General features: G+C 54.0%; 52 protein-coding genes and 1 rRNA gene (1 of these 53 running past the window's edge). 27 read left to right on the top strand and 26 right to left on the bottom strand.

The features are described 5' to 3' along the window. From Q4551_RS05710 to Q4551_RS05700, 3 genes are all read left to right on the top strand, one after another. On the top strand, positions 1 to 1,518 hold the 3' portion of the coding sequence (locus tag Q4551_RS05710; RefSeq protein ID WP_303432384.1) for a copper resistance system multicopper oxidase. It extends 189 nt beyond the left edge of the window; only the last 1,518 of its 1,707 coding nucleotides appear in the window; the start codon falls outside the window, past its left edge; its stop codon occupies positions 1,516 to 1,518. A 65-nt stretch (positions 1,519 to 1,583) separates the two neighbouring features. Then, entirely contained in the window at positions 1,584 to 2,432 is an 849-nt protein-coding gene (locus tag Q4551_RS05705; protein WP_303432383.1) for a copper resistance protein B, read from the top strand. Between the two features lie 226 nt (positions 2,433 to 2,658). Continuing rightward, positions 2,659 to 3,480, top strand: coding sequence for a protein-glutamate O-methyltransferase CheR (locus Q4551_RS05700; protein WP_303432381.1), 822 nt, complete (start codon positions 2,659 to 2,661; stop codon positions 3,478 to 3,480). Positions 3,481 to 3,488: 8 nt separating this feature from the next. Here Q4551_RS05700 and Q4551_RS05695 read toward each other — a convergent pair whose 3' ends face one another. The 5 genes from Q4551_RS05695 to Q4551_RS05675 form a co-directional block, all read right to left on the bottom strand. Then, positions 3,489 to 3,998: a GNAT family N-acetyltransferase gene (locus tag Q4551_RS05695; RefSeq protein ID WP_303432379.1), complete on the bottom strand. Its 510-nt coding sequence runs from the start codon at positions 3,996 to 3,998 to the stop codon at positions 3,489 to 3,491. A gap of 29 nt (positions 3,999 to 4,027) precedes the next feature. Then, positions 4,028 to 4,390, bottom strand: coding sequence for a YacL family protein (locus Q4551_RS05690; RefSeq protein WP_303432377.1), 363 nt, complete (start codon positions 4,388 to 4,390; stop codon positions 4,028 to 4,030). Positions 4,391 to 4,513: 123 nt separating this feature from the next. Continuing rightward, positions 4,514 to 5,194 carry a ribonuclease T gene (rnt, locus tag Q4551_RS05685; protein ID WP_303432375.1) on the bottom strand — a complete coding sequence of 227 codons (681 nt, stop codon included), beginning with the start codon at positions 5,192 to 5,194 and terminating at the stop codon, positions 4,514 to 4,516. Positions 5,195 to 5,208: 14 nt separating this feature from the next. Then, positions 5,209 to 6,246 carry a dihydroorotase gene (gene pyrC, locus Q4551_RS05680; protein WP_303432372.1) on the bottom strand — a complete coding sequence of 346 codons (1,038 nt, stop codon included), beginning with the start codon at positions 6,244 to 6,246 and terminating at the stop codon, positions 5,209 to 5,211. 187 nt (positions 6,247 to 6,433) lie between these two features. After that, positions 6,434 to 7,630, bottom strand: a complete 1,197-nt coding sequence (locus Q4551_RS05675) for an MFS transporter (protein ID WP_303432370.1) — start codon at positions 7,628 to 7,630, stop codon at positions 6,434 to 6,436. Positions 7,631 to 7,817: 187 nt separating this feature from the next. On the opposite strand from Q4551_RS05675, the gene rpe reads away from it, so the two are divergent. From rpe to cmoB, 6 genes are all read left to right on the top strand, one after another. Next, the gene (rpe, locus tag Q4551_RS05670) at positions 7,818 to 8,522 is read left to right on the top strand and encodes a ribulose-phosphate 3-epimerase (protein WP_303432556.1); all 705 of its coding nucleotides are present in this window, start codon (positions 7,818 to 7,820) and stop codon (positions 8,520 to 8,522) included. A 24-nt stretch (positions 8,523 to 8,546) separates the two neighbouring features. Beyond that, positions 8,547 to 9,266, top strand: coding sequence for a phosphoglycolate phosphatase (locus Q4551_RS05665; protein ID WP_303432368.1), 720 nt, complete (start codon positions 8,547 to 8,549; stop codon positions 9,264 to 9,266). A 47-nt stretch (positions 9,267 to 9,313) separates the two neighbouring features. Then, positions 9,314 to 9,952 (top strand): hypothetical protein, encoded by a 639-nt coding sequence (locus Q4551_RS05660; protein WP_303432366.1) that lies wholly within the window; start codon positions 9,314 to 9,316, stop codon positions 9,950 to 9,952. Beyond that, complete coding sequence (gene rmuC / locus Q4551_RS05655; RefSeq protein WP_303432364.1) at positions 9,952 to 11,451, top strand: DNA recombination protein RmuC; 1,500 nt, start codon at positions 9,952 to 9,954, stop codon at positions 11,449 to 11,451. Before Q4551_RS05660 ends, rmuC begins: the two co-directional genes overlap by 1 nt. Before the next feature lie 211 nt (positions 11,452 to 11,662). After that, positions 11,663 to 12,403, top strand: a complete 741-nt coding sequence (gene cmoA / locus Q4551_RS05650; RefSeq protein WP_303432362.1) for a carboxy-S-adenosyl-L-methionine synthase CmoA — start codon at positions 11,663 to 11,665, stop codon at positions 12,401 to 12,403. Positions 12,404 to 12,453: 50 nt separating this feature from the next. Continuing rightward, positions 12,454 to 13,503, top strand: coding sequence for a tRNA 5-methoxyuridine(34)/uridine 5-oxyacetic acid(34) synthase CmoB (gene cmoB, locus Q4551_RS05645; protein ID WP_303432361.1), 1,050 nt, complete (start codon positions 12,454 to 12,456; stop codon positions 13,501 to 13,503). A gap of 151 nt (positions 13,504 to 13,654) precedes the next feature. On the opposite strand, the gene Q4551_RS05640 is transcribed toward cmoB, so the two are convergent. Further along, positions 13,655 to 14,374 (bottom strand): hypothetical protein, encoded by a 720-nt coding sequence (locus tag Q4551_RS05640; RefSeq protein WP_303432359.1) that lies wholly within the window; start codon positions 14,372 to 14,374, stop codon positions 13,655 to 13,657. Between the two features lie 68 nt (positions 14,375 to 14,442). Continuing rightward, a complete protein-coding gene (gene nadC / locus Q4551_RS05635; protein WP_303432358.1) occupies positions 14,443 to 15,306 on the bottom strand; it encodes a carboxylating nicotinate-nucleotide diphosphorylase in 864 nt (287 codons plus the stop codon). A 314-nt stretch (positions 15,307 to 15,620) separates the two neighbouring features. On the opposite strand from nadC, the gene ampD reads away from it, so the two are divergent. Together ampD and ampE are read left to right on the top strand one after the other, a co-directional pair. Beyond that, entirely contained in the window at positions 15,621 to 16,178 is a 558-nt protein-coding gene (gene ampD, locus Q4551_RS05630; protein ID WP_303432555.1) for a 1,6-anhydro-N-acetylmuramyl-L-alanine amidase AmpD, read from the top strand. Then, positions 16,175 to 17,134 carry a regulatory signaling modulator protein AmpE gene (gene ampE, locus Q4551_RS05625; protein ID WP_303432356.1) on the top strand — a complete coding sequence of 320 codons (960 nt, stop codon included), beginning with the start codon at positions 16,175 to 16,177 and terminating at the stop codon, positions 17,132 to 17,134. Before ampD ends, ampE begins: the two co-directional genes overlap by 4 nt. Before the next feature lie 347 nt (positions 17,135 to 17,481). Here the strand turns inward: ampE and Q4551_RS05620 are convergent, their stop codons facing one another. Beyond that, the gene (locus Q4551_RS05620; RefSeq protein WP_303432355.1) at positions 17,482 to 17,841 is read right to left on the bottom strand and encodes a PilZ domain-containing protein; all 360 of its coding nucleotides are present in this window, start codon (positions 17,839 to 17,841) and stop codon (positions 17,482 to 17,484) included. A gap of 334 nt (positions 17,842 to 18,175) precedes the next feature. Between Q4551_RS05620 and Q4551_RS05615 the strand changes: the two genes are divergently transcribed. From Q4551_RS05615 to Q4551_RS05605, 3 genes are read left to right on the top strand one after another with little or no spacing between them, the layout of a single operon-like run. After that, the gene (locus Q4551_RS05615) at positions 18,176 to 20,161 is read left to right on the top strand and encodes a TonB-dependent siderophore receptor (RefSeq protein ID WP_303432352.1); all 1,986 of its coding nucleotides are present in this window, start codon (positions 18,176 to 18,178) and stop codon (positions 20,159 to 20,161) included. A 14-nt stretch (positions 20,162 to 20,175) separates the two neighbouring features. Continuing rightward, entirely contained in the window at positions 20,176 to 21,480 is a 1,305-nt protein-coding gene (locus tag Q4551_RS05610; protein ID WP_303432351.1) for an ABC transporter substrate-binding protein, read from the top strand. Then, entirely contained in the window at positions 21,477 to 22,835 is a 1,359-nt protein-coding gene (locus Q4551_RS05605; protein ID WP_303432349.1) for a di-heme oxidoredictase family protein, read from the top strand. Before Q4551_RS05610 ends, Q4551_RS05605 begins: the two co-directional genes overlap by 4 nt. Before the next feature lie 55 nt (positions 22,836 to 22,890). Here the strand turns inward: Q4551_RS05605 and Q4551_RS05600 are convergent, their stop codons facing one another. Both Q4551_RS05600 and Q4551_RS05595 read right to left on the bottom strand, forming a co-directional pair. Then, the gene (locus Q4551_RS05600) at positions 22,891 to 24,639 is read right to left on the bottom strand and encodes a bifunctional protein-serine/threonine kinase/phosphatase (RefSeq protein WP_303432347.1); all 1,749 of its coding nucleotides are present in this window, start codon (positions 24,637 to 24,639) and stop codon (positions 22,891 to 22,893) included. 40 nt (positions 24,640 to 24,679) lie between these two features. Further along, positions 24,680 to 26,146: a NarK family nitrate/nitrite MFS transporter gene (locus Q4551_RS05595; protein WP_303432344.1), complete on the bottom strand. Its 1,467-nt coding sequence runs from the start codon at positions 26,144 to 26,146 to the stop codon at positions 24,680 to 24,682. Positions 26,147 to 26,989: 843 nt separating this feature from the next. Between Q4551_RS05595 and Q4551_RS05590 the strand changes: the two genes are divergently transcribed. Next, on the top strand, positions 26,990 to 28,285 hold the full coding sequence (locus Q4551_RS05590; protein WP_303432342.1) for an NAD(P)/FAD-dependent oxidoreductase: 1,296 nt from the start codon (positions 26,990 to 26,992) through the stop codon (positions 28,283 to 28,285). Between the two features lie 200 nt (positions 28,286 to 28,485). On the opposite strand, the gene Q4551_RS05585 is transcribed toward Q4551_RS05590, so the two are convergent. From Q4551_RS05585 to yaaA, 4 genes are all read right to left on the bottom strand, one after another. Continuing rightward, positions 28,486 to 28,704: a Nif11-like leader peptide family natural product precursor gene (locus Q4551_RS05585; protein ID WP_303432340.1), complete on the bottom strand. Its 219-nt coding sequence runs from the start codon at positions 28,702 to 28,704 to the stop codon at positions 28,486 to 28,488. A 228-nt stretch (positions 28,705 to 28,932) separates the two neighbouring features. Then, complete coding sequence (locus Q4551_RS05580) at positions 28,933 to 30,036, bottom strand: porin (protein WP_303432338.1); 1,104 nt, start codon at positions 30,034 to 30,036, stop codon at positions 28,933 to 28,935. A 412-nt stretch (positions 30,037 to 30,448) separates the two neighbouring features. Continuing rightward, the gene (locus tag Q4551_RS05575) at positions 30,449 to 31,036 is read right to left on the bottom strand and encodes a YajG family lipoprotein (protein ID WP_303432336.1); all 588 of its coding nucleotides are present in this window, start codon (positions 31,034 to 31,036) and stop codon (positions 30,449 to 30,451) included. A gap of 1 nt (position 31,037) precedes the next feature. Beyond that, entirely contained in the window at positions 31,038 to 31,826 is a 789-nt protein-coding gene (gene yaaA, locus Q4551_RS05570; protein WP_303432334.1) for a peroxide stress protein YaaA, read from the bottom strand. Between the two features lie 349 nt (positions 31,827 to 32,175). Here yaaA and purE point away from each other — a divergent pair, with 349 nt between their 5' ends. The 4 genes from purE (at position 32,176) to Q4551_RS05550 (ending at position 34,857) form a co-directional block, all read left to right on the top strand. Beyond that, complete coding sequence (gene purE / locus Q4551_RS05565; RefSeq protein ID WP_303432333.1) at positions 32,176 to 32,670, top strand: 5-(carboxyamino)imidazole ribonucleotide mutase; 495 nt, start codon at positions 32,176 to 32,178, stop codon at positions 32,668 to 32,670. 116 nt (positions 32,671 to 32,786) lie between these two features. Then, a complete protein-coding gene (locus Q4551_RS05560) occupies positions 32,787 to 33,857 on the top strand; it encodes a 5-(carboxyamino)imidazole ribonucleotide synthase (RefSeq protein WP_303432331.1) in 1,071 nt (356 codons plus the stop codon). Between the two features lie 13 nt (positions 33,858 to 33,870). Next, complete coding sequence (locus tag Q4551_RS05555; protein WP_303432329.1) at positions 33,871 to 34,425, top strand: DUF2058 domain-containing protein; 555 nt, start codon at positions 33,871 to 33,873, stop codon at positions 34,423 to 34,425. A 111-nt stretch (positions 34,426 to 34,536) separates the two neighbouring features. Then, a complete protein-coding gene (locus tag Q4551_RS05550) occupies positions 34,537 to 34,857 on the top strand; it encodes a heavy metal-binding domain-containing protein (RefSeq protein ID WP_303432327.1) in 321 nt (106 codons plus the stop codon). A 22-nt stretch (positions 34,858 to 34,879) separates the two neighbouring features. Here the strand turns inward: Q4551_RS05550 and Q4551_RS05545 are convergent, their stop codons facing one another. After that, positions 34,880 to 35,644 (bottom strand): sulfite exporter TauE/SafE family protein, encoded by a 765-nt coding sequence (locus Q4551_RS05545; RefSeq protein WP_303432326.1) that lies wholly within the window; start codon positions 35,642 to 35,644, stop codon positions 34,880 to 34,882. A 70-nt stretch (positions 35,645 to 35,714) separates the two neighbouring features. Here Q4551_RS05545 and Q4551_RS05540 point away from each other — a divergent pair, with 70 nt between their 5' ends. Further along, a complete protein-coding gene (locus tag Q4551_RS05540; protein ID WP_303432325.1) occupies positions 35,715 to 35,957 on the top strand; it encodes a glutaredoxin domain-containing protein in 243 nt (80 codons plus the stop codon). Here Q4551_RS05540 and Q4551_RS05535 read toward each other — a convergent pair. Further along, positions 35,932 to 36,576, bottom strand: a complete 645-nt coding sequence (locus tag Q4551_RS05535) for a riboflavin synthase subunit alpha (protein ID WP_303432323.1) — start codon at positions 36,574 to 36,576, stop codon at positions 35,932 to 35,934. The genes Q4551_RS05540 and Q4551_RS05535 overlap by 26 nt on opposite strands. 325 nt (positions 36,577 to 36,901) lie before the next feature. Here Q4551_RS05535 and Q4551_RS05530 point away from each other — a divergent pair, with 325 nt between their 5' ends. The 4 genes from Q4551_RS05530 to Q4551_RS05515 all read left to right on the top strand — a co-directional run bounded on the left by Q4551_RS05530 (position 36,902) and on the right by Q4551_RS05515 (position 43,194). Next, a complete protein-coding gene (locus Q4551_RS05530) occupies positions 36,902 to 38,062 on the top strand; it encodes a patatin-like phospholipase family protein (protein WP_303432321.1) in 1,161 nt (386 codons plus the stop codon). Then, positions 38,043 to 38,792, top strand: a complete 750-nt coding sequence (gene cobB, locus Q4551_RS05525; protein WP_303432318.1) for a Sir2 family NAD+-dependent deacetylase — start codon at positions 38,043 to 38,045, stop codon at positions 38,790 to 38,792. The genes Q4551_RS05530 and cobB overlap by 20 nt, the downstream gene beginning before the upstream one ends. A gap of 225 nt (positions 38,793 to 39,017) precedes the next feature. Next, positions 39,018 to 40,091 carry an efflux RND transporter periplasmic adaptor subunit gene (locus Q4551_RS05520; RefSeq protein WP_303432316.1) on the top strand — a complete coding sequence of 358 codons (1,074 nt, stop codon included), beginning with the start codon at positions 39,018 to 39,020 and terminating at the stop codon, positions 40,089 to 40,091. 1 nt (position 40,092) lies between these two features. Next, on the top strand, positions 40,093 to 43,194 hold the full coding sequence (locus Q4551_RS05515) for an efflux RND transporter permease subunit (RefSeq protein ID WP_303432315.1): 3,102 nt from the start codon (positions 40,093 to 40,095) through the stop codon (positions 43,192 to 43,194). A 174-nt stretch (positions 43,195 to 43,368) separates the two neighbouring features. Here Q4551_RS05515 and Q4551_RS05510 read toward each other — a convergent pair whose 3' ends face one another. The 3 genes from Q4551_RS05510 to Q4551_RS05500 form a co-directional block, all read right to left on the bottom strand. Then, positions 43,369 to 43,815, bottom strand: coding sequence for a hypothetical protein (locus Q4551_RS05510; RefSeq protein ID WP_303432313.1), 447 nt, complete (start codon positions 43,813 to 43,815; stop codon positions 43,369 to 43,371). Positions 43,816 to 44,494: 679 nt separating this feature from the next. Then, positions 44,495 to 45,916, bottom strand: coding sequence for a 2Fe-2S iron-sulfur cluster-binding protein (locus Q4551_RS05505; protein ID WP_303432311.1), 1,422 nt, complete (start codon positions 45,914 to 45,916; stop codon positions 44,495 to 44,497). Between the two features lie 243 nt (positions 45,917 to 46,159). Beyond that, the gene (locus tag Q4551_RS05500; RefSeq protein ID WP_303432309.1) at positions 46,160 to 47,302 is read right to left on the bottom strand and encodes a DNA alkylation repair protein; all 1,143 of its coding nucleotides are present in this window, start codon (positions 47,300 to 47,302) and stop codon (positions 46,160 to 46,162) included. A 210-nt stretch (positions 47,303 to 47,512) separates the two neighbouring features. Between Q4551_RS05500 and pgm the strand changes: the two genes are divergently transcribed. Next, positions 47,513 to 49,159 (top strand): phosphoglucomutase (alpha-D-glucose-1,6-bisphosphate-dependent), encoded by a 1,647-nt coding sequence (gene pgm, locus Q4551_RS05495; RefSeq protein ID WP_303432308.1) that lies wholly within the window; start codon positions 47,513 to 47,515, stop codon positions 49,157 to 49,159. A gap of 80 nt (positions 49,160 to 49,239) precedes the next feature. Here pgm and cowN read toward each other — a convergent pair whose 3' ends face one another. From cowN to Q4551_RS05480, 3 genes are all read right to left on the bottom strand, one after another. After that, positions 49,240 to 49,572, bottom strand: a complete 333-nt coding sequence (gene cowN, locus Q4551_RS05490; protein WP_303432307.1) for a N(2)-fixation sustaining protein CowN — start codon at positions 49,570 to 49,572, stop codon at positions 49,240 to 49,242. Positions 49,573 to 49,699: 127 nt separating this feature from the next. Continuing rightward, a complete protein-coding gene (locus Q4551_RS05485) occupies positions 49,700 to 50,362 on the bottom strand; it encodes a Crp/Fnr family transcriptional regulator (protein WP_303432306.1) in 663 nt (220 codons plus the stop codon). Beyond that, positions 50,346 to 51,509, bottom strand: a complete 1,164-nt coding sequence (locus Q4551_RS05480) for a PilT/PilU family type 4a pilus ATPase (protein ID WP_303432304.1) — start codon at positions 51,507 to 51,509, stop codon at positions 50,346 to 50,348. Before Q4551_RS05480 ends, Q4551_RS05485 begins: the two co-directional genes overlap by 17 nt. A gap of 562 nt (positions 51,510 to 52,071) precedes the next feature. Here Q4551_RS05480 and Q4551_RS05475 point away from each other — a divergent pair. Continuing rightward, complete coding sequence (locus Q4551_RS05475) at positions 52,072 to 52,377, top strand: antibiotic biosynthesis monooxygenase (protein WP_303432303.1); 306 nt, start codon at positions 52,072 to 52,074, stop codon at positions 52,375 to 52,377. Positions 52,378 to 52,534: 157 nt separating this feature from the next. On the opposite strand, the gene rlmKL is transcribed toward Q4551_RS05475, so the two are convergent. Then, the gene (rlmKL, locus tag Q4551_RS05470; protein ID WP_303432302.1) at positions 52,535 to 54,736 is read right to left on the bottom strand and encodes a bifunctional 23S rRNA (guanine(2069)-N(7))-methyltransferase RlmK/23S rRNA (guanine(2445)-N(2))-methyltransferase RlmL; all 2,202 of its coding nucleotides are present in this window, start codon (positions 54,734 to 54,736) and stop codon (positions 52,535 to 52,537) included. 178 nt (positions 54,737 to 54,914) lie between these two features. On the opposite strand from rlmKL, the gene Q4551_RS05465 reads away from it, so the two are divergent. Next, the gene (locus Q4551_RS05465; RefSeq protein WP_303432301.1) at positions 54,915 to 55,112 is read left to right on the top strand and encodes a ribosome modulation factor; all 198 of its coding nucleotides are present in this window, start codon (positions 54,915 to 54,917) and stop codon (positions 55,110 to 55,112) included. A 127-nt stretch (positions 55,113 to 55,239) separates the two neighbouring features. Here Q4551_RS05465 and Q4551_RS05460 read toward each other — a convergent pair whose 3' ends face one another. The 3 genes from Q4551_RS05460 to rrf form a co-directional block, all read right to left on the bottom strand. Beyond that, complete coding sequence (locus Q4551_RS05460) at positions 55,240 to 56,262, bottom strand: quinone-dependent dihydroorotate dehydrogenase (protein WP_303432299.1); 1,023 nt, start codon at positions 56,260 to 56,262, stop codon at positions 55,240 to 55,242. A 242-nt stretch (positions 56,263 to 56,504) separates the two neighbouring features. Further along, positions 56,505 to 57,182 (bottom strand): uracil-DNA glycosylase, encoded by a 678-nt coding sequence (gene ung, locus Q4551_RS05455; protein WP_303432297.1) that lies wholly within the window; start codon positions 57,180 to 57,182, stop codon positions 56,505 to 56,507. Positions 57,183 to 57,361: 179 nt separating this feature from the next. Beyond that, a 5S ribosomal RNA gene (rrf, locus tag Q4551_RS05450) occupies positions 57,362 to 57,477 on the bottom strand. Positions 57,478 to 57,671 lie beyond the last annotated feature (194 nt).

Genomic DNA, 57,671 nt, shown 5'->3' with positions numbered 1-57,671 from the left:
GCGGTGAATTTTACCGGCAGTCGCGGCAAGGCCACGGCTATTAATGGTTCGGTTCCAGCGCCGACACTGGTGTGGCAAGAAGGCGAAACGGTCACCATCCGGGTGCGTAACGACTTGGCGGTGAGCACCTCGATTCATTGGCACGGCATTATTCTGCCGTATCAGATGGATGGTGTGCCGGGTATCAGCTTTGCGGGGATTGCGCCGGGAGAGACCTTTGTTTATCAGTTCCAGGTACAACAGAGCGGCACGTACTGGTATCACTCCCATTCCGGTTTTCAGGAATTAACCGGGATGTATGGCGCAATTATTGTGCGCCCGAAAGCGTCAGACCCGGTCTACTACGACCGTGATATGGCGGTGGTGCTGTCGGACTGGACTGACGAAAACCCGATGGATGTGTTCGCCAAGCTGAAAAACCAGTCGGATTATTACAACTACAGTCAGCCCACCGGGCCAGATTTTGTTCGCGACGCCAAGCGTTATGGTCTCAGCGAAGCCTTTGCCATGCGCAAAATGTGGAACGACATGCGTATGAGCCCGACCGACCTGGCCGATACCTCTGGCGCAACCTTTACGTACCTGATGAACGGCGCAGCGCCAGCGGGTAATTGGACCGGTGTGTTCAAGCCCGGTGAACGAGTACGCCTGCGGTTTATCAATGGCTCCAGCAATACCTTTTACGATGTTCGTATTCCCGGTTTGAAGCTCACGGTCGTACAGGCGGATGGACAGGATCTGGAGCCGGTAACGGTGGACGAATTCCGTTTTGGGCCGGGTGAAACCTACGATGTCATCGTACATCCAGCTGATGAGCCCTACACGATATTTGCCCAGAATATGGGTCGCTCCGGCTATGCTCGTGGCACCTTGTCCCCGGCATTTGGGCTCACGACAGCTGTGCCGGTGATGGATAAGCCTGAGTGGTTAACCATGGCGGACATGATGGGGGATATGTCAGGTGGCATGAATCTCGGGGCGATGGCAGCACCAGCTGCCAAGGTGCATCACGCCAGCAGTGAATATGGTCCGCAGGTGGATATGCGTGTCGATACACCGCGCACTAATCTGGATGACCCCGGTATTGGCTTGCGTAACAACGGCCGTCGCGTGTTAACTCTGGCAGACTTGCACACGTTAGGTGGTGCTATGGACAGGCGCGATCCTGAGCGCGGAATCGAACTGCATCTGACCGGCAATATGGAACGCTACAGCTGGTCGTTTGATGGGATCGAGTTTGGACAGTCGACTCCGGTGCATTTTCGTTATGGCGAGCGAGTGCGGGTGACACTGCATAACGACACCATGATGACTCATCCAATGCATTTGCATGGAGTCTGGAGCGAGCTGGAAAACCACCGTGGCGAGTTTCAGGCCCGCTTGCACACCATTCCGGTACAACCGTCCCAGCGTATCAGCTTTCAGGTAACGGCTGATGCCATTGGCCGCTGGGCCTGGCATTGCCACCTGATGTTCCATATGGATGCGGGGATGTTCCGCGAAGTGGTGATTGCATGAAAACCAGGATCACAAACAAACCGATGGTACAGGCCTGCTGGCTTGCAGGATGGCTGCTGGCTCCGATGACGTGGGCAGAAACCCATACCATGATGTCGGGTATGGAATGCCAGGAGAGTGATGCCCATTGTGCTCACCACCAAGGTACTGACCATAGCCAGATGAGTCATGATGAGATGAATATACAAGGTGGAACAGCACCTGCTGATGCACGTGATCCTCATGCCTACTCGGGCGGCTACACGTTGACCTCAGGTCCTTACGCGAGGTCAGGGGATCGGCAGCTACGTCTGGCCGACGAGCATCACTTCTCGGCACTGATCATCGACCAGTTCGAATGGGCGCAGCACGATGGTTCAACCTCCTCACGATTGGGTGGCGAATACTGGTATGGCACCACATGGGATCGGGCTGTGGTACAACTCGATGGCGAACACCAGCAAGGTGACACCGAGGCCGAGTTAGGCTTGTATTGGCGTCATGCGGTGACCGCTTTCTGGAATACCCAGCTTGGTGTGCGGTATGACACTACGCCGGGGCGGTCTCGGTACTGGGTCGGTGCCGGGTTTCAAGGGTTGGCTCCTTACTGGCTGGAGAGCCAGGCGATGGTGTTTGTGAGCGAGCAGGGCATTACCCGGTTGGAGCTGGAGACCGAATACGATCTGCTGCTGACCCAGCGCTGGATTCTCGGACTGGAAGGGAAATTAACAGCCGCTGGCAAACGAGATCCACAAGATACGTTTGCCCAAGGCCTGAATGACACACAGTTCAGTGGCCGCTTTCGTTATGAATTCAGCCGTCAGTTCGCACCGTATGTCGGGGTTGAACGTCGTCATGTTTATGGTGCAACGGCAGATATACTGGGTGAGTCTGCGGCCACAGAGTGGCTGCTGGGTGTGAAAGCCTGGTTTTAAATGTGTCTGGCTGGTTTGCCTGTGCTGGTTTGTGAATAGTCCACCGATGACCTTTGAACGTCATTGGCGCAATGTAGGATGATCTTTGGTGTGGCTGTGGTCTGGTAACAAATACTGCTTGCGGTGTTTTCCTGTTTACGGCTGTTTCTCGGTTTACGGCTATGCTGATAAATAGCCGATGTAGATTTCAGACCTCTGGTTGGCGCCGGATTTTTCAGGATTGACTATGACATTCCAGATCACAGCGAATGAATACCGACGGTTTCAAGATATGCTGGAGCAGTCCAGTGGCATTGTGCTGGGAGACGGCAAGGGTTATTTACTCAGCAGTCGCCTGAAGCAATTACTGGCCCAGCAGCAATTGGGCTCGATTACTGCGTTGCTGGATAGCCTCGACGGCGACCAGCGTTTGCAGGAAAAAGTCATCGAAGCCATGGCCACCCACGAAACACAGTGGTTTCGGGATGATTCCCCTTATCGGGTATTCCGCGAACGTTTGTTGCCAGAACTGGCGGCGTTACGTCGGCCGCTGAGGTTGTGGTCTGCGGCCTGTTCGTCGGGGCAGGAACCTTATTCATTGAGTATCGAAATCGAGGAATTTCGCCAGCGTTCACCGGGCCGTCTGGCGGTCGGGGAGCAGATTCTGGCGACGGATATTTCCCAGGCGGTGCTGACGCGGGCGAAGGACGGCGTTTATCCGTCGTTGGCCATGACTCGCGGCATGCCGGAGCCATACTGGCGCCAGTATTTTCAGCCTCTGGCAGAAGGGCGCTGGCGGCTGGATTCGCGTATCAAGCAGCGGGTCGAGTTTCGCCAACACAATTTGCAGCATGGTTTTGACGGGCTGGGCCGCTTCGATGTGATTTATTGCCGCAATGTGCTGATTTATTTTGCAGCGAAGTTGCAGCTGGATTTGATCAAACGCCTGCATGGCAGCCTGAACCCGCAGGGTTATCTGGTGCTTGGGGTGTCCGAGCAGGTGCAGAATCTGAGGGAGTATTTCGAGACGGTGCCCTGCCACCCGGGGGTGATCTATCGGGCACATTAATCGGTTGGTCAGGGGTTAGGCAATGACAAGGTCATATCATGCCAGTGCAAGCCACCGTGGTTGGAGGCGGACTCTGACTGGTAGATAAACCCGCAACGCTGGTAAAAACGGATGTGATGGCTGCGGCACATCAGGTGAATCCGTTGCTTGTGGAGACGGCGCATATGCTCAATGTAATTGAGGAGCAAGGTGCGGCCCCAGCCATGGCGTTGCCAGACCGGGTGAATCACCACCGACATCACAACGTTCTCCGGGCCTTCCGGGTCGTGGCCAAGCAACTGCTTGAAGTGTTCGTCGTCCATGGCTACCTTGAAGCAGCAACCGGAGTTTACAAAGCCAATGATGGCGCCAGCCAGCTCCAGTACCAGAAATCCTTGCGGATACTGCTCAATGCGCCGCTGGATGGTCTCCAGAGTGGCGGCTTCATCCCCTTCGTAAGCGCTGTGTTCAATGGCAAAACAGGCGCTGGCATCGGCCGCTTGTGCCAGTCGTATACGGTAATCGGTATGGACGTACATGGTGACTCCAGAAATCGACAATGGTCAGCTCAGCTGGCGATAAATTCTTTCCAGGCTTGCAGCAGCTCAATAAAGTCTTCCAGCCCGCAGCCTGTGGTCAGGTCGTAATCATGCAGGATCAGGTCCTCTTCCAGATCCAGGTCTTCGTCGTACAGCAGCGTGTTGGAGGCCAGATCGACTTCATGTTGGGTCATTTTCAGAATGGTTTCTTTGCCCTGCCAGCGATAATCCCGCAAACCACCGGATTGCAGTAATTCTGCAGTGGTGATCAGTGCGCGCAGGTGTTTCAGATCGTCGCCTATTTCGTCGGTTAGCCAGTGGCTAAGCAAAGAATGTTCTTCATCAAGGCGGGCGACAGGCTTGTTGCCTTCAAACCAGAATTCGTAGTCCAAGGGGAAATCTCATATTGCGTGCAAGAGTGAAACATCAACACATTCAGGTTGCTGCAGCGTGATGGTCGCAACCCATCGGGCTTCACCAAAAACGCCGCTGGACATGACCAGCGGCGTTTGGTATCAGTCTGACAACTCGGTACCGGGTTTAATGTCCAAGGGCCAACCGCCCAGATCCTTGTAGCGATTGACGATAAAACAGAACAGCTCAGCGGTTTTCCAGGTGTCGTAGGCGGCACTGTGGGCGGCGCTGTTGTCAAAATCGAGCCCGGCGGTCAGGCAGCTTTTGGCCAGTACGGTTTGTCCGAGTGAGATAGCCGCAATCGAAGCGGTATCAAAGGACGAAAACGGATGAAACGGGTCACGCTTGATGTCGTTACGCTCAATTGCAGCACGCAAAAAGGCGTGATCAAAGTGCGCGTTATGGCCCACCAGTACCGCTCGATTGCAGCCGTAGTGTTTGATCTCACGACGAATCACCTGGAACATATTGGTCAGTACGTCGATTTCAAATTCGGCATCACGTTCAGGGTCGAACGGATCGATGCCGGTAAAATCGAGGGCTTCCTTTTCCAGGTTGGCACCGTCGAACGGATGCACTTCCGCTGCCAGCGTCTGGTCGGGGTGAATATAGCCTTCGTCGTCCATGCGCAGGGTGACCATGGCAATTTCGAGCAGGGCGTCGGTATCGGAATTAAATCCCCCGGTTTCCACATCCACGACCACGGGCAAAAAGCCGCGGAAGCGTTGGGCCATTGGGGTTTTTTCCTGCTTGTCGCCGTTTCCAGCGGGAGTTGTACTCATCCTAAGCCTTATCTTCAGGAGTTTTGCAGTTGCCAGCGCAGGGTTTCACCCGCACGCAATGGCACAATGATATCGTTGCCAAATGGCATCTCGCCAGGTACCTGCCACTCGGATTTCACCAGGGTGATGGTGTCTTCGTTGCGCGGCAGATTGTAAAAATCGGGGCCGTGATGGCTGGCAAAGCCTTCCAGGTTTTCCAGCACACCGAGGTCTTCAAAAATTTCGGCGTACAGTTCAATCGCAGCATAAGCGCTATAGCAACCGGCGCAACCACAGGCACTTTCTTTGGCGCCTCTGGCATGGGGAGCACTGTCGGTGCCGAGAAAAAACTGCGGGCTGCCAGAAACCACGGCGTCTTGCAGCGCTTGCTGGTGGATATTGCGTTTCAGTATCGGCAAACAATAAAAATGCGGCTTGATGCCACCAACCAGCATGTGATTACGATTATAGGCCAGATGCTGCACGGTAATGGTTGCGGCGACATTATCGCCCTGGCTTTGCACAAACTCAGCCGCTTCTTTGGTGGTGATATGTTCCACCACCAGACTCAGGGCGCTGTGTTTGCTGGCCAGTGGGGCCAATACGGTGTCGAGAAAGGCTTTTTCGCGGTCAAAGATATCCACATCGCTGTGGGTGACTTCGCCGTGTACCAGCAGCTTCATATCGTTTTCAGCCAGTGCCGCACAGACCTCGTCGAGCTTGCCCAGATCGGTCACACCGGAAGCCGAGTTGGTGGTTGCACCTGCCGGATACAGTTTGGCCGCGACAATATGACCTGCGGCTTTGGCGGCGCTGATCATGTCGGGGGTGGTGTTATCGGTCAGGTAAAGCACCATCAGAGGGTCAAAGTGGGAATCCCCGGCCTGGGCCAGAATACGCGCACGGTACGCCAGTGCCTGTTCAGCATCCATGACGGGCGGTTGCAGATTCGGCATGATGATCGCTCGTTTCATCACCCGGGCGGTAGCCGGTACCGTGTGTTGCAGTACCTCACCATCGCGAACGTGCAAATGCCAGTCGTCTGGGCGAGTGATCGTCAAGCGGTCGGTCATGAGGTTTCCTTCTGTGCATCTTGGTGATGTTGCCCAGCGTAACGGCTGGCAACCGAATTCCGGATTGGCAGAAGCCAGGCTGACAAACGAATCCGGCAGACATAAATATTAGCCCGGTATTGTAACGCAACCGTTTTTTTACTGCTTGGCTTTGTGGGTTCAACATCCTGCCGGGTTGTGTAGAGAGTCAGTGTTTTTTTATCAAGGTTTCATTCATCCGTGATGCCATCACATACAGCCCAATCAACCCGGTGGCGGCAATCAGCTGTGAGCACAATAACAGGCTGCCAACGGTGAGGATGGCGCTGATAGCCAGTGGTGCCGCTGCCTGGCCGGAATCGGACACCAGTTTCCAGACGCCCATAAAGCGGGCGCGGCCGGTGGTGGGGGCGAAGTCGGAGCCAAGTACCATCACCAGCCCGGCACTGACGCCGTTGGCAAAACCGATCAGCAGGGCACTGAGCAACAGACCAAGGTAGCTGTCGGCCCAGCCGAGAGCGGCGAGACCACAGGCAAACAGCAGCAGACTGGGGGCAGCAGCGGCCTTGCGTCCCCAGCGATCCATAATGATGCCTGCCGGAATAAACATCAGGCTGTCCATCAGTGCAGCGGCGGCCACTACCAGACCGATTTCGGCCACCGACAGCCCAATGGCGTTACCCGCCAGGGGTAATAACACCACTCGGCCAGCACGCATGAATTGCAGTGAAATCATTGCCAGGCCGGCACTGAGAAACGCCTGACGGTGATCGGTCAGCACGTGCATGATGGCGACCAGGCTATGGGGGGTACGGTTTACCTCGGGTTCGCCACGGTCGGCGGATACCAGCACCACCAGTAACGACAGCAGGCACAGCAGTACCAGCACCACAAAGGTAGCCTGATAACCAAACTGCACGGCGGCCAGGCCGCCCAATGCCGGGCCGAGCAGGGAGCCAATCCGCATGGCGCCGGCCATCAGTGAAATTGCCCGGCCCCGCTGGTGCACCGGTGCGCGGCTGGTGACGTACGATTGTCGCCCGATTAAAGAAAACGACATGCCGATGCCAGCGATAACACCGCCCAGCCCCAGCAGCAGGGGTGTTTCGGTCAGTGTCATCAGGCTGTAGCCGATGACGTAGCCAGCGGCCCCGAGCATCAGGCAGGTTTTGTCACCCCAGCGCCCGGCGACGATACCGGCAGGAATATCGCCTGCCAGCTGGCCAATGCCGCGAGTGGCCATCATCAGGGCGGCGATGGCTGGACTGTAACCCAGCTCCAGCACGTACAGCGGTAACAGCACCAGAATGGCAGTTTGTGCCGTGGCGGTTAAAAAACCCGGCAGATAAACCGGCCAGAACAGGCTGGTAAGTAGCAGGCGCAGTGAGGGGGCGGGTGTTGTCACAAAAGGCTCTCGTTGAAAATCGCTCGAGAGTCTAACGGCGCGCTACTAAAGTATAAACCGCTGATTGGACAACGGCTTGTTGCTCACCGCGCAGCCAGTGAATGATGTGGTCACCGAGACAGGCTGCAAAAGCGCTTCCCACCGCTTACAATGGCTGCTTGTTCATTATCCGGTGTTTATCCTGACCATGCGTGATTTTCTGATTGCCCCTTCAATTCTTTCTGCTGATTTTGCCCGTCTGGGAGAGGATGTTGCCGCTGTGCTGGACGCCGGTGCCGACGTGGTTCACTTTGATGTGATGGATAACCATTACGTACCGAATCTGACGATTGGGCCGATGGTATGCAAGGCATTAAAAAAATATCTTGATAACCATGGCTATAAGGCACCGATAGACGTTCATTTGATGGTGTCGCCAGTGGATAGCCTGATCGCGGATTTTGCTGATGCCGGAGCCACTTATATTACGTTTCATCCGGAAGCGTCGGAACATATCGACCGCAGCCTGCAGTTGATCCAGTCGTTGGGCTGTAAGGCTGGTCTGGTGTTTAACCCGGCTACGCCATTACATTACCTTGATTATGTGATGGACAAACTTGATGTGATCCTGCTGATGTCGGTCAACCCGGGGTTTGGTGGCCAGTCGTTTATTCCGGGTACACTGGATAAGCTGCGCCAGGTACGTCAGCGCATCGATGCATCCGGGCTGGATATTCGTCTGGAAATCGATGGCGGCGTCAAGGTTGATAATATTCAGGAGATTGCCGAAGCCGGGGCCGATATGTTTGTTGCCGGGTCGGCGATTTTCAACCAGCCGGATTACCAAACCGTGATTGACCAGATGCGTGCACAGCTGGCGGCCAGTGCTGTTTCGCCTTCTCGCAACGATTAAAATCCATCAAAAGGTATTGCTGATATGTCGATCTGGAGTGAACCGGTATTAACCTGTTTTTCGGCCCGTGAAAAAGCGGTTCCGCAAGCGCTGCTGTTTGATCTGGATGGCACCTTGATCGATAGCGTACCGGATCTTGCGGCGGCGATTGATCAAATGCTGGTGCAACTGGGCCAGGCTCCTGCCGGGGAGACACTGGTGGCAGAGTGGGTCGGTAATGGTGTCGATATGCTGGTACGCCGGGCCTTGTGCCAGGGGAATGACCTGCAGGCTCTGGCACTGGATGACGCCGATGTTGCTGCTGCCCAGGCCTTGTTTGATCCGTTTTATCTGGCTCACCTGAATGACGCCACTGGCGTTTATCCCGGCGTTACCAAGACCCTGACCACCCTGGCGGTACTGGGGATTCGTATGGCGCTGGTGACCAACAAGCCCCGAGCCTTTACCGAAGTGATACTGGATTCTCTCGGCTGGCAGCCGTACTTTGATGCTGTGGTGTGTGGTGATGACTTGCCGCAGCGCAAACCCGATCCGGCGCAGTTGTTGTACGCCTGTGAGTTGATGGCAGTCGAGCCACAGCAAACCATGATGGTGGGAGATTCCCGCAACGATATGTACGCTGGCAAAGCCGCCGGTTGTGTCACGGTGGCGGTACCCTATGGCTATAACCACGGCGAAAATATTGCCACCTGTCAGCCCAACCTGCTGATCCATTCTCTGGCTGAACTGATCGAACCGGCATAAACCGCACGGAATACACCGCCGCATCGGCCGTAACAGGGGGACGCAGTATGCATTGGATGGCATGGGTGATCAGTCTGGTTCTGCTGAGTGGAGCCACCCTGGCTGAGGTCAATATCCGTTTGCCGCAACCGGACTGGTCCAGTATCTCGGTGGCGGCTTCCAACCACGCGTTTGAGGATGGATTGCATCCCTATCTGGATGCTGCCTATGGCATCAGTGCATTCGATTGGCCTGATGATAAAGACCAACCGGATGATGACGGTCAGGGGGCGGTGTTAGGGCGTTTTTTGCGGGTAGGCGGTGGTTACAGCTGGCATTCGATACTGTCGGTTGGCGCGGCTGCCTGGCTTTGGATGGGGGATGACGATGATCCGGACGACGAGAGTATGAATCCGGTCTATCAACAACACGGCGTGGCATTCAGTTGGGATGTGCGGGCGATGTTGCCGATCGGGTCCGGGTCTGGCCCCTGGCTGGGGTATGGCAACATCTGTTTGCGTACCCGGGCTGTACGGCTGGAGGCGGTTCACCGGGTATCGGGCTGTACGCCAATGTGGCAAGCCGGATTGACCTTGTCGGCGGGGTCGCAGGGGTATCCTGTGGCGTTGAATCTGGAATACGGCCGGGCAGATATTGATGATGTGCAGAGCTATGTCATCAGCGCCGGATTGAGAGGAATGTTCTGATGGATCGATTGACCCTGGCTGCGTTGTTTCCGTTTGAGTCCCAGATGGTGGGCAGTTACGTCTTGTTGGCGCTGTCTGGTTTGATCACCGGTGTGCTGGTAACGGCACTGATCATGCGCCATCGCTCCAGAACTGCGGCGAGCTTGATGCAACAGCAGTATGAACAGCGTATTTCCTTGCTGGAAACCGAGCTGAAAGAAACCGGTGTGGCATTGCATGCATCCCGCACAGAAGCCGCTCGCTGGCAGGAGCGTGGCAATGCCGCGGTGATGCAAAAGCAGGCGCTGGAAAGTGAACGCAAGGCGGCCCAGTCATTGTGGCAAAACCGCTTGGCCGATTTGCAGCAGCGTTTGAGTGAATGCCAGACCGAGTTGGCCAGCGAGCGTCAGGGGCGGAAAATGCAGCAACAGCATGCCGATGAAAAACTGGCCTTGCTGCAGCAGAACAAGGAGCAGCTGTTGCAGGAGTTTGAACAGTTGTCGCAAAAGATCTTCGAACAGAAACAGCAGCAGTTTACGCGTCAGAGCCAGCAAGGGCTGACCAGCCTGCTGACACCGTTTCGGGAGCAGCTCGATGGCTTGCGCAAAAAAGTCGAGGATGTGCACATCAGTGACACCCGTGACCGGGCTTCGCTGCAGGCGCAGATTGTGGAGTTGCACAAGCTCAACCAGCATATGTCAGCGGAAGCGCATGCACTGACGACGGCCTTGCGGGGTGAAACCAAAACCCAGGGCAACTGGGGAGAGATGGTGCTGGAAACCGTGCTCGAACGCTCCGGGTTGCGCAAGGGCGCTGAATATGTCCGTGAAGAAAGCCATCAGGACGACAGCGGCCAGCGTTATCGGCCGGATGTGATTATCCGCTTGCCGGAAGGCAAGCATATCGTGGTGGATTCCAAGGTATCGCTGAATGCCTATACCGATTATATCAATGCCGACTCCGAGCTGGAGCAGGCCGCGGCATTGAAGCGGCATATCGAATCGGTGCGCAATCACGTTCGCAGCCTCAGTGACAAGGCTTACCAGAATCTGAACGGATTGAATTCGCCGGATTTTGTGTTTCTGTTTATGCCGGTTGAACCTGCATTCATGCTGGCTTTTCAGCATGACGAAAGCCTGTTTAATACTGCCTTTGAACAAAAAATCGTGGTGGTAACGCCAACAACCTTGCTGGCAACGTTACGCACCGTTGCCAGTTTGTGGGCGATTGAGCGACGTAACCAGAGCACGGAAAAACTGGCCGATCAGGCTGGCAAGCTGTACGACAAGTTGGTGGTGGTGGTCGAGAAATTCGAGAAAGTCGGTAGCCAGCTGACAACGGTGAACAAGAGTTACGATGAGGCCTGGAACTCGCTGAAATCGGGCCGGGGCAATTTGCTCAGTCAGGCCGACAGCTTCCGCAAGCAGGGGGTTCGGGTCAAAAAGGCCCTGGCCAAAAACCTGGTGGATGATGCCAATGCCGAAGCGGAATTACACGAATCACTGGCAACACCACCGTAGGGCCTGGCTGTGACCTCGGCCGTTGATCCTGCTTTTCTGTGGCCGCTGCCCCGGTTTTTTGTCCGTGCCGTTGCGTCCCTGCTCCTGTTGATAAACGGCTGATTATTGGCTGGTTTCTCCGCCCCGGTTGTCGCTGTGATACCATGGCGATTTGTGATTGCCAGCGTCTGCCAAGACGGACTGGCCCTGATAAGTGACCAGAGACAGCCGTATGAACGAGCGTGACGACCTCTACCAGACTCGCGAATCCCGCAGTGCCGATTTCCGTTTTGATGACGCCGTTGCACGGATATTCCCCGATATGATCAAGCGTTCCGTCCCCGGCTATGCTGAGACGGTCGCCATGTCTGGCATTATTGCCGGACGTTACGCTCAGGATAATACGCATCTGTATGATCTTGGGTGCTCGCTGGGTGCGGTGACACTGGCGATGCGTCACGGGGTCCGTGCCCAGGGGTGCCAGATTATCGGGGTGGATAACTCGGCGGCGATGCTGGAACGCGCTGCTCACTATATCGCTCTCGATGATCACTCCCTGGCGGGTGATTCGGCGGCGGTGGAATTATTGCAGGCTGATATCTGTTCATTGGCGCTGGAAACAACATCGGTGACGGCGCTGAATTATGTGTTGCAGTTTATCGCCCTCGATCAGCGTCTCGATTTGCTGACCCGTATTGCAGAAGCCACTGTGCCGGGTGGGGCGCTGATCCTGTCGGAAAAAATCTGCTTTGATGAGGCTGAACAGCCGGTGCAGGATGCCTTGCACTGGGATTTCAAGCGCGCCAATGGCTACAGTGAAATGGAAATCGCGCGCAAACGTACGGCGATTGAGAATTATCTGATTCCGGAACGCGAAGAGGTGCACCGCCAGCGCCTGTTGGCGGCTGGATTCCGTCAGGTAACCCGCTGGTATCAATGTTTTAATTTTGTTTCATTTCTGGCGGTGCGCTAATACCGTTAACGCACGTTGGTTTTTGTTCCCTTCTTTTTTGAGTCTGCTTCATGCCCGTTGATGTTTCTCCTCTGTTTGCTGATCTGGATGCTGCTGACGCAGCGACCCTGTTGCCGCTGTTTGATGACGTGCTGAAGGCGATGCGCGAGGAGGGCAGCCGGATGGGCCGCTGGGCCGATGTTTTGCCCGATCAGTTACAGGATTTGCTGGTTACTCGGGAGCATGGCGATCAGTCCCGTTGGGTGGACGCCTTGCGTTTGTTGCCATCACTGACGGCGCTTGATTGTGATCTCAATGCCGATGATCTGGCGATTGCCAGCGCTGCTTGTACTGCGACACAGGCGCAAGCGATTGAAGCCGGGCTGAGGGGGCTGATGCCGTGGCGCAAAGGGCCGTTTCGGGTTGTTGATAGCCATATTGATACTGAATGGCGCTCCGACTGGAAGTGGCAACGGTTGGCGCCTCACCTGTCGGATCTGACCGGGCGTACGGTTCTGGATGTTGGCTGCGGCTCGGGCTATCACCTCTGGCGCATGCTGGGTGCCGGTGCGTTCCGGGTGCTGGGAGTGGACCCTTCGCGGCTGTTTCTGATGCAGTTCCAGGCCATCAAGCGCTATGTCGCCGCAGCACAGGGCGTGGCTCCCCGCGCAGACCTGTTGCCGTTCAAAATGGAAGATGTCCCTGCTAACCTGAAAGCCTTTGATACTGTGTTTTCGATGGGGGTGTTGTATCACCGCAAATCGCCGATTGAACATCTGGAAGAGCTGCGCGGGGCATTAAAACCCGGTGGTGAGCTGGTGCTGGAAACGCTGGTGATTGATGGTGTTCAGGGGGAGGTGCTGATGCCGGAAGATCGCTACGCCATGATGCGGAATGTCTGGTTTATTCCAACGGTTGAGACCTTGTTGTTGTGGTGTCGGCGTACGGGTTTCCGTAATGCTCGCGTGGTGGATCTGAACCGGACCTCGCTGGATGAGCAGCGCACGACCGATTGGATGCGCTATAACTCGCTGGTGGATTTTCTGGACCCGGAAGATATATCAAAAACCGCTGAGGGGTATCCCGCTCCGTTGCGGGCGGTGATTATCGCTGAAGCATAAAAGGCTGGGGCTGGGGCTGAGGCCGAGGTCAGTGATATCGACCGCCGACAGCGTCCTGCACTCCAGACCCATACTCCATGCTCACACCCAGGCTACTCTCCAGACTTACCGGGAAGTCCTATCGGGGGAAGTACAGTGAGCAACGACGTATTTACTGCTCCGCTGGCGGGTTGACCGCAGGGCTGACAGGGTCCCGTTCTGCGGTGGCCGCTTCTTGCATTTGCTGCCCGGATTTTACGCCCAGCACCTTGCCTTCGGTATCGGTGATCAGCCAGTTGCCGGTTAATCCGATGGTCAGTCTCACGGTGTCGTTAAACTCGAACAGGCCTGCCGGTGCCCGGCTGTGGAGAAAATCCATAAAACCGCCATCGGTGATGGGATGCAGTTCTTCGGCCGTCAGATGCTGGTAATTTTCAGGGCCAAAGATCGAGCCACCGCTGTTGGGCAAATAATAAAATACCTGGTTATCACTGGTCTGAATGGCTTTTAACGTGTCGCTGTTCAGGGTCTGGGCATAGAGTATTTCATAACCTTGCGGCGGGAAGGCAACGTACAGCGCTACCGGACGGGTTGTGTGGACGGTATAGACGCCCGCAATCAGTGCAGCCAGTTGCACCACAGCAATGATACTGAGATCCATCTTCAAACTTTTTTTCGCTGGATTGAATACCAGCAAGGTCAGTGTCGGCCCCAGTACCAGATCAACCCCGGCAATCATCAGCAGTGCCTGATGCCAGCCTTGATCGGCTTCGCTGAGAATGCCGGGATACCAGACACCAAATACCAGTGCCACCAGAATAAAAAACAGCACCAGGCTAATGCCAAAGTGGGCAGCAAAGGCCTGATAACGATTCCATGAGGTCAGATGCATAAAAGTCCCCTTTATATAAAGATTCGTTATAGATTTTTTGTGATCAACAGTCTGTGACCGATGCCATGTCAGAGTGTAATACGCATGGATAAGTCAATCGCTTTACAATCCTTGGTCAGTGCACCGATAGAAATATAATCGACACCGGTGCGTGCGTAAGGCAGCAGGGTGGCATCGGTAATGCCGCCTGACGCCTCCAGTTTGACCGGGCCAGCTGGACGGTGAGTGGTGGCAGTACGGGCGTGTTGTACGGCGATGGTCATTTCTGCAGGAGTGAAATTATCCAGCATGATGATGTCGGCATCGGCGTTGATGGCTTCATCCAGTTGGGTCATGGATTCCACTTCTACCTCGACGGGTTTGCCTGGGGCAATGTCACGGGCTGCGGCAACGGCCTGAGCAATACCACCGCAAGCCATTATATGATTTTCCTTGATCAGAAAGGCATCGTACAAGCCTGTACGGTGGTTAAAACAGCCACCGACGCTGACAGCGTATTTCTGTGCGATACGCAAGCCGGGCAGGGTTTTCCGTGTGTCGAGCAATTTGACCTGGGTGCCCGCGACCCGATCGGCATACTGTCGACACAATGTGGCGGTAGCGGACAGGGTTTGCAGAAAATTCAGCGCACAGCGCTCGCCGGTCAACAGGCTGCGGGATGATCCCGACAATTCAAACAGTACCTGATCAGGCCGTACCCATTCACCTTCGGATACACGCCAGATAACCTGAACGTTCGGGTCCAGTTGACGGAAGACTTCATCAACCCAGGCTTTGCCGGCGATGATGGCTCGTTCGCGGCTGATAATACGGGCGTGGGAGCGTTGCTGTACCGGGATCAGGCGGGCCGTAATATCCCCACTGCCGACATCTTCGGCGAGGGCGGTGGCAACGGCGGTGGCAATATCGGCAGCGTGTAGGCTCAGGTTCATGGTATGGCTCTTGATACGAATTGTAGGACGGATAACAGATACAAGGTGTTGTGCCCCTCCGGGCGACCGGGTCGTCTCTGGGTCGCGGGTCATGATGGCAGGTCACGGTGGCGGTGAATATTACACGGAACGCGGCGTTGGTGCATGGCGACTCGCAACACCGGGACCAGCAGCAGTTCTGGCTGCAACAGTGCCAGCCACGACGCTGGCAAGGGTATCTGCAAGAATGCTGACTCTGTCTAACGGGGTTGTATAACAGATACGGTGTATTATAAACGCTGAATAAACATAAAAAGCGGGGAAAACCGTTGATTCTGGATGTACAAGACGGGCGTTTGCCCGATGCGCTTTGGGTGCCATCCCCCAACTTTGGCCCGCGTCCGCCAGAGGCGGTTGTGTCTTTGCTGGTGATTCATAACATCAGTTTGCCTCCAGGTCAGTTTGGCACGGGGTGTGTGCCGCGATTTTTCACTAATCAGCTGGCTGCGGATGAGCATCCCTATTTTGCGGGCATTGCCGATTTGAAGGTCTCCAGTCATTTTCTGATCGAGCGGGACGGTACGCTTTACCAGTTTGTGAATTGTAATGACCGTGCCTGGCACGCTGGCGCTTCATGTTACAAAGGTCGACCAGACTGTAATGATTATTCTGTTGGTATCGAGCTGGAAGGCTGTGATGACACACCGTACTCTGATATGCAATATCAGGTACTGGCGCAGGTAACGATGGCTCTGCGTCGCTATTACCCCATGATTGGCAACCGTATAGCAGGTCATAACGAGATTGCACCAGGTCGCAAGACGGACCCGGGTGCGGCATTTGACTGGCCGCGCTACCTGAATTCCCTGAAACCAGATGAGTATGTCTTATGAAATTTCTGATTTTGTTTATTGCGCTGTTGCTGCAGCAACAGTTGCCTCGGGCTCGTCGCTGGGGGCAGGGAGACCTGTATGGTCGCTGGTTGGGGCTGTGGCAACGTTGGGCGGGGTTTGAACGTCAGGGTGCTCGCACGCGGTTTCTGCTATTGGTCATTCTGCCCAGTATTCTGGTGACCTTGTTGTTTATCTGGCTGGAGTCGTTTGCCTGGGGGTTGCTGGCAGCGATTGCAGAAATCGGCTTGTTATTACTGGTCTTGTTTCAGGCCAATGTTGGAGGTGGCCTGAAACGCTACCGCGAACATCTGGCTCATGGTGATGTGCAGGGTGCGTTTCTCTGTGCGGAAGAAACGGTTTCCGTGCCTGGGGTCGGTTTATCAGCGGATGCAGAAAGTCTGAATGCCCAGGTGTTGCATACTGTGCAATACCGTTGGTTCGAGTATTTTTTTCTGATGGTTTTCTGGTACATGTTCGCCGATGTAGGAGGCGTGGTGCTGGCCTGGCTGACACTGCATTTTGTTCGTGCCCAGGAAGCCGCCGCACTCATGGCGGAGGATGACGTACCTCAAACGACGGCAGCGGATTGTCAGCAAGGTGAGGAATCAGAGGGGCAGACTGCTTGTATTGCGCGCTGGTGCTTGCATTGGCTGGAGTGGGCGCCTGCCCGGTTGCTGGGACTAACGTATTGTCTGGCCGGTAATATGACCGTGGCATTACCGGTATGGCGACAACTGTTGTGGAAAACGGCTATCGACAGTCAGCAAGTGCTGGCGGATGTGGCGAGCGCAGCGTTGTCTTTCAGTCATGATGGGAAGCGTTGCTGGCACAGCGCCGCAGCGGATTGTGCTGCGGCAGCTGCAGAAGTGGACGAATGGCAACGGCTGCATTTTCGTAGCATGTCTGTCTGGATGGTGGGGATTGCCGTGGCAACGATCGGAGGCTGGTTACTTTGACGATGTCATCGTATCGTCAGAACAAGTGCCTAAGGGGACATCTATTTAATCCTGCACGGCTCTGCGCGAGTGTTGCCGTTGTTCAGGGCAAGGCGACGAATGCAGTGTAATGACGAGTCCTTTTCAAATTCGTCAACACCGCACTGGACGGCGGCAACCCGCGCCCTTCGGGGGCTGTCGGATGATCTCGACTCGGTGTCGCCGACTTTTGACTTGACCCGTCAGGCCTGCAAGTCGGCTTCGTGATTCGAAACCATCCGGTAGCCCAGAGTGAGCACCGGATTAAATAGATGTCCCCCTAAGCTTATTGTCGGTGGCTTGGCAAGTTGCCCTGACGAGTGACGGGTTTATGATCCCATTGGTTTGGAAGTAGTGGTTTGATAGCTTCTGATCATATTGTCCAGGGTGGTACAAGGGGCTTTTATCCGACATCCGGCGCGGTACAGACTGGGTGTGAGAGGCCTGCTCCAGACAACTTCAGCCTGGCAAAAGCCGGTGCGGTGTAGATCGAGGTCTGGCCGGATATCGACAAGCTCCAGGCTCAGTTCGGTACCGGGGGGAATGGGTTCGTAGGTTGAGATCATCAACCCGTTATCAGAGCAGTTCAGCAGTAAGCCAAGATAAGACAGGTCGTTTTGTTGAAAAACGCTGACGCTGGATGATACGTCGACTCTTGGGGTATGACGTTGTTCGGCTGGTCCGTTCATGCAAAACCTCCTTCACAGAGTGATATAACAGCCTAAAGGGGACATCTATTTAATCCTGCACGGCTCTGCGCGAGTGTTGCCGTTGTTCAGAGCAAGGCGACGAATGCAGCGAAATGACGAGTCCTTTTCAAATTCGTCAACACCGCACTGGACGGCGGCAACCCGCGCCCTTCGGGGGCTGCCGGATGATCTCGACTCGGTGTCGCCGACTTTTGACTTGACCCGTCAGGCCTGCAAGTCGGCTTCGTGATTCGAAACCATCCGGTAGCCCAGAGTGAGCACCGGATTAAATAGATGTCCCCACTAGCAATAGCAACCGCAGAGGATTACCCCGATGGAGCAGCGTTACAGGAAAGTAGTACCGGCCGGCGTCCTGAGTATTATGACCGCCATGGCGGCATCAGCAGACAACACCGATCGTTTCGAACTGGGGCGTATCGAAGTCAGCGCTGAACAGACATTACCAGCCACCAGCAGTGAATCAATCGACACCCAGGCACTCCGCGAAGAAAACCGGGAAACCGTTGGTGAAGCACTGGATTTGCTCCCCGGCGTTACCCTCAGTACATTCGGTTCCCGTAATGAACAAACCCTTTATATCCGTGGTAACGACCTGCGCCAGGTTCCGGTTTTTATCGATGGCATTCCAGTGTATGTACCCTATGACGGCTATGTTGATCTTGGCCGCTTTACCACCTACGACCTGGCTGAAATCAATGTCAGCAAAGGTTTCAGTTCAGTCTTGTATGGCCCCAATACCCTGGGTGGAGCCATTAACCTGATCAGCCGCCGGCCACAGCAAATATGGGAAGGCGATATCGGTATTGGTTATGCCAGTGGTGAGCAAGATGGCAGCGACAGCCAACGGGTCTGGATGAACATCGGCAGTAATCAAGGGCTCTGGTACAGCCAGATCAGTGCCTCCTGGCTCGACCAGAATGCCTGGGCCTTATCCGATGATTTTGAAGCCGTTGATACAGAAGATGGCGGCTTGCGTGACAACTCCTATCGCAACGACCAGAAAATCAGCCTGAAACTGGGCTACACCCCGAATAGCAGTGATGAATACGCCATTGGTTATATCAATCAGCAAGGGGAAAAAGGCACTCCTCCCTATGCCGGTACCGACAGTTCCACCAGTGCCCGTTACTGGCAATGGCCATACTGGAACAAGGAGAGCCTCTACGTCGTGACCCAAACCAGCCTGGGTGAAGGCCGCTATATAAAAAGCCGGGTGTATTACGATATTTTTGAAAACTCACTCTACAGCTATGATGACGACAGCTACAGCAGCCAGACCTATGGCTATGCCTTCCGCAGCTGGTACGATGATTACAGCTATGGTGCCAGCCTGGAATATGGTCAGCCACTGGGCAATCACAGTCTCAAGGCCGCCTTGCACTACAAGCTCGACCACCACGAAGAACACGATGACGACGACCCGAAACAGAATTATGAAGACGACATCGTCTCGCTGGCTGTGGAAGACACCTGGATGCTGTCGCCGCAGCAATACCTTGTAGCCGGTATCAGTCACGACCGCAGAAGAAGCCTGCAAGCGGAAGAGTACGATAGCGACACCGGTCTGATCAGCGACTTCGACAATAACAACGCCAGTGCCTGGAATCCGCAAATCGGCTGGTTTGCCCAGCTGGACAAACAGCGTGAAGTCCGTCTGACCCTCTCCCGCAAAACCCGCTTCCCGACCATCAAGGACCGCTACTCCTATCGCATGGGGTCGGCGTTGCCCAACCCGGATCTGGAAGCAGAAAAATCCACCATTCTGGAGGCTGGCGGCTCACAACTCTGGGGCGACTGGCTACGGCTGGACGGCACCGTTTTCTATAGCAAAATTCGTGATCTGATCCAGTCTGTTGACCTCGATGAAGACACCTACCAGCTGCAAAACATCGGCAAGGTCACCAGCAAAGGGCTGGAACTGAGCGCCGTCAGCTGGATTGGCGACAGCCTGCAACTGGATGCCAATTACAGCCTGTTGAAGCGCACCAACGACAGCTCCGACCTGGTCCTGACCGATGTACCAGACCACAAACTGCAGGGACGTATCAGCTGGCAGGCAACAGATCCTCTCCGCCTGGCCATTCGGGGCCAGTACGAAAGTGAACGTTACAGCGACAGCGATGGCACTATCGAGCTGGCCGCCTGGAGCCGAATCGACCTGACTGCCGACTACGATTTCACCCAGACCCTCAAAGGCCAGCTTGGCGTTACCAACCTCGGTGATCGCAACTACGCCCTGGATGACGGCTTTCCTGAACCGGGTCGTCAGTGGCATGCCAGCCTGAACTGGCAATTCTGAAGGGAGTGATACCGATGTTATATCGTCACCTGCTGCTGCCAGCGCTGTTGTTACTGCATACGCTGACCACCAGCGCCCAGACCATTACCCTGATGACCAGCTACCCGCAACCGGTGGTATCAGCATTTCAGCAAGCGTTTGAAGAACAACACCCAACCTTGCAACTCAATGTCCTCTGGCGTATGCCCTTTGATGCCCTGCCCTACCTGTTGCAACCGCAGCAGGGAGGCGTGGATGTCTACTGGACGCCATCCCAAACCAACTACCTGCGCTTAAAAGCCGCCGGTGCTCTGGCACCGTTAAAGCTGGATCGTATTGGCTTGCCGGATCATCTCGACCAGACCCGGCTGCGGGACATAGACGATACCTTTATTGCCAGTGAAATTGCCGGTTATGGTTTGTTTATCAACCCCCAACGTCTGCAGCAACTTGCCGTTGCCGAACCAACCAGCTGGCACGACCTGACAAACCCTCGGTTGCGGGGCACGGTCGCACTGCCGGTACCTTCAGCGGTCGGTTACGCGCCGATGCTGATCGATCAGCTTTTGCAGGCCGACGGTTGGCAACAGGGCTGGAACAACTGGCAAGCCATTGCCGCGAACAGCCAACTGGTCGATCGCCGTGGCAGTTTTGTTACCGACAAGGTCAGCACTGGTCAGGCAGCCATTGGCCTGACCATGGACTTCTTTGCCAACGCCACCATTGCCAGCGGCGCGGACGGGCGCTTTGTTTACCCGCAACAAACCGCCTTTAATCCAGCCCATATCGCCCTGATGACGGATAGCCGCCAGCCGGACGCCGCCCGGTTATTTATTCGCTTTGTGCTCTCGAAAGCAGGACAACAGCTGTTGTTTCACCCGGATATTCGCAAACTCCCTATACGCCCTTCGGTCTACCAACAGGCACCGGACAATATACCCAACCCCTTCGGTCTGGCACTGGACAGTCGTTATAACCCGGCCAAGGGCCTGAGCCGACGCCCCCTCACCAACGCCCTGTTTGATGCCGCCATTACTCACAATCACCCGGCGCTGATCGAGACCAGCCGGCTGCTGCATCAGGCCAGCCAGCTGGCTGCCCCGGAACCGGAAAACAACCCGATACTGCAACAGGCTTACGCGCTCTTTCATCGCCTGCCAGTGACCGAACCCGACGCTACCTCCGAGATACTGCACGATTTTCAACAACGAGAGCACAACCCGGCCGCCGACGCCCGTTGCCAGACACTGGAACAGCAGTGGCAAGGCGAGTTCGCCCGCCAGTATGCCGCCGCCGCTGACCTGGCTCGCCAGGTGATTGCCGGAGAGGCAACCTTATGATGCCACCTGTTGTTATAACGCTGCGGTTGCTATTGCTGTGGTTAATACTGCTGCCCAATCTTGCCGCTGCGGATCCAATCACCAGCTCGGCACTGGGTCGACGGGCGCTGTCACAGCCAATGCCCGGATTAACAGCCACAGAGCTTGAACAGTTTCTGCAAGGACGCAGTCTGTTTGCCCAGATGTGGGTGATTTCACCCTCGGCGGATCAACAAGTCGATGGCCTCGGGCCGCTGTATAACGCCATCTCCTGTGCCAGCTGTCACCCCGGCAATGGCCATGGACGGGCACCCGACAGGCCCGGCCAGGCCATGCGCTCCATGTTGGTACGCCTGAGCTTGCCCGGCCACGATATCCATGGCGGGCCACGGCCTCATCCGTTCTGCGGTGACCAACTGAATGAACAGGGCGTGCCCGGTGTGGCAGGCGAAGGGAGAGCCAGTGTGTCGTATCAGGAACAGGTAGTCCGACTGGCAGATGACACCGCAGTAACACTGCGGCGACCACAACTCAATCTGTCCGCCAGCCGCTGCCAACCTGCCACAGAGCTACTGACCTCCGCCCGCATTGGCCCGGCGCTGGTTGGTCAGGGGTTGCTGGATGCCATCCCCAACGCGGCTATTTTGCAGCGGGCCGACCCGGAAGACCGTGATGCCGATGGTATCTCCGGCCGCCCCAATCCGGTTTACGATGTCGCCCTGCAACAAATGACGACTGGCCGTTTTGGTTACAAAGCCAACGTGCCCAATTTGCGCCAGCAGATTGCGTCGGCCTTTCACGGTGATCTGGGTATCAGCTCCTCTCTGTTTCCAGACCAGAATTGCACCGCGGCACAAACCGACTGCCAGACCGCCGCCACCGGTGGTGACCCGGAATTGAGCGACGAGCAACTTGATCAGCTGGTGTTTTATCATCAAACGCTGGCATTACCTGCCCGACGTCAGCCCGAGGCACCGAACGTACAACTTGGCGAACAGCTGTTTTATCAAGCCGGTTGTGAGAGCTGCCATCGAGCACAATTCAAAACCGCGGCCAATGCCAGCCCGGCGATTCTGGCCAATCGCACCATTCAGCCCTGGAGTGATTTGCTCTTGCACGATATGGGGCCAGAGCTGGCGGATAATCGCCCGGATTTTAACGCCAGCGGTCAGGAATGGCGGACGACGCCATTATGGGGAATCGGGCTCGCGGACAAGGTCTCCGACCACCCCGGTTTTCTTCACGATGGCCGCGCCCGTAACCTGCTGGAAGCGATTTTATGGCATGGCGGAGAAGCCAGTAAAAGTCGAACGGCCGTTACCCTGATGAGCCGTGAACAACGTCGGGCCTTGCTGGATTTTTTACACTCGCTGTAAAGCAGCTGGGGGCTGGTCTGGGGTCTGGCCTGGGGCATCAAGCAGGAAGACAGGGTCAGGCAACATGCCCCAGAATCCACCAGGCTTCCGCCATCGCAATCAGCATCAGTAGCGCACTCAGCGTCTGCCAGAAACTCAAAGGATGTCGCTTGATCAAAGGCTCTCGGGTGTGTTGCTGCAACAAGCTGTTATTGGGCTGATAGAGGTCGGTACGAAACTCGGAAAAGGAATCATACCGTTGTCGTATCACTGGGTGTGCCGCCTTTTGCAATACCAGCTCCAGCCATAGCGGCAAGTCCGGGCGGTATTGCCGAATCGGTCGATATTGCCATTCATGCGTTGATTTGGCCCCACGCCGCCCAGCCTGCTCCATGGCAAAGGGTTGTTGGCCAGAAAGCATTTCGTACACCATCACCGCCAATGAAAACAGATCACTCTGACTGTTGGCGATACCATCAATCACATATTCTGGGGCGATATAATTCACCGACCCCAGCGGCATATCTTCATCGTCGAAGACGCCGGACTCTGCCAACCCCCGTACCATAACGGTGCCGTAATCAATAATCTTGATATTGCCGTCAGCGGCCAGAATAACGTTTTCCGGTTTAAGATCACGGTGCACCATACCCATTCGTTGCATAACCCTCAGGCCATTAATCAACTGGTCGGCCAAGGCCCGTACCTGGGGTAAATCGGCCATCGGGTGATCCAGCATCCACTGCCGCAGACTACAGCCATCAATCCATTCACAGATGTGATACAGAAAGCGGCTGTTGGCCTGCTGCGGATACACTTTCATCAGGTTGGGGTGATCAAGGCGACTGCCGATCCACTGCTCCCGGGCAAAACCATCGAGATACACAGGGTCATCTTCAAAGTTGAGCGATGGCGCTTTAAGGGCATAAAAACGACCATCACGGCGATCGATTACTTTATAAAGATGGCTGCGGGCATTGGCATGTATCACCTGCGTCACCCGGTAATAATCCAGCGTTTGGCCAACAGCTAATACCGGTGGAATGACCCGGGCGCTGACAGCCCGTTGTGTTTCATCCAGCCCGGCAGCGGGCAAGGACTGAATCCGTACCATCACACAGGTCAGGTTGTCATCCGATCCGGCCTGCAAAGCCGCATCCAGCACGTCTCGACAAATATGCTCAATCTGATGCTGGCGCGTATCCGCTCCAACGCTCGCCATGGCTTGTTGCAGCTGCTCATGACTGACAAACCCGTGAACACCATCCGTGGTGAGCAATAATTGATCGCCAACCTGCAGATCACAGGTCAGATAGTCCACTTCCAGACGGGAGTCCATCCCTAACGCCCGGGACAAGGCTGAGCCACCCTGGCTATTGTGTACATGATCACGAGTGAGCGGTTCCAGCACCCCCTCTCGCCAGTGGTAAATCCGGCTGTCGCCAACATGGAACAGGTGGGCCGTGCGGGATTTAAGCACCATGCCGCTAAAGGTCGTGACCAAACCATTGTGCCGGGCACTGGCCTGCTGGCCATGATGGAATAGCCAGGCATTCAGCGCCGACAACACTCGGGCGGCAGCGGTTTTGACATCCCAGCTGTCGGGTGTGCTGTAATAATCCTGCAAAAAATGCGTCACGCTGGTGGCGCTGGCCTGCTGCGCGTTATCACTGCAACTGACGCCATCAGCAATACAGACTCCGATGCCCTTGTACTTGACGGCTGACAAGGTCGGCTGATAAAGCGCAAACGCATCCTGGTTGAGCACCTTGGTACCAGCGGTAGTGACACCACCAAACTGGATGTCTAATGTGTTGCTACTCATTACTCATAATGGCTCAGGTCCAGGATCGTTTTGATCAACATCAGTTCACACTGATCATTTCGACAGTGCCATCGTCGTTTACTTCAGCCATATGGCCCTTGGGTTCTTTCATTGCCAACAGAGCAATAAAACCCACCACCGCCGTGCCTGAAATCACCATAAAGAAAGTCGAGTATTCCACCAGCGACAAGATCGTCAGATAGGTAACCGCTCCAACGTTACCATACGCCCCTGTCATACCGGCAATCTGGCCGGTCAAACGACGCTTGATCAGCGGCACCACCGCAAACACAGCCCCTTCCCCCGATTGCACAAAGAAAGAACACACCATGGCTGCCACTACCGCCAACCAGACCGGCCATTCGCTATCCACCATTCCCATCACCAGATAGCCCACCGCCAGACCCGCGGTCAGAATCAACAAGGTCGGTTTACGGCCAAACTTGTCAGATAACCAGCCGCCTCCCGGGCGCGACATCAGATTCATAAAGGCATAGGCAGACGCCACCATACCGGCGATCACCGGCGACAGATCAAAGGTTTCGGCAAAAAACAGCGGCAACATGGACACCACCGCCAGCTCGGAACCAAACGTGGCGAAGTAGAGAATATTCAATACCGCCACCTGCCTGAACTCATACCGATGCATCTCAGGCACTGCTTCGCTAAAGACGGTTTTGTTCACTTTCCAGACGTGTGATACCTCATAGGCGTACAGCAGCACCAAACCGATATAACACATCAGCGCCGTGGTCTCGGACAACATGCTCACTCCGGCAGGCGATAACTTCCAGGCCAGCAGCGCCATGGCGGCATACATCGGCACTTTCATGATCAGCAACAAGAAGAAATCTCCCTGGCTGGTCACTTCCATTGCTCCCATGTGTTTGGGTTTGAAATAGGTCGCGCCCTTGGGGGTATCGGTAATGTTCTGGTAATACACCACGCTGAACAACAGACTGATCAGCCCTGTCAGACCAATCGCATACCGCCAGCCATCATCTCCGCCAAACCACAGCGCAATCACCGGCAAACAAAAGGCCGCGGCGGCAGAACCAAAGTTGCCCCAGCCACCATAAACACCTTCGGCAGTGCCCAGCTCATTCGCCGGAAACCATTCACTGACAATACGAATCCCAATCACAAAACCGGCACCGATAAAGCCCATTAAAAAACGGGCAATGGCGGCTTGTGTAAAGTCCTCGGCCAGGGCAAACATAAAACAGGGGATCGAACACACCGCCAACAAGGCGGAATACACAATACGAGGGCCAAAGCGGTCGGTCAGCATGCCGATAATGACCCGCGCCGGTATGGTCAGCGCGACGTTCAGGATCAACAAGGTTTTGATTTCAGAAGGCTGCAATCCCAGGCTGGCAGCCATGGCCTGCAACATCGGGGCGTGGTTAAACCACACCAGAAAGGTGATAAAAAATGCCATCCAACTGAGGTGGAGGACTTTCATCTTGCCGGTAAACGACAACAGATTAAAACGTTCGGCGCTCATAACATGCTCTCTGATCCATAATACATACAGTAGCTCACGCCCCACGACGGCAAAGATAACCGGCACGGCAATACAACGAATTCAAAAATACAGGAGAAACAAACAGAGGGAGTTATTGCACCGGAGCGGTAGCAGAACAGGTACCGTGTATAAGTTATCGAGACCTCATACAGACCACGCAACAGCAGTTACTTTCCCAGCGATAACGACAGCCGGTGGCTATCGATCTCTGATCAGTTTTTTTGAATGCGCCGTTGCGTAAGTGTCAGATCACAACGCTGCGAATCTGACGAATAACCAATAACGAAGCAGGAAGAATGCCAATGATCATTGCCGATGCATCGGACCCGACAAAAATCAGCCCCCGGTTCCATCGTCTCCACCGTCAATCGGCATGACCTCTGCCTGAGCGTTGACCTTGGCAGCGGTCTTTTTTGTTGCATCAGTGCCCCAATCGCGGCTGTTTATACTTGCCAACACCTTTTTATCGCACCGATTTCAGGCAAAAAACCACAGTAAGGTTCTATTTGAGTGCGAAATCATTCTTTGCCACATCAGGCTACTGATACCTTTCTTACTGTCATAGCTGATTATTTTGCTGCCCAGAAAGACCACCTCACAACAGATACCCCCATGTTGAGCAGATCGGCAGGCTCCATACCGAGACCGATATCCACCCGCTCTGGCATAAAATCTGCTTTGATTCCACCACGTCGACGCCGCAGGTAACCTCCTGACCGATCAAAGAAGATCACGGCACACAACATCGACACACATATTCCCTATAGCAAAGGCGCTCCCAGGTTGACTGGTGAGCGCCTTTTTTTATGCGAAAAAAATGATATGAACAGCAACAGTCTCGTTATTATTGGTAACGGCATGGCCGCCAACCGGGTTCTGGAAGAACTGGGCACCGACCACCCGTTCGATACCATCCACGTACTCAGTGATGAACATCTATGCCATTACAATCGCATCATGCTGTCACCCTTGCTGGCCAACGAAACCACCCTGGCAGCGATTACTCCCCACGATGCCAGCTGGTATCAGCAGCGCCGTATTCATGTGCACCTGAATACCGCGGTTGAGCACATCGACACCAAGTTACAGCGCGTTACCACCAGCACTCACAACACCCTGGATTATCAGGCGCTGCTGATTGCCACCGGCTCCCGCTCCGCCATTCCCAGCATGCCAGGAACCGACGGCGACCAGCCCGACAACGTACTCGGCTTTCGTACCATGACGGATGTCGATGCCATGCTGGCAGCACTGCCGACCCTCAAACACGCCACCGTCATTGGGGCCGGTTTGCTCGGTGTTGAAGCCGCAGTCGGGCTCAAGGCCCAGGGCGTAGAGGTAACACTGATGCACCGCAACCCGGTGCTGATGAACCGCCAGCTGGATGCCACCGCCGCCACGATCTTGCAAGAGGAGCTGACCCAACGGGGCATCGATGTACGCACCGGCGTCTCACCACAATCCCTGAGCCTGAACGCCAACCGCGCCACAGCCGTGCACTACCGGCTGCGCAACCAGCCAGACACCGACACCACAACCATCCGACTCGACACCGACCTGGTCGTATTTGCCACCGGTATTTTACCCAACCGGGAACTTGCCGCCGCCGCCGGGATAACCACCCGCCGTGGTATCTGCGTCAACTCGCATATGCAAACCTCGGACAGCCATATTTATGCACTGGGCGAATGTTGTGAATTTGAAGGACAAACCTACGGCCTGGTCGCCCCCATCTGGGAACAGGCCAAAATCGTCGCGGCAGGACTGGCTGCCATCCCCCCTCTGGCATCTCCCTTACCCCGTTACGCCGAACAGCAGCATCTGACCAAACTCAAGGTCTCAGGGGTTGATATTCACAGCATGGGGCAATTTGAAGCCACAGGGCACGATCAGGTTATCCAGCTACAAGACCTGACATCCGGTGTGTATAAAAAACTGGTGATTCAGCAGCAGCGTATTGTCGGCGTGTTGTGCGTCGGCGATGTACTGGATTCCAACTGGTATTTTGACCTGCTTAGCCAGCAGGTTGATATCCGTGCCATCCGCGCCAACCTGATATTGGGCAAAGGATATTGCGATAACAACGCCGCCGGTTTGCAACACAGGGTTGATGCGTAGGGGCTGGCTTCGCTCATAGCCATTACTCGCCGTTGCCGACCGCCGTTGCCGACAGCCACAGAAGGCATCCCTACGCCGTCAATTTCAGACTCAGGGCAATGGACAATGGATGGGCGGAGAGAAAACAAAAAGCCCTGTATTTCAATGCTATTCACAAGAAATACAGGGCTTTCTGAGGTTTGCTATTCGATGTTCTGAATCTAGACTCTGAGCAACGCTTTTACCAACCGTTCCGACAGCTGGTCTTCGGTGAACTGTGGCTCATTGGGTGGATAAAGGGAATCTTCTACCAGCTCAAACCCGTTATCACGAGCCAGTGCAAACAGCTCTTTCATTTTCAGGCACGCTTTTAACTGCGCACCCAGCTCTGCATCTTCACGCGCTTTTTCCGCAAAGGCCTTGATCACAGCAACAGACATTGATTTTCTTCCTATTTAATTTGATTGACTGACAATCCCTAATCGCAAATATCGAACCAGCTCGCGTACCAGCCTGACAAACAATATAAATATCTTTAAAAATCAAAAACTTAACAATAAAAATAAAATCAAGGACAGAGCCTTGCCTGTGACGACCCGTACCTTAGCCACCATCGTTTGTGGCTTTTACGACAGCGTTACGACAAAAGCCCCACATGGCCCACAAGCTCAGAACTTCAGTACCACACCGGCAGAAACGGCCTGAGGCGTATTACCTGCCGTTGTTTTCAGCTCATCGTTCATGCCGCCGTCAACACCTTGGTAGCTGGCATTGGCATCGTTCGCTGTCCGGGTATAAAGCGCATAGGTTTTCAGTACCTTGGACCAGGAGCGTTCAACAGCCAACGACGTCATTATTGCACCGCTCGCACTGTATCCTTTGGCGCTTTCGGCGACCAACACACTGCCGATCCATTTGAAATCACCGTCTTGTAATGCCAGTTGACCACCCCAGGCCTTGCGATTCAGATCATCGGATTGCCTGAGATTTTCAGCCAGTAGCAGAGCTGTCCAGTGACCATCCTGATAACGGGAGGCCACACGGGTAACATGCAGATTGGCGCTGGTGCCATTTTTCCAGTAATCATGCGCGACCGCGGTAACAAAATTGCCCTGCTTCCAGGTGGCGCCAAGTGCTGCAAAACCCGCATCATTATCGTCTACGGTGCCTTTGCTGGAGGTTGCTTCGGTGGAATACTGTGCCGATATAGCCAGCTGATGACCGCTCTGTTCCAGGTAATAAGTCGCCAGTAACATATTGGCAACCCGCTTGTCGGCCTTGTTGCCTGATGTTGCACCAGCGCCCATGATGGCACGACGGTCAGCTGCAGTATCTCCCAGCATTGCCATCGCGGAGACCGACTTGGCCAGCGTATCGTGATAACCGGCTTTGATTTCCCAGCGAGTGTATCCTTCTTGCTGCTCTTTTAACCCCAGGTAAGAGTTGCGAGTGGCGAAGGTGTCGCCGTCGTAACCATCCAGGTTGATTGTTTGTTCCAGCTGGTAAAACGCCACCAGATTATCCACACCCGTGGCTATCTCGCCCTTGAAACCAAGGCGCGATGAATTGGAAGACAGGCTGACATCACCATCCGACAGGCCGCTGTCGTTGTCGACCTCATCGGCCTCAACACCGGAGTCCATATAATTCAGTGCCATATGAATCTTGCCGTACACCTCTAGGGTGCTGTCAGACAGATCAATGGAATGCACATGGTTGGACATAACAAAAAAACAGGCCGCTATCGTTGTGACCTTGGAAAACAATTTCATAAAAAGAAGGTTCCAGATTGACTCAAATAGCCGTAATGGATTGGGTTATGCAGAGAAACCGGGCCTCAGCCTGTCCAGAATATTCCGTACTGGTATGACAGTTCACGGCCATACGGTCCGGCCCTTTAGCCATGACGGTGTATTTCTCAGGGCGGCATTGTCATCCAAATGACATTAATATGAAATATTACTGAAACCAAATTGTCATAAAAATTCCGGTTGGCAGGTCATTGACCAATCACCTGTCCATACTGGCAATCAATCATGACGGTCTGAGTAAGCAAGGGGTGGAGCGAAAAACACCCTGGGTTATTTCACCCGTGACTGGCCAGTCCGTTGCGGGCTGGCCTGTGTGTCTCTGCGTCCATACGATGGAAGGAGTCTGGAAGGGTCAGAAAATCGGCTGGCGGCGTTATCGGGTCACCCCCAGAGCAGCCAGCAGTTCCTGATCGGAGAAGATATGTGCCCAGATTTTATCGAGGGCTTCGTTGACCCATTCTTCGTTATAACTGGCAACCGGTGAGGCCACCACAGAACGGCTCTCGCTCAACTGATACGGCTTGCTGAAATGACTAGGGCCATCCAGCACGCTGACGGTCAATTTCAGTTCAAAGGCGCATTTCGATACCACCACGCCTTCATTACAGGAATATTCAAAGGTGTTGATATCCAATTGTAATTTCAGCGGCTCCACCGTACTGTTGCCACCAAAACCCAACTCGGCCAGGGTGTTTTTCAGTCGTTTGGTCAGGGTGGTATACAGTGGCACCTCGGCAACCAGAGGCGAGTTTTCCGGCAGGCGACCACCACGGTATCCAATCAGGTCATCATCCACACCCCGATCATCCAGTACCCGCACCAGCGCATTACGTTCGCTACTGAGTTGGCCTGTGCCAACATCGGCTTGCTCGTTCAGTTCGATCACTTGGGGCGACAGAACACAGCCTGTCAATCCTGCCAGCAATGCAGCAACACCTACGACTCTTGTCAATCCAAACATGTTATTTCTCCGGCAGGTCGGCTTCGCGACGGTTAAAAATCCAGGTATTGCCCTGAGAGTCTTGCGTACTATAACGGTATCCGGCCAGATCAAACGCTTTCAGTTCCTCGGCCTTGTCGATGCGCTGGTCAATCAGGTAGCGCGCCATTAATCCGCGCGCTTTTTTGGCGTAAAAACTGATGATTTTAAACTGGCCATTTTTTTCATCCTTAAACACCGGGGTAATCAACTCGGCATTGAGTTGCTTGCTCTGCACCGACTTGAAATATTCATTGGATGCCAGGTTCACCACGGTCTGGCTGTTATGTTCGGCCAGCTCTTGATTAAGGGCAGCGGTGATTCGGTTACCCCAGAATTCGTAGAGGTTCTTGCCGCGGCCATTGTTCAGCCGGGTGCCCATTTCAAGCCGATAAGGGGCCATCAGATCGAGTGGTTTCAGCAAGCCGTACAAACCACTCAGCATACGTAAATGCTGCTGGGCAAAATCGAGATCATCCGGCGACAGCGTCTCGGCGGCCAGCCCGGTGTAGACGTCACCCTTAAACGCCAGCAGGGCCTGTTTGGCATTGGCGCTGGTCAGCGGTAACGTCCAGTTGGAATAGCGTTCTACATTCAGCTCTGCCAGCTTGCTGCTCAACCCCATCAAACCGCTGATCTCATCGGCAGAATACATCCGCAAGACATCGATCAACTCGGCCGAATCTTCCAGAAAACCCGGCTGGCTGCTGCGGGAAGTAGTGGCCGGTGTTTCATAATCGAGCGTTTTGGCAGGTGATAATAACGTCAGCATGGTGCAGGGATATCCATCCAGGTAAGCAGAATATTCGATAATACCGGCGCTGTCGTTGCAACCCAAGTATTGCTCAATAAGGTGGCAACTATTGATTCATATTAGCCCCGACTGTTCACTTTTCCACCTTATGCTACAATCCGCCGCTTTCCTGAACATCGGCCACGCCAGACACTGTTGTCCAAGCCGTTATCCACCCCTCCCAATCCGTTTGTCCCGGTTGTTTTATCGGGCCATGCTGATGGTTGTGATAACGATGCTGATACCGGCAGCGCCTGGCAGACGTTAACCGGAACCAATGCACACTCGCAGCGGCTCCACACGGCAAGAAAGCAAGAGGGTTTACCCAATGACAGTACAGGTTGGCATTATCATGGGCTCCAAGAGCGATTGGCCCACCATGCAACACGCCGCCGAGATGCTCGATTCTCTGGGCGTTGCCTACGAAGTAAAAGTCGTCTCTGCGCACCGGACCCCGGATTTGCTGTTCGACTACGCCAAAACCGCCCAGCCACGGGGCCTCAAGGTGCTGATTGCCGGTGCCGGCGGGGCCGCGCATCTGCCTGGTATGGCAGCTTCCCAAACCTCGCTGCCCGTCCTCGGCGTACCAGTGAAATCGCGGGCGCTGAATGGCCTCGATTCCCTGCTGTCGATTGTGCAAATGCCCGGCGGAGTGGCCGTTGGCACCTTGGCCATTGGTGATGCCGGCGCTAAGAATGCCGGCCTGCTGGCCGCCCAGATTCTGGCCACCAGCGATGCCGACCTGCTCAAGCGGGTAGATGACTTCCGGGCCAAACAAACAGATACGATTCTCGCCGAGCCAGACCCACGAGACGCATTCTGACCGAACCGGTACACTCTCGGGTGCTCCGGTTGTAGATTGTGTAAAAGCGGCCGCTCAATGGCCGTTTTTGCTATTTGAAAGCAGGCTATATTCGCCAGATCAAGGTAGTAAAACTTATGAACATCGGCATTCTTGGCAACGGCCAGTTAGGCCAGATGCTGGCCGCCAGCATCACCGACCTGACCGATATCCAGGTCAGTCTCTACGACTTGCGCGCCCACTCCGACGAGTCACTACAGGCATTTATTGCCTCCGTTGATATTCTCTCTTACGAGACCGAGAACATCCCCGCCGCCATCGTCAGCCAGCTCGCCAGCTGCGCCGACAAGCTGTTCCCCAGCCTGGAAGCATTAACCATCTTTCAGAATCGTTTGCTGGAAAAGAACGCCTTGCGGGCTGCCGGGATCGCCACGGCCGAATTTGCCGCAGTGAACTCCCTCGATGACCTGCAAGCCGCCATCGTCACACTCGGCTTGCCCATCGTATTAAAAACCACCACCGAAGGTTACGACGGCAAAGGCCAGTATGTGCTCCGCAGCGCCGCGGATGCCGAACCGGCCTGGGCGGCCATTGGCAACCGCGAACTGATCGCCGAAGCCTTTGTGCCTTTCTCCCGAGAAACCTCGGTGATCGCCAGCCGCGACCGGGATGGCAATATGGTGATCTGGCCAATGACGGAAAACGTCCATCACGAAGGTATCTTGCGCTATTCGCTCTACCCCGCGGCTGGCCTCAGTGAAGCCAAGGCGGAGCAGGCTCGCCACTATATTCGTCAGCTGGCCGATAGTCTGGACTATGTTGGTACCCTGACGCTGGAGCTGTTTGAAACCGACACCGGTCTGGTCGCCAACGAAGTGGCTCCCCGGGTCCATAACTCCGGTCACTGGTCAATTGAAGGGGCCGACACCAGCCAGTTCCGTAACCACATGCTGGCATTGGCAGGCAAACCACTGGGAAGCACCCAATCCCGTTACCCTGCCGTTGCCATGCTTAACGTGATCAGTGACGAGACCCCGACCGCCGCCGCCAGCGGAATGGCACATGTTTTTGTTCACTCCTATGGCAAAGAAGCCCGCCCGGCTCGTAAACTCGGACACGTCACCGTCGTTGCCAACAGTACCCATGAGCGCGACACCACCATCACCCAACTGGCCGGGTTGCTCCCCGCCGGTGTATGGCAGCAATAACAGGGAGTTTGTCATGGCCAAGTCACTGCAAGAACAAATGCTGGAAATGGGTCTGGTTAACCAGAAAAAAGCCAAGAAAAACGCCAAGGAACTGAAAAAATCAGCGCACTTGAAACGTACCGGCAGCGAGGATGCCCCGGAAGATACCCAGGCTGCTGCCGAAGCCGCACGCAAGGCCAAAGCCGCCCACGACCGCGAATTGAATCGCCAGAAAGAAGCGGAGGCGCAGCAAAAAGCCATTGCCGCCCAGATTCGCCAATTGATCCAGACCAATACGGTCGAGTGTGATGGCGACATCAAATACAACTTTTTGCATGATAAAAAAGTCAAACAGATGTACGTCAACCAGGCGGTCTGGGATCGTCTCAGTCGTGGCCAGCTGGCCATTATCCTGTTTGAAAAAACCCGCCAGGGGCCAACGTATCGGGTGATTCCCCTGCAGGTGGCTGAGAAAATCCGCCAGCGAGCTCCTGACCACTACATGCTGATTGCCGAATCCCAGGGCGATGACATGGATGAAGACGATCCATACGCCGCCTACCAGATTCCTGACGATCTGATGTGGTAACTGCCCGATACACGCCCGATAGCAATAGCCGGTGGTCACCCTGGCCACCGGTTTGCAAACTGCCGGTGACCAACACTGCCGGTTTTTGAAACACTGTCCAGGAATCTGCCGATGTACGTCACCACTACACCGAATATCGAAGGTAAACGCATCACCGCCTATCGCGGCATTGTCGCCGGTGAAACCGTGCTCGGAGCCAATCTGTTCAAGGACCTGTTTGCCAGTGTTCGCGACATTGTGGGTGGCCGCTCTGCGACCTACGAGAAAGAATTGCAAAAAGCCCGCGCTATCGCACTGCAAGAACTGCAACAACGCGCGGCCGAACTGGGAGCCAATGCCGTTGTCGGCATCGATATCGATTACGAAGTCATGGGTAAAACCAGTGGCATGATGATGGTGTCCGCCAGTGGCACCGCAGTCATCGTGGAGTAGCCGGAGCCTGGGTCAATCTAGGTCAAAGCCAATCTCCCAGCAACAACTTGATCGCCACCACCAGCGTTACCAGCTCATACAAACGCTTGATGGTGCGATTACCGGCCTTGATCGACGAGTTTGCCCCGAGATAACCGCCAATCACGGATCCCAGTAACAGCGTGGGAATCCAGCTCCACTGTACCTCTGCCACCGATCCCATGGTCAGCGCTCCGGCACCGTTCCACCCCAGCCCGACAGCAACCAGTGTATGAGCCACCGCCAGCTTGTATTCCAGCCCGAACCAATACACCAGCCACAGCGTCACAAACAGGCCACTGCCTGCCGACAGGGCACCGTTCATAATGCCAATCACCAATAACCCTGCTGCTCCCAGCACCATACCGGGCATATTGCGATGCCGGGATGCCGCTGCCAGGCCCAGTTGTGGCTTGAACATCGAATAGATCGACAGCGCCAGCATCAGTACCCCCAGGGCAATTTCCGCCGGGCGATCGGCAATCCCGAGAATAAACAGCGCACCGCCCACCACCCCTGGCACTCCGGCCAGTACAATCAACGCCAGCAGCCAGGGCTGCAAATGGCCTTCCCTGAGATGCCGCCCTGTTGCGCCCACTCCCAAAGCCACCGTCGCCACCTTGTGTGTTGCCAGCGCCAACGGAAACGGCAGGCCGAGAAAAATCAGCATCGGCAGCTGAATCAGGCCAGCACCACCGCCAGCCAGCGCCGAAAACCAATTGGCGACAATCGCCAGTACCAGCAAAATAACGTATTCAATATAATTCATGGGTTATACACTGTCAGAGAGTAATGCAGCAGCCCATCGGCCGCTGCCTTGAACAGACCAGAGGAATGTTATGACCTACGCGCTTTACTACTACGATATGTGCCCGTTTTGCCAAATGGTGCTCCGCACGCTGCCAGGCTTGAAGGTCGATGTTGAGAAACGCAATGTGCAGAAAAATCCAGCCTTCCGGAAACAGCAGCAACAAGCCACTGGCCGCACTACCGTGCCTTGTCTGCTGATTACCGATGACCAGGGCAAGGAAGAGTGGATGTTTGAATCTGCCGATATTATTCGTTATCTGAAGTCGCTTTAAGCTGCTCCAGCACCACAGGGTCTGCCAGCATCCGGGTGACGGTATCCACCACCGCCTGGGTGTGCGGGTCCACTTCCAGGTTCACCGCATCCCCAACAGCTGCCTTGCCAAAGGTGGTGACCTCCCGGGTTTCAGGGATCAGGTGCACCGAGAAACGATCCGCCTCGACCTCTGCAATCGTCAGGCTGCAACCATTAAGTGCCACATATCCCTTGTCGAGCAGGTAAGGTAGCAGCGTTGCCGGGCGTTCAAACCAGAGCACCAGGTTATTGGCCGATTCGATACGTTGCAGAATACGCACCTGGGCCATGACATGGCCGGACAGCAGATGGCCGCCAATCTCATCACCAATACGGGCAGCACGCTCAATATTCACCTCGTCACCCACCGAGAGGGCCCCCAGGTTCGTCACAGCTAACGTCTGTCCAATCGCATCAAAGCTGACAGCCGCTCCTTCGATCGACCGCACCGTCAGGCAGGTGCCATTCAAAGCCACTGATGCACCGGTTTGCAACCCTTGCTGCAGCGCCTCAGGAAACATCAGCGTCAGGGTAGCAAAGTCTTGTTTGCTTTCAATCTGGCTCACCGCCAGCCGGGTTTGAACGATTCCAGTAAACACAGTTTTCTCCTCATCTATTCTTGCCAGCATTATGCACTATACCGCGCCAAGGCAGTGACAGCGGCCTGCGGCTCCTGCTTGAGACAGGTCATTCCAGTGACCATATCTGATTAAAATGCCAACCTCTTACAGCTGTCAGATAGCAACAGGGTGATATAATAATATCCTTGTCATGCGCTTGTGACAGGGTCTGCCACTCGCTACCTAGCGTGATGGGGAGATCTATTTAATCCTGCACCGCACTGGACGGCGGCAACCCGCTCCCTTCGAAGGCTGCCGGATTAAATAGATCTCCCCTGATGCCTGCACAGAGGAAAATGTCATTATGAAAGGACAAAGGACAGGGTTGATATTGTCCGGCGGGGGAGCTCGTGCGGCGTATCAAGTGGGGGTTCTCAAAGCCATACACGAAATCCTGCCACGGGGTCACTACAATCCGTTTGATATTATTTCCGGCACCTCGGCTGGTGCGATTAATGGCATTGCCCTGGCCAGCTATGCGGAAGATTACCGTCGTGGTATCCGTCACCTGGAACGTATCTGGCGGCATTTTTCCTGCGACCAGATTTATCGCACCGATTTCCGGGGCATGTCTCACTCACTGGCACGCATGGGCCGCAGCCTGATCATTGGCCGGGGTTATAAAAACGATCCGGTATCGTTACTCGACAACACCCCCTTGCGCCAGCTGCTGAGCGAAGTCGTCAACTTCGCCGACATCCAGCAAGCCATCAAGGATCAATACTTGTATGCCGTCGCCATCAACTGTTCAGGCATCGACAGCGGTGAGTCCACCAGCTTTTTTGAAGGTCATCCAGAGATCCAGGACTGGCAACGCCAACGCCGTGTGGGGGTGCGCACCCGACTGAGCTGCGATCATCTACTGGCCTCCTCGGCCATCCCGATGATCTTTCCGGCGGTGTTTCTGGGCGACCAGTATTATGCCGACGGCGCCGTCCGCCAACTGGCGCCCATCAGCCCGGCTCTGCACCTGGGTGCAGAAAAAGTAATGGTGATTGGTGTCAGTGCCATTGCCCACCGCAACAAACCGGATATCCCGGATGATACCTATCCCTCCCCGGCCAAAATAATGGGACATATGCTGAATGCCGCCTTCCTCGATAGCATGGAAAGCGATATCGAACGACTGCGCCGTATTAACCAGACGCTCCAGCATATTCCCAGGGCAGTGCGCCTGTACGACGATATGGAGCTGCGGCCGGTGCAACTGCTCGAAATCAGCCCCAGTATCTCACTGGATATTCTGGCGGCGGAGCACGCCGACGAAATGCCCAGAGCCCTTCGCATGGTACTCCACAGCCGGGGAAACACTCGGCCAAATGGCTCCGGGATTCTCAGCTATTTGCTGTTTTCCGAGGGTTACTGCCGCCGTCTGATTCAGTTAGGATTTGATGACGCCATGACCAAACGCACCGATATTCGTGATTTTTTCAGGGACCACTTCGATGACAGCCCACTCGTCTGAACACACCACCACGCACCGGACTCACCCACACTTGCCCCGGCGTATTGTTGTTTTGACCGGAGCTGGCATTTCTGCGGAATCTGGCGTGCGTACCTTTCGAGACAGCGACGGCCTGTGGGAAAACCACCGCATTGAAGATGTCGCCACACCAGAAGCCTTTGAGCGCGATGCCACACTGGTACAAAACTTTTATAACGCCCGCCGGGCCCAGCTGAACGACGTACACCCCAATCCGGCACATCGTGCTCTGGCGAGCTTTGAACAACAGTTTCCGGGTGAGTTTTTACTGGTGACACAAAATGTTGATGACCTGCACGAACGGGCAGGCAGCCAGCATCTGTTGCATATGCACGGCGAGCTGAAAAGCGCCCGCTGCAGCCGCACCCACAACGTCTACCAGCAGCACACCGACATCACGCCTGACAGCCGCTGTCCTTGCTGTAATACGCCCACCTTGCGGCCTCATATCGTCTGGTTTGGTGAAATGCCCCTGTTTATGGATGATATTGTCCAGGCACTGGAGAAATGCGATTTGTTTCTCAGCATCGGTACATCAGGCCATGTATATCCCGCTGCCGGTTTTGTTGAAATTGCCAGTCAGGCCGGTGCCCATACCGTCGAGATCAACCTGGAACCCAGCCGCATCAAGGATGATTTTGCAGAACACCGATATGGCAAGGCAGGTGATGTATTACCCGGTTATCTACAATCCCTGCTTGATGCGCAATAGCGCCATATCATCCGGGCCAACACCCGGCGCTGATCTGCTTCGGTTTTGTGTCACAGCGCGGTATGATTTACAGATTGTTAAATACCGTTCCCAGAGCGACCACATGCCCTGGGAGCGCTAGATTCATAACAGGTCGTTTCCATTTTTATTGAAAGGTATGCAATGACAACTCCAGCCAATCGCTCACTCTCGTCATCAGGGGCTCGCCGATTCGCAGGCATCCTTTTGTGCCTCTCGTTGTTCAGCCTGTTAGCCGCCTGCTCCGAAGCGGACAACAGCCGTCACACGCCAGCGGAACCTACCGCTCGACCGGGCAAGATATATGAAGTTGTCAGCAGTCAAGATGCGCTGTTACGCCGTTTTCCTGGCAAGGTTGAAGCCTCCGAAGAAGTATCCCTCGCCTTTCGGGTACCCGGTGAATTACAGACTCTTCCTGCCTTGGCCGGCAAGCAGGTCAAGATGGGGGACATACTGGCACGACTCGATCCGACGGATTACCAGCTCCAGCTGGACGAGCGTCAGGCTCGCTTTGAGCTTGCCAGCTCACAATTCCAGCGGATCGAAAACCTGTTCCAGAAAAACCAGGTATCCAAAGCGCAATACGACCAGGCAAGAGCCGATCTGGCCATCAGCAAGGCCGCGCTGGGCAGTGCTCGCAGCAATATGAACTATACGACGCTGAAAGCGCCTTTTAGTGGCGTGGTTGCTGAAGTTTATGTCGATAATCATCAATCCGTGGCCGCTGGTACGCCGTTACTGAAACTGCAGGCCCGCGGTCAGCTGGTGGTCAGCATCCAGGTACCAGAACAATTGATGATTCAGATCAGTCGCTCTGGCAGTAGCTACCAGCCAGACGTGGTGTTTGATGCATTGCCAGGAAAGCGCTTCAAAGCCACTTACAAGGAACATAATACCCAGGCCGACCCGGCCACCGGCAGTTACCGCTTGCTGGTCACCCTGCCCAAGCCCGCCGACCTGAACCCGCTGCCGGGGATGTCGGCCAGTGTCTACGCCGACCTCAACCAGATTCTTGCGGTAGATACCGGCAATGTGTTGATTCCTTCCACTGCCATATTCCAGCAATCCAATCAGGCAGACGGCAGCAAGCAAGGCACTGTCTGGAAGCTGGATGAGCACAATACCCTGGTTGCCCAAGCGGTAGAAACCGGCCGTTTGACCCAAGCCGGACTGGAAATTGTCGCCGGTCTGCAAGCGGGTGACCGTATTCTCGCTGCAGGTGTTCATCAGGCCCAGGCCGGTATGACCATTCGGCCATGGGTGCAGGAACGAGGCCTCTGATATGTCACAGCCAAATACTGCGCCTCTGAATGCCGCTACCTATTTTATCCAGCACACCACCACCAGCTGGATGATGATACTGATTTTGCTGGTGGGAGGCCTGATCAGCTACCTTGGCCTTGGCCGACTGGAAGACCCGACCTTCGTTATCAAAGAAGCGATGGTTTATACCTATTACCCCGGTGCCAGCCCGCTGCAAGTCGAAGAAGAAGTGACCGCCCGTCTCGAAGACACTATCCAGTCACTCCCCTACATCAAGCATGTGGATTCCATTTCCAGAGCCGGTCTGTCGCAAATTCACCTGGAGGTCAAATCGGAATATCCGGGGGACACCCTGCCACAGATCTGGGATGAATTACGCCGCAAGGTCAACGACAAGGCCAGTGCCTTGCCGCCGGGGTCCGTCGCTCCGATCGTGCTGGATAACTTTGGTGACGTTTTCGGCGTATTGCTGGCGTTGACCGGTGAGGGGTTTGGCTACAGTGAACTGTTCGACTATGCCGAATATCTCAAGCGCGAGCTGATCACACTGGATGGCGTCTCGAATATCGATATTGCCGGTGATCAGCAGCAGCAGGTCTTTATTGATATCTCCCACGAACAAATGACCAACCTTGGCATCCCCCTGTCACGCTTGTACCAGCTGCTACAAACCCAGAACAGCGTCAGCAATGCCGGGCATATCCGGGTCGGCAGTGAGTATATTCGTATCCATCCGACTGGCGAATTCCAGAGCGTGGAAGAACTGGGCGAGCTGTTGATCAGTACACCGGGGTCCGACAAGCTGATTTATCTGAAAGACATTGCCCATATCAGTACCGGTGTCACGGAGAACCCAACACACCTGGAGAATTACCGGGGTGCGCCATCTTTACGTCTGGGTATTGCGTTTACCGACAACGTCAATGTAATCGAAGTCGGCGAACGCGTGCGGGCCAAACTGGCAGAGCTGGATGCCAACCGCCCACTCGGTATGTCACTGAATACGATTTACGATCAACCCGCCGAGGTGGATGCCTCGTCGCAGAACTTTGTCCTTAACCTGGTCTTGTCCATCGCGATCGTGATCGCGGTGCTACTGCTGTTCATGGGCGTCAGGGCCGGCCTGATCATCGGAGCCATTCTGCTGCTGACCATCCTCGGTACCTTTATTATCATGAAAAGCCTTGGCATCGACCTGCACCGGGTGTCATTGGGCGCTCTGATTATTGCACTGGGCATGCTGGTGGATAATGCTCTGGTGATTACCGAAGGCATTATGGTCGGCTTACAACGGGGTCAGAGCCGGATTCGGGCTGCCTTCGATATTGTCAAACAAACCCAGTGGCCATTGCTTGGAGCCACATTGATTGCGATCACCGCGTTTGCCCCGATCGGCCTGTCGCCGGATTCCATTGGCGAGTTTATCGGCTCGCTGTTTTATGTGCTGATGATCTCGCTACTACTCAGCTGGGTCACCGCACTGACGCTGACGCCGTTTCTGTGCAACCTGTTATTTCGTGAGTCCAGTGCTGCTCCCCACCGCACTGCGGACAACCGTGACGCCGATAACACCACGCCTTATCAGGGTGCCTTGTACACCGGGTATCGTGCGATCCTGAAAACCATGCTGAAGTATCGCGCCCTGTCCACCATCCTGATGGTGATGATGATGGTAGTGGCGGTACTCGGTTTCGGACAGGTCAAACAGGCGTTTTTCCCGCCATCCAATACGCCGATTTTTCTGGTTGATATCTGGCTGCCGGAAGGCAGTGATATTCTTGCAACCCAACAACAGGCACGTCAGCTGGAACAATGGTTGTTGCAACAACCAGGGGTTGAATTTACCTCGTCCACCGTGGGCCGTGGTGAGGTCCGGTTTATGCTGACGTATGATGTCGAGAAAGAATACGCCGCCTTCGCCCAGGTACTGGTACGTACCGAACACCGGGACCAGATCCCGGCTCTGATCACGGCTGCCGAGACGTTTACCGACACCGCCATGCCGGACGCTTTTATCAAGTTCAAGCGACTGGAGTTCAGCCCTGGTACACCGGCCAAAATCGAAGCCCGCTTTTCTGGCCCGGATCAAACCGAGCTGAGACGCTTGGCTGAACAGGCGGAACAACGACTGCGGGATCACCCGGCTACCGACAATATTCGCCATACCTGGCGTGAGCGGGTCAAGGTGATTCGCCCTCATCTGCAAGAGGATGCAGCTCGACGAGCCGGTATTTCCAGACAGAATCTGGATGACCTGCTGCAGCTAAGCTTCTCCGGCAAGCAGGTGGGTATCTACCGGGAAAGCACCCAACTCAAACCCATTGTCTTGCGACCACCGGAGCAGGAACGCCTGAACATCAACAATTTGATGGATTTGCAAATATGGAGCCCGGTATTCAGCCGCTATATCCCGGTTCAGCAAGTGGTTGACCGCTTTGATGTTATTTTTGAAGATCCGCTGATTTTGCGTCGCGACCGCAAACGAACCATCGAAGTACTGGCCGACCCCTCGTTTACCTCTGCGCTGACCGCTAACGAGCTGTTTTTACAAGTGCGGCCAGAACTCGAGGCTATTCCGTTGCCACCGGGCTACCAATTGGAATGGGGGGGTGAATATGAATCGTCCAACGATGCCCGGGCCAACGTATTCGCTTCACTGCCGATGGGCTATCTGGTGATGTTTATTATCACAGTACTGCTGTTTAATGAGTTGCGGGCAGCTCTGGTGATCTGGGCCTGTGTACCACTGGCCATTATTGGCGTTACCGCCGGTATGTTGTTGCTCGGCGCTGAGTTTGGCTTTCTGTCATTGATCGGCTTCCTCAGTCTGTCGGGCATGATCGTCAAAAACGGCATTGTGCTGGTTGATCAGATCCAATTGGAAAACCGCAACGGCAAACAAGGTTATGACGCCATCTTTGATGCGTCGGTCAGTCGCTTACGGCCCGTGACCATGGCGGCCCTGACCACGATTCTGGGTATGGTACCGCTACTGACCGATCCTTTTTTCAACAGCATGGCCGTGGTGATTGCTTTTGGCCTTGGTTTTGCCACCATCCTGACTCTGGGAGTTGTGCCGGTATTGTACAGCTATGCTCACCGGGTCAAGATTCCGGACTAATCCAGGCTAAAGTGCAGAGCGAGCGTATTGGCAATCTATCGAGAGTATGCCGATACGCTGCCCGCCATGCGGCAATCGATCATGGTAAAATAAAAAAACCGCGTTGCTGTGAACGCGGTTTTTTTATGCCCAGGTTGTTAGCCTGTACAGGGGCAGGTCATTGATTCACCAGGGTTAATAACGCTGTCCCCGGTAAAAACGCTTGCCCGTCCGGCTATCCGGCTCACTCTTCTGGGAGGTTACCGGCTCTTCGTAAGCCACTCCCCGGTAGGTCCGTTGCACAACCGTCTGGTCTCCAGTAGGTTGCTCCAGTCCAATCGATCGAAGTTGTCGAAAGGCGACCCCGCGATACATTTCTATACGGGCCTCAAACCCATCAGGCACCGTTTCTTGCTGCAAGCGCAAAAAGGCCTTGCGCCCGGCCAGTGGCTGGGCTTCCAGAAAAGTAACCGCAGCCTGAAACAATTCACTCCGGCTACTCGATAAGGATTCCATTACCATCTGAAAAGCGGCTTCGGTATCTTTTCGCCACTTTACTTGCTTGCCGGTAATCACCTCGTATTTTAATGCCAGCGCAAACAATGCTTTTTCCGCTGGTGAATCCATTACTGCAATATTCATATAGTCTCTCCTGAGTTGTCTACTATCCCTTTCAGCGACAGAATCTCTGTTCTGGCAGACGTCCTACTACATACTTCAGATACGTGAATTTCCTGCAAGAGCATTCCTCGCTCTTCGCCATCAGCACGCTGTATTCAGATAACTTGCTGTGCTGACGCACCACTCTGGCAAGCCCCCCTCAGGACTGAAAATCAACGTATTGAAGGTGGCGTGAGGTTAAATCAATTGCCGTTTGAATGAATAGCCAAAGTCCGTCCAACACATGACTATCCTGTAATATCAATGAACTATATCCCTACAAAGATGACAATCTGGTATAAAAAAGCCATTAGTAGACCAAATAGTCCATTGCAATAATACGGAAAGTAAGTCAGAGGCTATCTTGATACCGATGTTGTTCTTTATGTTGATGAGGCTTGGCTGGAGTTAAGGGGACATCGATTTAATCCTGCACGGCTCTGCGCGAGTGTTGCCGTTGTTCAGGGCAAGGCGATGAATGCAGCAAAATGACGAGTCCTTTTCAAATTCGTCAACACCGCACTGGACGGCGGCAACCCGCGCCCTTCGGGGGCTGCCGGATGATCTCGACTCGGTGTCGCCGACGTTTGACTTGACCCGTCAGGCCTGCAAGTCGGCTTCGTGATTCGAAACCATCCGGTAGCCCAGAGTGAGCACCGGATTAAATCGATGTCCCCTTAAGGACATAATCGCGAAAAAACATCTCATAGCTCATCCAGATAGTGATAAGCAAACCCGGCATCCGGTGTTGTTTCAGCGTTTGTTCCATCAAGGTCATTTGATAGTCAAACAACTCATCGGCATGAACCATCCAGTGTTGGTCCCTGAGTGGTTGATCACCCACTGCCGTGTTTTTTCCAGTAAAGAGGTACTGATAAAAAGCGGCAATTGTGTCTCTGGAATCCCATCGCGCCGTATGGATACCAAAATAAGGAGACAACATCGGATCGCCCAACATCTGCTGGTAAAAATCATTCGTGATCACGGCTAGCCGATCATGCGCATCAAGCCAGGCCCACAGTTCCGGTTGTGGCTCCAGCTCGTCCGACAGGCGTTCATCGTTGTTGTTATTGGTTGATGCCCGCACCGGCTGACTTTCAAATGGATCAAAGCGCATTCGCTCCGAGGAAACACCCAGGCGTAATAACTCGTTCCGTGTTTGATATACCGCTTCTGAGCCACCACATAAAAACCAGTGCGCATCCCCATAACGAATGTTCAGTGAGGCCAGGGTCGCCAACAGATCACTGCGACCTGTCAGACCCGTGTAGTCCAGTACGTTACTGGCTTGTATCTCATCTACCAATCCGGAATTTTCGGCTTCGCCATACAGGCTGCTTTTATCCCGGGCGATATGAAGCAAGTGTCCACTCACTGCATGACCCACACGGCCCTCACCACGGCTATATTGATGACGGTCCAGAATCTGTTGGCTGATAGCAGCCATCGGTGCCAAACCAATCCCGAAGGCAATCATCACCACGCGGTGCATGTTATCTTCCAGAGAGCAATCGCCATCTGCCAGACTGAGCGGCACACTCATCCCGATCTTCAGTTCGTCTGCGAGCCAACGGCTGACATGCCCCTGGCAATGACGACGGATATGAAATTCCAACAACGGGCTGCGCTGTGGCGAAGCGGCCATGGAATATGGCCGTGCCTGACCATCCGGATGATAGAGCCAGACAAATTGTCCAGCCTGATAGGACATCTCTTCTGACGGCTGGATACGTAGCTGTACTATGCCATCGCCCAACCAGCGCTTGCCAACAACAAGGCCCGTCAATGCTGGCCGGGCCAGGGTAAACATATCCACCGGGCCAGGATCGAGCAGTTCTATTGAACCTTTGATTCGGGTTTTGCAAGACAAAAAGTGCCCGCTCTCCACCAGCTCGGCAGCCAGGTTGCCGGTTTTCAAACTTTCCTGTTCAGCATCAAATCCGCTTGCCCGAACAAGGCAAGCATTACAGACTCCTGCCCGGCAAGCGTGTTCCAGTTCAACACCTTGGCGCAGCAAACCTGACAGAACGGTTTCATCCTGCTTTACGTAAAAAGTACGTCCCTGATAACGGACTTTTGGCATGGTGTACTCTTGTTTCCTGTCTGGCAGGCATCTGGTGAACAATCCCGGGAGAAATACAATACAGCACAAAAAAGGGTCACTTTCTAGCAGCGGACCAATGACAAATGGCCCTCACTCTCCAGCGTTATGGCATAACGGACAAATGGACGTACCAGCCATATAAGCATTGTGAGTATCACGATACAGGGAACCTATCTGCCAGCAGAGAACAAGTCAAAAGGTTCAGATATAAATCACCAACAATCAAGGTTCAACGGCCACATGATCGGCACCACAAAGCTCAAATACTCCCAGTGGAAAGGCGGTACCATTCACTAATAACTCAATATGGTGGCTGCCAGGGTAATGACGCCGAGTGCTGCGTTCTGCCAGGGACAACGACTTGCCCAAGGTTATCGCCTGACCAGGCATTAATGTCAGTTGCTTCAGTTTGAACACCTTGGCTGAGGTGCGGCCACTGGCTTTGACGTAATGCACTCGAAAATCGACCATCACAGACAAAGGCTTACCGGCACTGGACGGTAATAACAAGGTCGCGTGTAATTCCACCGCTTCCCCGATCGTGACAGCAGCAGGCTGGATGCCACCTTGCGTTACCTGGACGTGCTGTTCTGTGTCAAACCCCAGTACCGCCAAGGCATCCGCATCACAGCGCTTGACGGCTGAGCGTAGCGCATGCCGCACAATCCAGCGCCGCTCCCCGGACGCTCCCTGCATCCAGCGACGACAAACATCCACCAGTAATTCCGGGTGATCTTTGCCAATATCGTTGAGGTTATTCGCCACAGAGCGTCGGACGTACAGCTCCGGGTCATCCTTGAGTTGTTCCAGCAGTGCCAGCACCGGGGCTGGATCACGCTGAAAGGCTGGCAATCGACCAGCCCATGGCAAACGGGGCCGGGTACCTTCCGAAACCAGTCTTCTGACATGATGGTTCGGGTCATTACACCAACGCTGCAAATATGCCATCGTCTCCACCGGCCATTGCTGGATAAAGGCCCGAATGCTGAATTCGGCCGTAAACCGTTGCGTCAGCTGATACAGGGCAGCCATGGATATATCCAATTGCTGCAGCCCATACGATGCGACAAAACAGGTATGTGGCAGATAGTAAAATGCCGCTATGGAAAAACTGCGCTCATCGGCCAATGGCGCTCCGACAGAGCGCATCAGAATATCAAGTGCCACGTCATACTCTGCGGGTAAGTGCTGCTGCAAGACATCCGCAATATGTTGTCCCCGCGCCATCAATTCCAGTGCGTCATACCCCTCTGACACCTGTTTCATAAAGGCCGTTGTATCGAAGTCTGGCCAGACGCTATCAATCTGTTGCGCCAACACATCAGCAACTTCCAATCCGTAACGGTTTTTCAGTGGTTCAGCCATACAATGGGTTACTCCCGATCGGTTGTATCCAGATCGCCCCGAAACAGCGATCACACAACCATGAGGTGGCAGAAGACATCCCGCCATTAATTAATAAAGACTGTATTGGTCACAGCAATAGTCACTTGATAACCTTGCGAATAATTGCATCTGTCACAATTATCCAGCAGCATAACAGCAGCATACTAACGAGAAGGAAGGATCGAAATTATGGCTATTCACCCGGATGCCGGAAAAGTCGCACCACGCGCCAGCCTGGTTAACGTACCTGCCCTGATGGCAGCTTACTACCGCCAGCAACCAGACATCGTGAATAACCCAGAGCAACAAGTTGCCTTTGGGACTTCCGGCCATCGCGGTTCTGCGTTTAATACCACGTTTAACGAAAATCATATCGCCGCCGTTTGTCAGGCCATTGCCGAATACCGGGCGGAAGCCGGTGTCAAAGGCCCACTCTATTTGGGTAAAGACACGCATGCCCTGTCGGAAGCGGCGTTTGGCACCGCCATGGAAGTACTGGTCGCCAATGATGTCCGTGTACGTATTCAGGATGGCGACGGCTACACGCCCACGCCGGTTATTTCACACGCAATCCTGACCCATAATCAGGATGCCGACCCCGATGATATGGCGGATGGCATTGTGATCACCCCTTCTCACAATCCACCGGAAGATGGCGGCATCAAATACAACCCTGCCATGGGTGGCCCGGCAGATACTGATATCACCAGCTGGATTGCCAACCGCGCTAACGAACTGCTGGCCAACGATCTGGATGAGGTTGAGTGGGTCCCCGCAGAAGACGCCAACGAAAGTAAGCTGGTCGAGGATTTCGACTATATCGGCCACTATGTCAACGATCTGGGCAATGTCGTGGATATGGCTGCGATTGCCAAAGCGGGTATCCGGATTGGTGTGGACCCCATGGGCGGTTCCGGACTGCATTTCTGGGAACCCATTGCAAGGAAATACAACCTCGACATTACCGTCGTCAACGAAGCCATTGACCCGACTTTCAGCTTTATGTCTCTGGATAAAGACGGTCGTATCCGTATGGATTGCTCCTCGCCATACGCCATGACCAACCTGTTGGCGATGAAAGACCAGTTTGATATCTCGGTCGGTAACGATCCGGATTACGACCGTCACGGTATTGTCTGTCCTTCGTCTGGCTTGATGAATCCGAATGCCTACCTGGCCGTTGCGATTGAATACCTGGCAACCCATCGTCCTGACTGGCCACAAACGGTGAAATTCGGCAAGACACTGGTGTCTTCTGCCATGATTGACCGGGTCGTGAATGGTCTGGAACGTGAACTGTGCGAAGTGCCGGTAGGCTTCAAATGGTATGTAGAAGGCATGTTCAAGGGTGAAATGGCCTTTGGCGGTGAAGAAAGTGCCGGGGCATCGTTCTTGCGCAAAGACGGCAGCGTCTGGACGACCGATAAAGACGGTATCATCATGGCTCTGCTGGCGGCTGAAATTCTGGCTGTAACAGGTAAAGACCCGCAACAGTTGTACGAAGAGCAGGTTGCTCGCTACGGCCGCCCTTACTACAAACGTATTGATGTACCCTGTGCCGCTGAACAAAAAGCCGTATTGTCTTCACTGAGTGCCGACGCTGTTCAGGGAGATACTCTGGCGGGAGATGCCATTACCCGTATTCTCACAACAGCCCCCGGTAATGGTGCACCGATTGGTGGCCTGAAAGTAGAAACCGCCAACGGCTGGTTTGCTGCACGTCCTTCCGGTACCGAGAATGTCTACAAGATCTATCTGGAAAGCTTCGTGTCCGAAGCACACATCGATCTGCTGGAAGCCGATGCCAAGGCACTGGTAAATTCCGTACTGGGCTAACGTCATCGATTTGTCTGTTGCCGTTCAGGCTCAGACAGATAACGGCAGTTTGCCTCGCAAGCTGCCGTTACTTCTCTCCATTAACAACACTCCTGCTCCAGCTGCCACAACAATGACAGCACTTCTTCGTCCTCACAGCTCTCCAGATAGCTGTACAAGCTGTTCATTTGGGCGCCGATAAAATACAGATTATCCTGATTCATCGCCGCTTGTTGTGCACGTTTTTGTTCGAAGTATGTTTTCCAGCGCATATCGCCATGGTCATTTGCCAAATGGTTTTCCAGCATGGAAATCAGCCGATTGGCATTACCATCACAATCGATACCACAGAAGCTGACATAACGATCCCGGGAGTCGCTACCAGGCGGATTGGCAGAATGCGGTGAGGTGGTGCAAGTATCTGGACTATTCATAGTGATCTCATTATCAAGTGAACCAGATCACAAGGTAATCGTTGGGCCTGAACGATTCTGTCAGCCAGCTGACAGTGTGGAAGCAGATGCATTAATGAACTTGCAGGCACGCCATGGCCAGTCTGGATCAGGATACGCTCGCCAACTGCTGTAAACGCTGCGTATCCAGTAAAATCAGGTGCTGGCGATCCGGACGTGCCACCAGACCATCACGAATCATCCGGTTCAATAATGTCGACAAGGTCTGACGCGATGTGCCTAGCAGGCTGGCCAACAGTTCGGTTTGCCCGGTTAATTGAATGGTCTGGCACTGCTGGGTGCTTTCTTCCAGTAACAGATAACGGGCCAAGCGGGATTCCACTGACCGGAATGCCAGGTCTTCAATCAGAGTCGTTGCCTGTTGCAGCATCTTCCCGATTTCCCGCATTGCGGTAATGGCAATTTCCGGTGCTTCCACAATCAACAAGGTGAGCTGCTCGATAGGCCAGCTGGTGATGCTGGTGGGTTCCAGAGATTCGACCCAGGCGCGGGTATGAGTCACGTAAATACTGCCCGGCTTGAGACAGCCCAGCGTCAGCTCCCGGTGCTCTGCTGAAAGGCAGATTCGGGCACTGCCGCTGTTTAACATAAAAATCCGGTTATGAGCCATCCCCGGACGGCAGATCATCTCTCCAGTGTCGTAGAGATTTTGCCGTCCGGCAGGTAATCGCTGCAGCCAGTCAGACTCCATACCAGAGCCTGGATGATTGGCATGTGTGTGAGGCCCATGGCCATCAAAGTTCGCTGTCACCGTCTTCCGGAGCCTTGTCTTCCATCAAACTGAATTCCATCGCCGGTTTGCCATCGGCACCTGTGCTCTGGTCGCTTACCATGGTGCCGCCGCTTTCTGCCAGCTTGATCCGCAAACGCAGGTTGTTGGGAGAGTCGGCATTTTTCAAGGCGTCATCCAGGGTAATCCGGCCTTCGCGGTATAATTTGAACATCGCCCCATCAAAGGTCTGCATGCCCAGGTTTTCGGATTTCTCCATAACTTCTTTAATGCTTGGAAAATCACCACGCATGATCATGTCTTCAATAGTCTTGGTACCCAGCATCACTTCGACAGCAGCACAACGCTTGCCATCGGCAGTCGGAATCAATCGCTGTGATACAAATGCCCGCAAGTTTTGCCCTAGCCCCATCAATAACTGCGGGCGGCGCTCTTCCGGAAACATATTGATAATCCGCTCCAACGCCTGGTTGGCGTTGTTGGCATGCAGGGTCGAAATCGCCAAATGGCCGGTTTCTGCAAAAGCTAACGCATGTTCCATGGTTTCGCGGTCACGAATCTCACCAATCAAAATCACATCCGGGGCCTGGCGCAAGGTGTTTTTTAGCGCTGCATGGAAACTTTTGGTGTCGGTGCCGACTTCACGCTGATTCACAATACATTTTTTGTGCTTGTGAACAAACTCGACCGGGTCTTCAATCGTGATGATATGACCACCAGCACTGGCATTACGGTGATCAATCAGTGCCGCCAAAGAAGTCGATTTACCCGAACCGGTACCGCCGACAAACAGGATAAGACCCCGTTTTGATAACACGACGTCCTTCAAAATGGGAGGCAATTTCAGTTTGTCGAGATTGGGAATCTCGGTATTGATATTTCGCGCCACAATCGAGACTTCGTGGCGTTGCTTGAAAATATTGATACGGAAACGTCCGGCACTGTTTGAAATCGCCAGATTCATTTCCATTTCTTCAGCAAATTCTTTCTGCTGCGCCTCTGTCATCAACGAGTTGGCAATAGCCTCCACTTCGCCCGGGCCAAGTGATTCCTTCGACAATGGCCGCAATTGCCCCTGAAACTTGGCGCAAGGTGGTGCCCCGGTACTGAGATACAAATCAGACCCGTCTTTATGGGACAAAATATTCAGCCAGGCTTCCATACTCATAGAACGTTTATCTCCTGCAATCGATACATATACAAACAACGGAGCTGCAAGTTTTTCCTTTAGGGGACATCTTATTTAATCCTGCACGGCTCTGCGCGAGTGTTGCCGTTGTTCAGGGCAAGGCGACGAATGCAGCGGAATGACGAGTCCTTTTCAAATTCGTCAACACCGCACTGGACGGCGGCAACCCGCGCCCTTCGGGGGCTGCCGGATGATCTCGACCTGGTGTCGCCGACTTTTGACTTGACCCGTCAGGCCTGCAAGTCGGCTTCGTGATTCGAAACCATCCGTTGGCCCAGAGTAAGCACCGGACTAAATAGATATCCCCTTTAGCTTACAGCGACTTGGCAATAGGCCATGACTGTATTATGAGAGCTGACCCAGGTGTCAGCCCAGCCATGCCGAATGTGATACAAATCACAATCAATCGATCATTACCGCACGATATGCCTCCTCAAACAGTGGCATCCAGCTATGCATCTGGCAATCACGACTATTAACGACAGCAATCCTGCAGGTATTATCACGGTGATTCATTGCATCATTTTTTATGGAGAACACCATGTACATCGCCATGAACCGCTTCCGCATCAAACCCGGCTGTGAGCAAGACTTTATCGATATCTGGAAAAATCGTGACACCTTCCTCGACACCGTCCCCGGCTTTGTCTCCTTCCATTTGCTGCAAGGCAAAACCAGCGAAGAACAGACATTGTTTGCTTCCCACTCCGTATGGGAGTCACGCCAGGCCTTTGAAGACTGGACCCAGTCTGAAGCCTTCCGCAAGGCACACGCCAACGCCGGTGGCGCTCGTAAGGATATCTATATGGGCCCGCCGCAGCTGGAGTGTTTTGAGGCGGTGCTGTAACAGTAGCCATGGTTATAACAGTGTTGGCTACTGTTGTAGCAGAAACAAAAAAGGCGCAAACAGCGCCTTTTTTATGGACAATCACGACAGAATCATAACGTCGAACAAACTGACAATTTTTATCATTTCAGCCATAGAGAGTACAGAGACGCCACCATCAGGACGGTTCGGCAACCTGGATATGGAAGCAATGATGGATATTCGGCCGACGTGAATAATCAAATGGCACAGACCATTTACTTACATTGCGGATCGTGAGCCCCGGTAACGCCTGATCTTCCATGGTGAACTTGCGCATATTCGTCGAAAAAACCAGCGTTCCCCCCGGTTTGAGGCAAGCGACTGCCTGCTGAATCAAGCCCACGTGATCACGCTGGATATCCAGCACCCCTTCCATGCGTTTGGAGTTGGAAAAGGTCGGTGGATCCATAAAGATCAGATCGTATTGTTGCGAGCAATCACCCAGCCATTGCAACACGTCTGCCTGGACAAAAGCATGTTGGCTACTATCCAGACCATTCAGGTCGAAGTTCTCTTTCCCCCAACCCAGGTAAGTCCGTGACATATCCACACTGGTGCAGGCTGCGCCCGCTTCTGCCGCATGAACGCTGGCGGTCGCGGTGTAACAGAACAGATTAAGAAACGACATTCCTGGCTGCGCAGCTGCGCGCTTGGCAATGTCCAAGCGAGTGGGACGGTGATCCAGAAACAGTCCGGTATCAAGATAATCTTTCAGATTTACCCATACCTTGACCCGACCTTCCAGCGTCGGAAAGCGGTGACGGATCACCCCGTTGGTGGAACGCTTTTCATACTGGCGTTTACCACTCTGGCGCTCACGACGTTTCAGTACAATCTGGTCCGCAGCAATGCCTGTAATTTCTGGCAAGACGGCCAGAACATCCAGCAAGCGCCGTTCGGCCTTGGCTTCTTCAATGGTTTTTGGCGGCACATATTCCTGTACATGCAGCCATGCCGCTCCTTCCTCTGGGCCTTTGGAAGCATCCAGATACCAGTCGATGGCAACAGCGTATTCCGGCAAATCCTGGTCATACACCCGATAGGAAGAAATGGACTCACGTTTGGCCCATTTTTGTACCGGCTTGAGGTTTTTCTTCAAACGATTGGCGAATGCTTCCACCGGACCACGGATCATCGAGGTTTGTGGCCGTGATGAACGTTCATCTGCGGCACCGAATACCAGTAACTTGGTTTCGATCTGGCCATTCAGCAAGTTATATTGCTTATCTAGCGGTCGTCTGATAACTCGTGACAGATCAGTATTGCCTGTAAATACCGCCAGCTTCCATTCCGGCATCTGCATGGTGGCATCATGAAACTGTTTATAGAGTGGCGACAGTTGTGGCAGCTCGCTCAAGCGTTCTCCGTACGGAGGGTTACAGATCACCATGCCGCCATCAGCAATCACTTCATGACTGACCCGCAACTGCTCAATCGAGCGACGTTCCAGGTGGATATGGCCTTCCAGACCAGAGCGCGATACGTTGGCAGCGGCTGCTTCCAACTGTCGGGCATCATTGTCAAAACCATAAAAGCGACTGCGCACAGCTTCCAAACCGGCTGTGCGACGTAAGCTGGCCTCATCAACCAGTGACAGCCACACTTTACGATCATGACCACGCCAGTGCTCAAATCCATGCTGCTGCCGATTCAGACCAGGCGCAATATCAGCAGCCATTAATCCTGCTTCAATCAGCAATGTGCCTGAGCCACACATAGGATCAACCAAATGTTTACCTGCTGCTGCCAGCGCTGGCCAACCGGCCCGGATCAGCAAGGCTGACGCTAACGTCTCTTTTAATGGCGCCAGACCTGGTTGCAAGCGGTAGCCACGGCGGTGCATGCCCGAACCACTGAAGTTGTAATACAGGGCCAGCTTGCCTTTACGCAGCTGAGCTTCAATCCTCACATCACCATGCTTGTCGACATTGGGACGCGTGCCAGTATCCAGACGAAAGCGATCGACAATGGCATCCTTGATTTTCTGGGCACCAAACTGGGTGTTATTGATAAAGTCTGTGCGACCATGGAAGTCGATCCGGAAGGTCGAGGACGGTGAAAAAACCTGCGTCCAGTCAACCTGGCGCGTTTCTTCATATACTTGGTCGACATTGCTGACCTGACTTTCATGTACCGGTAATAATATACGGCTCGCCAATCGGGACCATAAACAGACCCGATAGGCCGTCTCCAGGTCTCCTTTCCAGTGCACCCCCAAGTGGGTTTCACGCTCTACTTCTCCACCCAACTCTTTGATTTCATTGGATAAGAGAGATTCAATACCTTTACTGCAAGTAGCCAGCCACAGGAAAACCGTGGATGAATCAGAATTTGTCATAGTCAAATTGGCCTATTCCTTCAAATAGCCTGTGGCTACAAGAGGTTGTCATTTTATAGAAATATATTCGTTAACAAACCCACCCTCAACGCGCTACAACTGTAGACGTCGCTGAGGGAGATCGTCTTGAACAGAACGACCAGCAGCGATATTTGTTTAATAAGCGAGGATGCATCGTATGAAAAAACAGAAACGCGATCTGCAAGAACGAGCTTTTTCCCGCGGCTATCGAGCCGGTGTTGAACGTCGTTCCAAAGATCTGGCGCCGCCAGAAGGACCGATGAGAGATGCTTGGTTATCCGGTTGGCGTTCAGGTCGATCAGACCACTGGGATGGTTATACAGGCGTTTCTGGTATTCATCGTATGGTCGTTTGACCACTTAACAACTCCGAACTTCAGGCCGTAGGCCGCCCATACCCCAAACCTCCTCACCCGGGAGGTAGGCCCCAAAAGCGGGGCCTCATATCTCTAGCTGATCGTTACCGAACGGGTAATCGCCCGGTTACTGGCTATTGGCTACCGCTTCAACTGCTTCGCAAATCAGCTCTGGGCCACGATAAATAAAGCCGCTGTAAATCTGTACCAGCTGGGCACCCGCCTTGATCTTGTCAATCGCGCCAGCCCCATCAGTAATACCACCCACACCAATAACCGGAATTCGGCCATCCAATGCTTTGGTCAGGTTTTCCAGCATTTCTGTGGCTTTTTCTTCCAATGGCGCGCCACTCAAGCCGCCTTGCTCATTTGCATGCAGGCAGCCTTCCACACCAGTACGATCCAGTGTGGTATTCGTCGCAATCACGCCATCCATACCGCAATCCACCAATGAATTGGCGACCAGTGCCACTTCGTCGGTATTCATATCCGGTGCTATTTTGACAAAAATCGGCTTGTAGCCAAAAGATTCTGACAGCACCTTTTGCCTCTCTTTCAGCGGTTGCAGCAGCTCTTTCAGGGCATCACCGTATTGCAGGGTTCGCAACCCCGGAGTGTTGGGAGAGGAAATATTTACCGTAATATAAGTCGCATACGGATACACTTTTTCCAGACAAATCAGATAATCATCGACCGCATTTTCTACTGGCGTATCAAAGTTCTTGCCGATATTAATGCCCAATACCCCCTGAAAACGGGCCGCCTTGACCCGATCAACCAGGTAATCAACCCCTTTATTGTTAAAGCCCATACGATTAATGATCGCCTGGCGCTCTGGTATACGGAACAGCCGAGGTTTCAGATTTCCCGGTTGTGGCCGAGGAGTGGTGGTGCCGATTTCAATAAAACCGAAACCAAGCTGTGCCATCGCATCGATATAATCGCCATTTTTATCCAGGCCTGCTGCCAAACCAACCGGATTGGGAAATTCGATCCCTGCAACCGTCACAGGGTCATTTTTCACCTCCGGTATCATCCATGACAACACTTTCAGCCTTTCTGCCGCACCCAGCAAATCCAGGCTGAGTTCATGGGCAGTTTCAGCGTTCAATCTGAATAACAATGGGCGGAAGGCACCGTACCAATCCATATCAAACCTCGTAGACAAAATCTCAACACGGTCAAAACCAGAGTCATCATCATGCCTTGCTGACTCTGAACCTGGCTGTACCGAAGGAGTTGGAAAATGGTAATAATTATACGTCACTCAGCCCAACAATGCGCTGTAACTTGAGCTTTCGTTCTGGACAAGCGGAAATGACGAAAGGGTTTCAGGCAAGGATGGTTGCCGATATTGACCAGCTATAAAGCCAATATGGCATACCTGAGCACTCACAATTGCCATTGAATAGGCGGCTGTCCCCGACTGACAAGATATTGGTTGATACGTGAAAATGGCTTCTGGCCAAAAAAACCACGATGGGCTGATAGCGGTGAAGGATGCACAGACTTCAGAACCAGGTGCTTGTTCTGATCTATCATCGCACCTTTTTTCTGGGCATAACTGCCCCAAAGCACAAAGACCAAACCATCCCGCTGTTCATTCAATCGTTGAATAACAGTATCTGTAAAGCGCTCCCAGCCTTTTTTCTGGTGGGAGCCGGCTCTGGCTTGCTCAACCGTCAGTGTAGCATTCAGCAATAAGACTCCTTGATCTGCCCAAGGAGTCAGGTCGCCACTACCACTCATCCTGATACCAAGATCAGCTTCCATCTCTTTGAAAATATTTGCCAGAGAAGGAGGAATACGGGTACCGCTTTGCACGGAAAAACTCAGTCCATGAGCCTGCCCAGGGCCATGGTAAGGATCCTGGCCAATAATCACGACACGTACTTGTTCAAACGGTGTGTGATTAAATGCGTTAAAAATAAGAGGCCCCGGTGGAAAAATGACTTTACCAGCCGCTTTTTCCATCGCCAAAAACTCACGTAGCTGACGCATATAAGGTTGATTCAGCTCATCACCGAGTACTTGCTGCCACGATGAATCAAGAGCACCAGCTTTAGACATAAACAATCTCATTTCAGCAAGAATTATAGCGAAAGGTTAGCCTATCGTTATCGATAAACTCAACTCTCTTGGCTCCTGTTTGCAGCATATAATCGTCTAACCATCCATGTCCGCCCTTGCTTTCTCACAGGCATAAAAAAACCCCGCCCTGCAAGCAGGACGGGGTATTTCGTTTAAGAGCTTGACGATGACCTACTCTCACATGGGGAAGCCCCACACTACCATCGGCGATGCTGCGTTTCACTTCTGAGTTCGGGATGGATTCAGGTGGTTCCACAGCTCTATTGTCGTCAAGCAAACTGTTATGGTGTTGTCTGTCTTAAAGGGATCCTGTGAAGGATCGACCCGGCAGCGTTCACCAAATAAGGTTGGATACATGAGTTTTTTGAGAGATTCTTAACATTTTGTCTAGCAGTTGCTCAGGGCTTGGGTCGTTAATAACAGCCCGGTTTGGGTGTTATATGGTCAAGCCTCACGGGCAATTAGTAT

Source organism: Oceanobacter sp. 5_MG-2023 (assembly GCF_030548165.1).
Classification (GTDB): Bacteria; Pseudomonadota; Gammaproteobacteria; order Pseudomonadales; family Oceanobacteraceae; genus Oceanobacter.
The sequence above is the reverse complement of the archived record's forward strand: the minus strand, read 5'-3'. Positions and strand labels throughout refer to the sequence as shown.

Coding starts and splice junctions, on each gene's coding strand:
- Q4551_RS05705 (WP_303432383.1), top strand. CDS start 1,584: ATGACGTGGGCAGAAACCCATACCATGATGTCGGGTATGGAATGCCAG.
- Q4551_RS05700 (WP_303432381.1), top strand. CDS start 2,659: ATGACATTCCAGATCACAGCGAATGAATACCGACGGTTTCAAGATATG.
- Q4551_RS05695 (WP_303432379.1), bottom strand. CDS start 3,998: ATGTACGTCCATACCGATTACCGTATACGACTGGCACAAGCGGCCGAT.
- rnt (WP_303432375.1), bottom strand. CDS start 5,194: ATGAGTACAACTCCCGCTGGAAACGGCGACAAGCAGGAAAAAACCCCA.
- pyrC (WP_303432372.1), bottom strand. CDS start 6,246: ATGACCGACCGCTTGACGATCACTCGCCCAGACGACTGGCATTTGCAC.
- rpe (WP_303432556.1), top strand. CDS start 7,818: ATGCGTGATTTTCTGATTGCCCCTTCAATTCTTTCTGCTGATTTTGCC.
- Q4551_RS05665 (WP_303432368.1), top strand. CDS start 8,547: ATGTCGATCTGGAGTGAACCGGTATTAACCTGTTTTTCGGCCCGTGAA.
- Q4551_RS05660 (WP_303432366.1), top strand. CDS start 9,314: ATGCATTGGATGGCATGGGTGATCAGTCTGGTTCTGCTGAGTGGAGCC.
- rmuC (WP_303432364.1), top strand. CDS start 9,952: ATGGATCGATTGACCCTGGCTGCGTTGTTTCCGTTTGAGTCCCAGATG.
- cmoA (WP_303432362.1), top strand. CDS start 11,663: ATGAACGAGCGTGACGACCTCTACCAGACTCGCGAATCCCGCAGTGCC.
- cmoB (WP_303432361.1), top strand. CDS start 12,454: ATGCCCGTTGATGTTTCTCCTCTGTTTGCTGATCTGGATGCTGCTGAC.
- Q4551_RS05640 (WP_303432359.1), bottom strand. CDS start 14,374: ATGCATCTGACCTCATGGAATCGTTATCAGGCCTTTGCTGCCCACTTT.
- nadC (WP_303432358.1), bottom strand. CDS start 15,306: ATGAACCTGAGCCTACACGCTGCCGATATTGCCACCGCCGTTGCCACC.
- ampE (WP_303432356.1), top strand. CDS start 16,175: ATGAAATTTCTGATTTTGTTTATTGCGCTGTTGCTGCAGCAACAGTTG.
- Q4551_RS05620 (WP_303432355.1), bottom strand. CDS start 17,841: ATGAACGGACCAGCCGAACAACGTCATACCCCAAGAGTCGACGTATCA.
- Q4551_RS05615 (WP_303432352.1), top strand. CDS start 18,176: ATGGAGCAGCGTTACAGGAAAGTAGTACCGGCCGGCGTCCTGAGTATT.
- Q4551_RS05610 (WP_303432351.1), top strand. CDS start 20,176: ATGTTATATCGTCACCTGCTGCTGCCAGCGCTGTTGTTACTGCATACG.
- Q4551_RS05605 (WP_303432349.1), top strand. CDS start 21,477: ATGATGCCACCTGTTGTTATAACGCTGCGGTTGCTATTGCTGTGGTTA.
- Q4551_RS05600 (WP_303432347.1), bottom strand. CDS start 24,639: ATGAGTAGCAACACATTAGACATCCAGTTTGGTGGTGTCACTACCGCT.
- Q4551_RS05595 (WP_303432344.1), bottom strand. CDS start 26,146: ATGAGCGCCGAACGTTTTAATCTGTTGTCGTTTACCGGCAAGATGAAA.
- Q4551_RS05590 (WP_303432342.1), top strand. CDS start 26,990: ATGAACAGCAACAGTCTCGTTATTATTGGTAACGGCATGGCCGCCAAC.
- Q4551_RS05585 (WP_303432340.1), bottom strand. CDS start 28,704: ATGTCTGTTGCTGTGATCAAGGCCTTTGCGGAAAAAGCGCGTGAAGAT.
- Q4551_RS05580 (WP_303432338.1), bottom strand. CDS start 30,036: ATGAAATTGTTTTCCAAGGTCACAACGATAGCGGCCTGTTTTTTTGTT.
- Q4551_RS05575 (WP_303432336.1), bottom strand. CDS start 31,036: ATGTTTGGATTGACAAGAGTCGTAGGTGTTGCTGCATTGCTGGCAGGA.
- yaaA (WP_303432334.1), bottom strand. CDS start 31,826: ATGCTGACGTTATTATCACCTGCCAAAACGCTCGATTATGAAACACCG.
- purE (WP_303432333.1), top strand. CDS start 32,176: ATGACAGTACAGGTTGGCATTATCATGGGCTCCAAGAGCGATTGGCCC.
- Q4551_RS05560 (WP_303432331.1), top strand. CDS start 32,787: ATGAACATCGGCATTCTTGGCAACGGCCAGTTAGGCCAGATGCTGGCC.
- Q4551_RS05555 (WP_303432329.1), top strand. CDS start 33,871: ATGGCCAAGTCACTGCAAGAACAAATGCTGGAAATGGGTCTGGTTAAC.
- Q4551_RS05550 (WP_303432327.1), top strand. CDS start 34,537: ATGTACGTCACCACTACACCGAATATCGAAGGTAAACGCATCACCGCC.
- Q4551_RS05545 (WP_303432326.1), bottom strand. CDS start 35,644: ATGAATTATATTGAATACGTTATTTTGCTGGTACTGGCGATTGTCGCC.
- Q4551_RS05540 (WP_303432325.1), top strand. CDS start 35,715: ATGACCTACGCGCTTTACTACTACGATATGTGCCCGTTTTGCCAAATG.
- Q4551_RS05530 (WP_303432321.1), top strand. CDS start 36,902: ATGAAAGGACAAAGGACAGGGTTGATATTGTCCGGCGGGGGAGCTCGT.
- cobB (WP_303432318.1), top strand. CDS start 38,043: ATGACAGCCCACTCGTCTGAACACACCACCACGCACCGGACTCACCCA.
- Q4551_RS05515 (WP_303432315.1), top strand. CDS start 40,093: ATGTCACAGCCAAATACTGCGCCTCTGAATGCCGCTACCTATTTTATC.
- Q4551_RS05510 (WP_303432313.1), bottom strand. CDS start 43,815: ATGAATATTGCAGTAATGGATTCACCAGCGGAAAAAGCATTGTTTGCG.
- Q4551_RS05505 (WP_303432311.1), bottom strand. CDS start 45,916: ATGCCAAAAGTCCGTTATCAGGGACGTACTTTTTACGTAAAGCAGGAT.
- Q4551_RS05500 (WP_303432309.1), bottom strand. CDS start 47,302: ATGGCTGAACCACTGAAAAACCGTTACGGATTGGAAGTTGCTGATGTG.
- pgm (WP_303432308.1), top strand. CDS start 47,513: ATGGCTATTCACCCGGATGCCGGAAAAGTCGCACCACGCGCCAGCCTG.
- cowN (WP_303432307.1), bottom strand. CDS start 49,572: ATGAATAGTCCAGATACTTGCACCACCTCACCGCATTCTGCCAATCCG.
- Q4551_RS05480 (WP_303432304.1), bottom strand. CDS start 51,509: ATGAGTATGGAAGCCTGGCTGAATATTTTGTCCCATAAAGACGGGTCT.
- Q4551_RS05475 (WP_303432303.1), top strand. CDS start 52,072: ATGTACATCGCCATGAACCGCTTCCGCATCAAACCCGGCTGTGAGCAA.
- rlmKL (WP_303432302.1), bottom strand. CDS start 54,736: ATGACAAATTCTGATTCATCCACGGTTTTCCTGTGGCTGGCTACTTGC.
- Q4551_RS05465 (WP_303432301.1), top strand. CDS start 54,915: ATGAAAAAACAGAAACGCGATCTGCAAGAACGAGCTTTTTCCCGCGGC.
- Q4551_RS05460 (WP_303432299.1), bottom strand. CDS start 56,262: ATGGATTGGTACGGTGCCTTCCGCCCATTGTTATTCAGATTGAACGCT.
- ung (WP_303432297.1), bottom strand. CDS start 57,182: ATGTCTAAAGCTGGTGCTCTTGATTCATCGTGGCAGCAAGTACTCGGT.